The 55838-nt window shown below is 61.1% G+C and carries 52 protein-coding genes and 2 pseudogenes (1 of these 54 only partly in view); 22 read left to right on the plus strand and 32 right to left on the minus strand.

Translation table 11 applies throughout. The features are described 5' to 3' along the window. From H0X90_RS26585 to H0X90_RS26610, 6 genes are all read right to left on the minus strand, one after another. Positions 1–113: the start of a PRTRC system protein F gene (locus H0X90_RS26585; RefSeq protein WP_196438282.1), read on the minus strand. 1030 nt of this gene lie to the left of the window's left edge; the window shows 113 of its 1143 coding nt (coding positions 1–113); the start codon lies at positions 111–113; its stop codon lies off the left edge, out of view. Between the two features lie 99 nt (positions 114–212). Further along, entirely contained in the window at positions 213–431 is a 219-nt protein-coding gene (locus H0X90_RS26590) for a PRTRC system protein C (protein ID WP_196438283.1), read from the minus strand. A gap of 8 nt (positions 432–439) precedes the next feature. Next, on the minus strand, positions 440–880 hold the full coding sequence (locus H0X90_RS26595) for a PRTRC system protein E (protein ID WP_196438284.1): 441 nt from the start codon (positions 878–880) through the stop codon (positions 440–442). An 80-nt stretch (positions 881–960) separates the two neighbouring features. After that, positions 961–2634, minus strand: a complete 1674-nt coding sequence (locus H0X90_RS26600; RefSeq protein ID WP_196438285.1) for a PRTRC system ParB family protein — start codon at positions 2632–2634, stop codon at positions 961–963. A gap of 507 nt (positions 2635–3141) precedes the next feature. After that, positions 3142–6273 (minus strand): SNF2-related protein, encoded by a 3132-nt coding sequence (locus tag H0X90_RS26605; RefSeq protein WP_230877621.1) that lies wholly within the window; start codon positions 6271–6273, stop codon positions 3142–3144. A 70-nt stretch (positions 6274–6343) separates the two neighbouring features. After that, complete coding sequence (locus H0X90_RS26610; protein ID WP_196438286.1) at positions 6344–7132, minus strand: hypothetical protein; 789 nt, start codon at positions 7130–7132, stop codon at positions 6344–6346. Between the two features lie 449 nt (positions 7133–7581). Here H0X90_RS26610 and H0X90_RS26615 point away from each other — a divergent pair, with 449 nt between their 5' ends. The 9 genes from H0X90_RS26615 (at position 7582) to H0X90_RS26655 (ending at position 13601) form a co-directional block, all read left to right on the plus strand. Continuing rightward, a complete protein-coding gene (locus tag H0X90_RS26615; protein WP_196438287.1) occupies positions 7582–8034 on the plus strand; it encodes a hypothetical protein in 453 nt (150 codons plus the stop codon). 411 nt (positions 8035–8445) lie between these two features. Beyond that, a complete protein-coding gene (locus H0X90_RS26620) occupies positions 8446–8781 on the plus strand; it encodes a hypothetical protein (protein ID WP_196438312.1) in 336 nt (111 codons plus the stop codon). Further along, complete coding sequence (locus H0X90_RS26625) at positions 8778–10007, plus strand: DUF1173 family protein (protein WP_196438288.1); 1230 nt, start codon at positions 8778–8780, stop codon at positions 10005–10007. Before H0X90_RS26620 ends, H0X90_RS26625 begins: the two co-directional genes overlap by 4 nt. Before the next feature lie 53 nt (positions 10008–10060). Next, the gene (locus H0X90_RS26630; protein ID WP_196438289.1) at positions 10061–10480 is read left to right on the plus strand and encodes a hypothetical protein; all 420 of its coding nucleotides are present in this window, start codon (positions 10061–10063) and stop codon (positions 10478–10480) included. A 110-nt stretch (positions 10481–10590) separates the two neighbouring features. After that, positions 10591–11262, plus strand: a complete 672-nt coding sequence (locus H0X90_RS26635) for a Lar family restriction alleviation protein (protein ID WP_196438290.1) — start codon at positions 10591–10593, stop codon at positions 11260–11262. An 81-nt stretch (positions 11263–11343) separates the two neighbouring features. Then, positions 11344–11925, plus strand: coding sequence for a cold shock domain-containing protein (locus H0X90_RS26640; RefSeq protein WP_196438291.1), 582 nt, complete (start codon positions 11344–11346; stop codon positions 11923–11925). A gap of 512 nt (positions 11926–12437) precedes the next feature. Continuing rightward, positions 12438–12803 carry a hypothetical protein gene (locus tag H0X90_RS35830; RefSeq protein WP_230877622.1) on the plus strand — a complete coding sequence of 122 codons (366 nt, stop codon included), beginning with the start codon at positions 12438–12440 and terminating at the stop codon, positions 12801–12803. Beyond that, entirely contained in the window at positions 12787–13233 is a 447-nt protein-coding gene (locus H0X90_RS26650) for a hypothetical protein (protein ID WP_196438292.1), read from the plus strand. Before H0X90_RS35830 ends, H0X90_RS26650 begins: the two co-directional genes overlap by 17 nt. After that, the gene (locus H0X90_RS26655; RefSeq protein WP_196438293.1) at positions 13230–13601 is read left to right on the plus strand and encodes a hypothetical protein; all 372 of its coding nucleotides are present in this window, start codon (positions 13230–13232) and stop codon (positions 13599–13601) included. The genes H0X90_RS26650 and H0X90_RS26655 overlap by 4 nt, the downstream gene beginning before the upstream one ends. Positions 13602–13689: 88 nt before the next feature. On the opposite strand, the gene H0X90_RS26660 is transcribed toward H0X90_RS26655, so the two are convergent. Beyond that, positions 13690–14832: an integrase domain-containing protein gene (locus tag H0X90_RS26660; protein WP_196438294.1), complete on the minus strand. Its 1143-nt coding sequence runs from the start codon at positions 14830–14832 to the stop codon at positions 13690–13692. Between the two features lie 1467 nt (positions 14833–16299). Here H0X90_RS26660 and H0X90_RS26665 point away from each other — a divergent pair. The 4 genes from H0X90_RS26665 (at position 16300) to H0X90_RS26680 (ending at position 18171) form a co-directional block, all read left to right on the plus strand. Further along, a complete protein-coding gene (locus H0X90_RS26665; RefSeq protein ID WP_062911823.1) occupies positions 16300–17304 on the plus strand; it encodes a PRTRC system protein D in 1005 nt (334 codons plus the stop codon). A gap of 9 nt (positions 17305–17313) precedes the next feature. Continuing rightward, on the plus strand, positions 17314–17652 hold the full coding sequence (locus H0X90_RS26670) for a hypothetical protein (protein WP_196438295.1): 339 nt from the start codon (positions 17314–17316) through the stop codon (positions 17650–17652). A 118-nt stretch (positions 17653–17770) separates the two neighbouring features. Beyond that, positions 17771–17920, plus strand: coding sequence for a hypothetical protein (locus H0X90_RS26675; protein WP_196217796.1), 150 nt, complete (start codon positions 17771–17773; stop codon positions 17918–17920). Continuing rightward, a complete protein-coding gene (locus H0X90_RS26680) occupies positions 17917–18171 on the plus strand; it encodes a hypothetical protein (RefSeq protein WP_196438296.1) in 255 nt (84 codons plus the stop codon). The genes H0X90_RS26675 and H0X90_RS26680 overlap by 4 nt, the downstream gene beginning before the upstream one ends. A 45-nt stretch (positions 18172–18216) precedes the next feature. Here H0X90_RS26680 and H0X90_RS26685 read toward each other — a convergent pair whose 3' ends face one another. The 6 genes from H0X90_RS26685 to H0X90_RS26710 all read right to left on the minus strand — a co-directional run bounded on the left by H0X90_RS26685 (position 18217) and on the right by H0X90_RS26710 (position 22434). Continuing rightward, the gene (locus H0X90_RS26685) at positions 18217–18444 is read right to left on the minus strand and encodes a hypothetical protein (protein ID WP_211195073.1); all 228 of its coding nucleotides are present in this window, start codon (positions 18442–18444) and stop codon (positions 18217–18219) included. Positions 18445–18538: 94 nt separating this feature from the next. Then, on the minus strand, positions 18539–19681 hold the full coding sequence (locus H0X90_RS26690; RefSeq protein ID WP_062911820.1) for a toprim domain-containing protein: 1143 nt from the start codon (positions 19679–19681) through the stop codon (positions 18539–18541). Between the two features lie 435 nt (positions 19682–20116). Next, complete coding sequence (locus tag H0X90_RS26695) at positions 20117–20671, minus strand: single-stranded DNA-binding protein (RefSeq protein ID WP_196438297.1); 555 nt, start codon at positions 20669–20671, stop codon at positions 20117–20119. Positions 20672–20682: 11 nt separating this feature from the next. Then, positions 20683–21522, minus strand: a complete 840-nt coding sequence (locus H0X90_RS26700; RefSeq protein WP_196438298.1) for a hypothetical protein — start codon at positions 21520–21522, stop codon at positions 20683–20685. After that, positions 21510–21959 (minus strand): hypothetical protein, encoded by a 450-nt coding sequence (locus H0X90_RS26705; protein WP_062911817.1) that lies wholly within the window; start codon positions 21957–21959, stop codon positions 21510–21512. Before H0X90_RS26705 ends, H0X90_RS26700 begins: the two co-directional genes overlap by 13 nt. A gap of 112 nt (positions 21960–22071) precedes the next feature. Then, positions 22072–22434 (minus strand): hypothetical protein, encoded by a 363-nt coding sequence (locus H0X90_RS26710; protein WP_062911816.1) that lies wholly within the window; start codon positions 22432–22434, stop codon positions 22072–22074. A gap of 425 nt (positions 22435–22859) precedes the next feature. Between H0X90_RS26710 and H0X90_RS26715 the strand changes: the two genes are divergently transcribed. From H0X90_RS26715 to H0X90_RS26745, 7 genes are all read left to right on the plus strand, one after another. Then, positions 22860–23561, plus strand: coding sequence for a nuclease-related domain-containing protein (locus tag H0X90_RS26715; protein ID WP_151062636.1), 702 nt, complete (start codon positions 22860–22862; stop codon positions 23559–23561). A gap of 230 nt (positions 23562–23791) precedes the next feature. Further along, the gene (locus tag H0X90_RS26720; RefSeq protein ID WP_062911814.1) at positions 23792–25027 is read left to right on the plus strand and encodes a hypothetical protein; all 1236 of its coding nucleotides are present in this window, start codon (positions 23792–23794) and stop codon (positions 25025–25027) included. Between the two features lie 52 nt (positions 25028–25079). Further along, positions 25080–26279 carry a FlhC family transcriptional regulator gene (locus tag H0X90_RS26725; protein ID WP_062911813.1) on the plus strand — a complete coding sequence of 400 codons (1200 nt, stop codon included), beginning with the start codon at positions 25080–25082 and terminating at the stop codon, positions 26277–26279. Beyond that, positions 26269–26466, plus strand: a complete 198-nt coding sequence (locus H0X90_RS26730) for a hypothetical protein (protein WP_062911812.1) — start codon at positions 26269–26271, stop codon at positions 26464–26466. The genes H0X90_RS26725 and H0X90_RS26730 overlap by 11 nt, the downstream gene beginning before the upstream one ends. Before the next feature lie 7 nt (positions 26467–26473). After that, positions 26474–26839: a hypothetical protein gene (locus H0X90_RS26735; RefSeq protein WP_151062638.1), complete on the plus strand. Its 366-nt coding sequence runs from the start codon at positions 26474–26476 to the stop codon at positions 26837–26839. A 222-nt stretch (positions 26840–27061) separates the two neighbouring features. Next, positions 27062–28075 carry a CAP domain-containing protein gene (locus H0X90_RS26740; protein WP_151062639.1) on the plus strand — a complete coding sequence of 338 codons (1014 nt, stop codon included), beginning with the start codon at positions 27062–27064 and terminating at the stop codon, positions 28073–28075. Between the two features lie 162 nt (positions 28076–28237). Next, on the plus strand, positions 28238–29230 hold the full coding sequence (locus tag H0X90_RS26745) for an IS5 family transposase (RefSeq protein WP_196438299.1): 993 nt from the start codon (positions 28238–28240) through the stop codon (positions 29228–29230). A 936-nt stretch (positions 29231–30166) separates the two neighbouring features. Here H0X90_RS26745 and H0X90_RS26750 read toward each other — a convergent pair. From H0X90_RS26750 to H0X90_RS26815, 14 genes are read right to left on the minus strand one after another with little or no spacing between them, the layout of a single operon-like run. Beyond that, positions 30167–31369: a hypothetical protein gene (locus H0X90_RS26750; RefSeq protein WP_151062641.1), complete on the minus strand. Its 1203-nt coding sequence runs from the start codon at positions 31367–31369 to the stop codon at positions 30167–30169. Positions 31370–31379: 10 nt separating this feature from the next. Then, positions 31380–31973: a type 4 pilus major pilin gene (locus H0X90_RS26755; protein ID WP_196438300.1), complete on the minus strand. Its 594-nt coding sequence runs from the start codon at positions 31971–31973 to the stop codon at positions 31380–31382. An 11-nt stretch (positions 31974–31984) separates the two neighbouring features. Beyond that, complete coding sequence (locus H0X90_RS26760) at positions 31985–33118, minus strand: type II secretion system protein (protein ID WP_196438301.1); 1134 nt, start codon at positions 33116–33118, stop codon at positions 31985–31987. Then, the gene (locus tag H0X90_RS26765; RefSeq protein WP_196438302.1) at positions 33115–35421 is read right to left on the minus strand and encodes an ATPase, T2SS/T4P/T4SS family; all 2307 of its coding nucleotides are present in this window, start codon (positions 35419–35421) and stop codon (positions 33115–33117) included. Before H0X90_RS26765 ends, H0X90_RS26760 begins: the two co-directional genes overlap by 4 nt. Next, positions 35418–35996, minus strand: a complete 579-nt coding sequence (locus tag H0X90_RS26770; RefSeq protein ID WP_196438303.1) for a hypothetical protein — start codon at positions 35994–35996, stop codon at positions 35418–35420. Before H0X90_RS26770 ends, H0X90_RS26765 begins: the two co-directional genes overlap by 4 nt. Further along, positions 35983–37311, minus strand: a complete 1329-nt coding sequence (locus H0X90_RS26775; protein ID WP_196438304.1) for a hypothetical protein — start codon at positions 37309–37311, stop codon at positions 35983–35985. The genes H0X90_RS26770 and H0X90_RS26775 overlap by 14 nt, the downstream gene beginning before the upstream one ends. A 2-nt stretch (positions 37312–37313) precedes the next feature. Further along, complete coding sequence (locus H0X90_RS26780; RefSeq protein ID WP_151062647.1) at positions 37314–38918, minus strand: type II secretory pathway protein; 1605 nt, start codon at positions 38916–38918, stop codon at positions 37314–37316. A gap of 5 nt (positions 38919–38923) precedes the next feature. Continuing rightward, on the minus strand, positions 38924–39481 hold the full coding sequence (locus H0X90_RS26785) for a toxin co-regulated pilus biosynthesis Q family protein (RefSeq protein WP_196438305.1): 558 nt from the start codon (positions 39479–39481) through the stop codon (positions 38924–38926). A gap of 2 nt (positions 39482–39483) precedes the next feature. Beyond that, complete coding sequence (locus H0X90_RS26790; protein WP_062911873.1) at positions 39484–39879, minus strand: lytic transglycosylase domain-containing protein; 396 nt, start codon at positions 39877–39879, stop codon at positions 39484–39486. A 26-nt stretch (positions 39880–39905) separates the two neighbouring features. Beyond that, on the minus strand, positions 39906–41171 hold the full coding sequence (locus H0X90_RS26795; protein WP_196438306.1) for a TrbG/VirB9 family P-type conjugative transfer protein: 1266 nt from the start codon (positions 41169–41171) through the stop codon (positions 39906–39908). Beyond that, positions 41168–41974, minus strand: a complete 807-nt coding sequence (locus tag H0X90_RS26800) for a transglycosylase SLT domain-containing protein (RefSeq protein WP_196438307.1) — start codon at positions 41972–41974, stop codon at positions 41168–41170. The genes H0X90_RS26795 and H0X90_RS26800 overlap by 4 nt, the downstream gene beginning before the upstream one ends. After that, the gene (locus tag H0X90_RS26805) at positions 41971–43236 is read right to left on the minus strand and encodes a TrbI/VirB10 family protein (RefSeq protein ID WP_196438308.1); all 1266 of its coding nucleotides are present in this window, start codon (positions 43234–43236) and stop codon (positions 41971–41973) included. The genes H0X90_RS26800 and H0X90_RS26805 overlap by 4 nt, the downstream gene beginning before the upstream one ends. Positions 43237–43243: 7 nt before the next feature. Next, entirely contained in the window at positions 43244–44119 is an 876-nt protein-coding gene (locus tag H0X90_RS26810; RefSeq protein ID WP_196438309.1) for a TrbG/VirB9 family P-type conjugative transfer protein, read from the minus strand. Then, the gene (locus tag H0X90_RS26815) at positions 44116–44832 is read right to left on the minus strand and encodes a type IV secretion system protein (protein WP_062911797.1); all 717 of its coding nucleotides are present in this window, start codon (positions 44830–44832) and stop codon (positions 44116–44118) included. Before H0X90_RS26815 ends, H0X90_RS26810 begins: the two co-directional genes overlap by 4 nt. A gap of 2063 nt (positions 44833–46895) precedes the next feature. Here H0X90_RS26815 and H0X90_RS26820 point away from each other — a divergent pair. After that, complete coding sequence (locus H0X90_RS26820; protein ID WP_151062654.1) at positions 46896–47777, plus strand: replication initiation protein; 882 nt, start codon at positions 46896–46898, stop codon at positions 47775–47777. Positions 47778–47894: 117 nt separating this feature from the next. On the opposite strand, the gene H0X90_RS26825 is transcribed toward H0X90_RS26820, so the two are convergent. From H0X90_RS26825 to H0X90_RS26835, 3 genes are all read right to left on the minus strand, one after another. Further along, positions 47895–48926 carry a ParB/RepB/Spo0J family partition protein gene (locus tag H0X90_RS26825; RefSeq protein WP_151062655.1) on the minus strand — a complete coding sequence of 344 codons (1032 nt, stop codon included), beginning with the start codon at positions 48924–48926 and terminating at the stop codon, positions 47895–47897. Continuing rightward, positions 48923–49582, minus strand: a complete 660-nt coding sequence (locus H0X90_RS26830) for an AAA family ATPase (protein ID WP_151062656.1) — start codon at positions 49580–49582, stop codon at positions 48923–48925. Before H0X90_RS26830 ends, H0X90_RS26825 begins: the two co-directional genes overlap by 4 nt. 1067 nt (positions 49583–50649) lie before the next feature. Continuing rightward, positions 50650–52803, minus strand: coding sequence for a phage integrase family protein (locus H0X90_RS26835; RefSeq protein ID WP_196438310.1), 2154 nt, complete (start codon positions 52801–52803; stop codon positions 50650–50652). A 536-nt stretch (positions 52804–53339) separates the two neighbouring features. Between H0X90_RS26835 and H0X90_RS26840 the strand changes: the two genes are divergently transcribed. Next, on the plus strand, positions 53340–53993 hold the full coding sequence (locus tag H0X90_RS26840) for a hypothetical protein (protein ID WP_081059396.1): 654 nt from the start codon (positions 53340–53342) through the stop codon (positions 53991–53993). Between the two features lie 139 nt (positions 53994–54132). Here H0X90_RS26840 and H0X90_RS26845 read toward each other — a convergent pair. Together H0X90_RS26845 and H0X90_RS26850 are read right to left on the minus strand one after the other, a co-directional pair. After that, positions 54133–55389: pseudogene (locus tag H0X90_RS26845) on the minus strand (IS3-like element ISBmu11 family transposase); the annotation flags it as partial. A 34-nt stretch (positions 55390–55423) separates the two neighbouring features. After that, positions 55424–55711, minus strand: a pseudogene (locus H0X90_RS26850) (IS3 family transposase); the annotation flags it as partial. Positions 55712–55838 lie beyond the last annotated feature (127 nt).

Here is a 55838-nt window from a genome sequence, read left to right on the forward strand (position 1 = left end):
GTCAGAAGATCAGCGGCAGGTCGACGTCCGGCAGCGGCAGCGCGTGGCGGTTGCCAGCGCGCGGCCGAGCCAGCTGCGATGCTTGAATCAGGGAGTGCAGGATCGAAGAACATTTCCGCATTTCCTCGTCATATAAAAAAACCGGCCTTTCGGCCGGTTCCTGTTGATTGAAGCCACCATCCGGAGCGGACAGGGCTTTGAGCAGATCGCGTTTACGCATGGGCACCCTTGGCACCCGCTGCGCGGACGAATTTGTAGTGCGCCACCTCGCCCTTCATGTCCGGGCCGTCGACCGCAGCGGTCGTCAGCTCCGGATACTGAGCGGTGTACAGGTCACGAACCTGATCCGGCGAGAATGTCGGGCCGGGATCCATGAGCGCCATACCGTTGTAGGTGAACTCGCGTACCAGTGCAGCAATGCTGATCGACATGATTTACCTCACAGAATCAACGAGGACAGATCCGTGCCGGCCGGCTTCTCAGCGGCAGCGGGCGCGACATCCGCCGGTGTGGCGGTCGCACCGCCTTCGTCGTCGGCGTCGCCTGCGCCCGCGTCTGCGTCTGCGGCCGTCGGCATCGATGCTTTCGCCAAGACCTTCTGCGCCTTCGTCGCCTGCGTCTGCTGCTGGGCTTCCAGGATCGCCTTGGTAGCCGCCACCTGTTCGCCGAGCGACTGGTGCGCCGCGGTAAAGCTACCGATTGCCGCCGCGAAACCCTCGTCGAGCTCGCTGGCCGTCGCTTTCAGGATCAACGGCTGTCGCAACATCGCGTCCTTGCCGCCGGCCGGCGTCAAAAACACGACGATGTTGTCGCCATCCATCGTCAGCGACAAGACGAGTTTTTCCGCGGATCGAAGTAGCGGTTCGAGTGCTTGAAACATTTAAATCTCCATAAAAAAAATATGCGCCGCACGAGGCGGCGCAGAACGTTGATGCGGTTCGGCCACGAGCCGCCCGCTACTTAGAACTCGAGAACCTTCAGAAGCTTGCCCTCGTAGGTGAACCCTTCGACGGCGAGCAACGCCGTGATGACATCAGCCTTCGCCTTCGAGAACACTTTCTTGAAGTTATCGCCCATGGCCGCGCGCAGCCCGAGCTCGTCCGCGATCACCATCATCTCTGCCTTCGTGACCAGTTCGAGAAACTCCTTGTCGAGCTTCCAGTACTGCGTCAGGTCGAGGTTGTGGTGCTTGCAGAGTTGCTTGAGATACGTGACGTCGAGACCTTCGATCGCCGCAACGAACATGCCGGTGACCAGCTTCGCAGCCTGCTCATCCGACGTCGCGCAAGCGAGAAAAAGGGCCTTCGGGAGATCAGCTGCAGGAGCCTTCTCGTCCGTCACCTTTTCGTAGACGGATCGGAAAACGTCCTCCTTGATCTGGCGCGCGTATCCCGCGAGGACGATTGCGATCAGGTACTGTCGCGCGAGCGCCGCGTTCTTGCCGACGTCCCGCCGCAAAGCCTTGCGCCAAAGTGCCTCGCGGTACTGCTTCACCCGGTCGGACTCAGCGACGACGGTTACCGCCGTCGGCGCAGACGTATCGGATCCGCCCTTACCAGCTGCCTTAGTCGAAACGGTCGAACCCTTGGTGTCAGAGGTCGCGGCTTTCGCCGCCGCCTTCTCAGCCGTGATCCGGTCCGCGACCTTGCGCATATTGCACACAGTGTCGAAGCACTGGCCGCGGAAGGTCTTGCCGAGAGAGTCCGGCAACCCGCTGACCGCGACGCCGTAGTTCTGGCAGCCGTGGCACGCCTTCGCTTGCGCCTCGCCCACCCCGTTCGGCCCTTCGACCGCGAGTTGGACGCGCGTGTGGTTGTCACCGGCGCGCACGATCCGTACGGTCGGAAATTCGTCCCGCAAGCCGTCAGCAATCGCCTCGAGCTGCTTGTCGGTCTTTCCGTTGTAGCACTGGCGATTCGTGCAGTTGCCGGTCGCGATCGACTCGCCGAACATCTCGGATTGCGTTGCCGAGTTGTGTGGGCACGCCGCGCAATCGGTTTTGTCGAAGATAGCGGCGGACAGAGAGCATGCCGCGCTCTCGACCAGCTTTCGCACGTCGGTGACGGACTTCTTCTCGGCGATGATCACCGGAAGAACGCGATCCTGATTTTCCTTGGAGAGCGCGGCCAGCAGCTCCGCATGACCAAGAAGAATCTGGCGCGTATTCAGGGCGATGAGGACTTCGTTACTGCAGTTCAGCAACGCGAGACGACTGTTGAGCGTGGGAAGGCTCCAGCCGATTCGCCTGGCAGCCTCTTCGCGATCGCCCTTGCAGCGGCCGAGCAGTCGCGCTGCGTCAACTGCCTCTTCACCGGGGGAAAGGTTCGACCGCTGGATGTTCTCGATGAGAGCGATGTCTTCAGCTTCGGCATCGTCGACAAACACCACCGTAACCGGCATGTCGTAGTCTTCACCGCGCGTTTCCATTGCGGCTTTGTACCGACGGCCTCCGGCTATCAGCTCGAAGTACTCTTCGTCGAGCGGCCGAACGATGACGGCGGTATGGACGCCGCTTACGCGGACCGTAGCCTTCATCTCCTCCATCTCGGCGTCGTCGAAGTACGTTCGGGGGTTTCGCCCGAGCTTGATCCGGCGCAGCTTGACGGTGGGTTGCTGCAGATGTGCGTGTTGCATGTCAGGTTCTCCGAAGTGGGAACCTGCCCCCGATCGGGAGTGGTTCCCGATGGGGTTGGAAAGGAATGCCGGCGACGCCGGCTGAGTCGATGCGTCAGAGACGCGGTAGATGAGGAAAAGATACCGCCTGAATTCGCGGGACTGCTGCGGAAAGCCCGAAAGAAACACCCAGCTTTCAAGCGCGTGCGCCCGCCGCGCGCATCAATTAAAAAGGCCCGATCAAATGATCGGGCCTGAGCAAAGGAACTGGGGCGTCCACTGAACGCTACGCTGCACCTTCTCCATTGACGGAGCGACTGAGCAACGTCGTGACAGCGCCGCTGACCATCCATCCAACAAACTCGGTCTCGTACGGTTGGTGGACAAGACGATCGAGACATACCACTTCCGCGCCGCCCTTCGTCACCTTTCCGAGAACTCCCGCAACGGTTGCGGTGCTCGACCCATCCCGCTTGATTGTCACCACGCCATCGCCAATCGCAACAGTCACGCGCCGTTCCGCTTTCATTACGCTGCCTCCTTCAACAATTTACGCATGTCGTACGTCTTTTCACCGTGAAGCCGTGCAATGTCTTCGACGAACGCATCCAACAAGGTGTCCATGTGCAGAAACGCCTCGTCTTCGAGCTCGGGTGTCGCCCAGTCCAGACCTGCCTGCATCGCGTCACGCTTGTGCGCGACCATCTGGTCCTGATAGACATCAATGCTTCCGGGCAAGTGGAAGTACTCGACACTCAACCGTCCCTTGCGATTCCACCGCAAGGCCCGCCGCATCGCCTGGTACTCCGCACGCCAGGTCCACGACCGGTCGTAGAACAAGACATAGTCCGCGTTCGGGAGGTTATAGCCTGCCCGACCCGACTCCTTGGTTGAAAGCAGGCCCGTTGCGAGTCCGGTGAGGAACCGTTGGTCCTTTGCCTTCACCCGCTTGGCTATCGGGACACCGCCATGGAACAGCACCGTGTCGATCTTGCTAACGTCGAGCTCGCGGGCGATCAGGTTCAGCACGCCGGGGTTTTCGGCGAAAACGATCGCCTGCTTGCCTTCGGCTGCAATCTCCCGCATCCGGTCGATCACGGCACGCTGTTTGCTGGTCAGCCCACTGCGGCGCTCGATCCCCTCCATCCCGTACTGCGGATAGTTTGCGGCGAAGTGCACCGCCCGCATTCTCGCAAGGATCGTCACCAGATTGCAGGATGTACCGTCCTTCTGGCGATCTCGGTACCACGATGCGAAGTCGTCGGCCGCGCGCAAGTACATCGCGAGATGATCCGGCTCCCAGTCCACTGTGTGAACGCGGATTTCCGGCGCCTCGATCTGGATGTATTTCGCGACGTCCGGCTCGCACACCAAGCGACGCTTGAGGTGCGGCGCGAGCATCGCTCGGTAAAGCGACAGATTTCCTATCTTCGGCACTTCGCGCTTCGCCCCATCCTGCAAGTTCTCCGCGAATTGCCACGTGACCCACTCCGTCACGACGAAATCGTCTCGGAATCGATCTATGCCGCGGTCGGCGTACTCTACTGACTGGAGCCAGCTCTGTTCGAGATAGCCGCGGCGATACCCGTACGGTTGAGCAGCGGTGCCATCACCCCCTGCAAATGCGATCAGGCCGAACGCGTCTCGCGGGTAGTTCGGAATTGGGCTACCCGTCAGCACGTACCGCCGGCGTGCCGACAATCGCCACAGCGCCCGGCTTTGCTCGCTTGTCGGGTTCGCTAGACGCTCCCCTTCGTCGGCGACCAGCAGGCCAATTCGACGCCGCAGGCGGTGCGCATACGTCGCCCGTCTCGACTGCGACGGATCGACCACCATACGCAAGCGCTCGTACGAGATCAGGTTGAAGCGGCGCAGATCATCCAAATCGGCGGGCGACTCGATAACCTTGATTTCGTCCATACCAATCGGCGTTAGCGCAGCTTCGGCCAACAGCTCCGAGACCAGACGCGCTTCCACCACAATCAGCCCATGCTTGACGCCGGCCGCCAGAATCAACGCGAGCGCGAGCCGCGACTTGCCGCAACCCTGCTCCCAAGCGATCACGCATCCCGACGGCTTCATCAGCGTCTCGATAAGATCGTCGACCTGGAATTCCCAGTCCAACCACGTGGGAATGCCGAGTGTACTGACGCGGGAACGAAGCGCCGCGGCGTGATCAGGAAAGCGCGCCGCCAACCCTTCGTGGACAACCTCCCATCCCTGATCGACGTTTTCAATCGCGAATCGCGCGTTCAGCTCGTCGACCGCGAGGCGGTACTTCGCGCCCTTGAATCCGTACCCGTACGTGCCATCGGCTTCCCGCTCGAACACCACTTCGTCTCCTGCCTTGATGAGCGGGCTCGCCCACATTCGGTCGTCAACCTTATGCGTCGCACGCGCCCTGCCAACCACCGACGACGCCGATCCGGCTCCCGCCGAATACACAACGTGCCGCAACGGCGTCTGCTGCCGCAGTGATCGCCGGGATCGCGCGGCGAGGTGCTCACGCAGGCCGGGCGCGACGCTGGGTTCTCCGCCTGCGGCTCGGATACGCCCGATCAGCCTCTCGAAGGCGCCTTGCGGATCTTCCTGGACCAGATACACCTCCAGGTCGAGTAGCCCCTGACCCGCATATCGGAACCCGCGCGGCAACCGATGGCCATCCGTCGAGAAAATGCGGTGATCGTAGATAGCGTTCAGCACCATCGCTTCGGTGAATCCGCACCTGAAACCCAGTCGAATCCAGCGACCGTCGTGCGCGACGACAACCCGGGCGTCTCCGGTTACCGGTCGTGTGATTGCAGGAATGGAATCGTCGAGCGTCTGCAACTGCAGCCGTGGCCGATCAAACGACCGCTCCTCCCAATGTAGGCTTAGGAGCGGTGCGGGTCGGCCGAGGTCAGCAGCTGCACGGACGAAGTCGCCCGGCCGTGTCCTGTATCGATCGAAGACGAGCACCGCAGTCCGGACGTTTGCGCCCTCCAACTGGAAGGCGTCGTCCGGCAGCTCGAAGTAGCCGGCCAACCGCTTTGCGGCCCCGTAGTAGTGAAACGGCTTTCCGAAAGTCGCACCGGCGATCGCTTCGGCCATCGTTGCCGGTAACAAGGCAACGACCACGTTCGCGGCTTTCAGAGCTTGAGCCAGTGCATAGTCATGAGACAACGCGCTGGTGTTCGGGCCATATCGTCCAATCGTGGTGCACTCGAACGGATACAGGTGCGGCGACTCGAGGTGAAGCGAAAACGGCGGATTGATCATCGCGACGTCGAACCCGGATGGTCGGATTTCTTCCATCCCGGCCTGACGAATCGATACCTTGAAACCCGCTCCCTCGAATACCGACTGACATGCTTTCACGGCAGGATCGTGTACATCAACGCCGTAGATCGAATGCCGCTCCGGATCACCAAACTGCAGGAGACGCCCCGAGCCGATCGAGTTGTCGAGAACATGGACCTTGCGCTTCGGCTTAAAGCGCTCGACGAATCCCCACATGTATCGGGCAACTGCGTCTGGCGTGAAAAATTGTCCGAGGTGACGCCGTCGCGCTGTGGCCAGCTCACCGTGGTGAGCCACGCCGACATCGAGCGAACCGAGGCTTTTCATCGCCCGTAGCGGCGCGTACCAATCGCTGGCTTCGAAATCGAATGCAGTCTGCATAAAAATCTCTCGATAGAAATAGAAACGGCCCGCCGAGGCGGGCCGAAAAAGGAAGGTTGGAGCTACCGAACTATCCGCGCGATGCGAGATGTTCGGCTCCGAACTCACTGATGAAGAGCGACAGCGCATCGCCGATCGCGTGCGCGAACTTGAACTGCCACTTGTCGTTGTAGCGGACAATTTCCAGGCCGGTGAAGCTCTCCTTGTCTCGCGAGCGATACTCGTCACTCACGAGGCGGCAATGCCTCAGCTCGCCTGCAAGTGCCGCACAACCAGACTTCACGGCAAATGTCGTAAGGCCCGTCAGCAGTGCTGCAACGCGGCTTTGCGAGTAGTAGCTAACGCGACGCCACCCGCTGCTGCTGAAGGAAGCTTCGCTTCCAACCGACGCCTCGATCACAATGCCGCTGTTGGTGCGCTTCATCTCTGTCGTCGGCTTCAACCAAAGCCCGTCGATGATCGCCTTGGCGGCTTGCTGATACGCGATCGATGCGCCGGCATCTCCTGCGAACTTCTGCTTGAGATGCGACCAGAATGCGTCCAGATCCGGCGTTGTGCCTGATCGAATGGCTTCGCCGATATCGATGCCTGCCGCTTCCAACTCGGCGGCTCGGTCGATCTCGATACGCGTGCCGGCGGGCGCCACTTCGCGCCGCGCGACTCGCACTACTACTTCGGAGAGGTCGACACAGAACTTCGTCAACTCTCGCTCGACCTTGTATTCGTGTCGCGAGCGTGTGGCACGCTCGTAATCTTCGAAGCCAGGAAACAGGGCGATTTCTGCGTCTGCAACTGCGCGATACGCGTCGGCCGCAGTCGTCTGTGCCGACTTGAACTGCTCGATCAAAGCGTTGTACATGATGTGCTCCACCAGTAGAAGACGGAGCACCGCCCGGACCGGGGATGCCCCGATCGGGTTGTGTAGGAAGATTTGGTGCCACGCGAGGTGGCTGGTTGTCGATGCGCCGAAGACGCGGAGTACACGACGATCGTAGCTGCATCATTTCGGGCCACAAGGTGGAAATCACGACTGTTTGCGTGCTGCTTTCATCTCTGTTGACGGGACCAAGTTTTCCCCAAAGGCGTTGGACAACCTTGTGGAAAACGGGCGCAGACCCTTTAGGGCTGGGACCGTCGACCAGATGCTCAATTTTTAGGCATCACGGGCGGACGCAACCGGTTGAGGGGGCTTTGGAAGAAAGCTCCTGAAAAATGGTGGGCTTTCCCGGTCTCCTCCTGCGCCCACCGGCTGCATGGTTGAGGTGGGCACATCCGTCGCCCTTGTCACTCCAACCGGGCAACTACACAATGATCGATCTATCCAAACGCGTCTCTCTCAGCCACGCGCAATATCTCTTCAGCCACGCCTTGTTCGTGGGCAAATGGGCCTTCTACGTTTTCTTCGTGCTTCCGAGCGTGATCGTAGGTGGCGTGCTCGCTCTTTACAGCAACTTCTCCTTCCAGACGATTCCGCGTGAGGTTTTGCAGTTCGCCGCGCAGACAGCGGCCAATCCGCCCGCGCAGCATGGCTCGCTTTGGATCCAGGTTTGCAAGGACAAAGTTCCTGACCATGCGCTTCCGGCTTCTCCGATCTGCAAGTCGAAAGGTCTCGAGCAGCGACCGATCGAAGCACTGGCAAGGGAGGTAGGCGAGCGCCTCTCGTGGGCGTATGCGGTCGTCGTGGCACTTGCGGCAGGACTCGCAATCGTCTTCGGGCCATTCCTCAATGCTCACCGCGGGCGCCGGCGGCAAGAGAGCTAAATCCGGCCGCTGGCGTTATCGAAAGTGTTACTCCAGACTCTAGCGGTACCCAGCCCCATCGCCGTCGACCTGGTCGCTCAGCTCGCCAGTACCGGCGCGTGGCCATACATCGCCATTGGGACTGTTGCGGCCCTGCTCATCGCAGTCGTCAACACAGTCCGCGTCGTAATTGCGGCAATCCGTCGATACGAGCGCACCCGCGCTGTTCGCATCATGCAGCTACGTCATCCGCATTGCCACGTAAAACGGCTTTCCAAGGGGCAGTGGCTCTTGATCGACAAAGACACCGGCACCGAGTACGTGCCGCCACCGCTCGGACACCCACCAATCAATGAATGGATCTAGCCGCAGATTCACGTCCTGGGACACCAGCACTGCCAGTGATAGATCCGACCGCCCAATCCGCCTGCCATGAACCTGTTCATTCCGATTCCACTGATGATCCTCACCCTTGCGGCGATCTTCGCAAGGCTCAGCGTCGACAACAAGGTGATCAGCGGCTGTGCAGTCGCGGTCTTCCTCGCGATCTGCTGGATGTACTCTCGCCTGTTACGCCGGCGCGAAGGCGGGAGAGTACGACGCGACGAAGACGAAAAAATCGCTATGGAGCAGCGCTATCCGTTTTGCCACGTGACGCTCCTATCGAGCGGGGAGTGGTTCCTCACCGAAAAGGCAACCGGACGCGAATACAAGGGCGGGGCCAGGGTCGGAGTGACGGCACCCGGCACCAATGAGGAAACCCGATGAACAACGTCTTCTTCTCCGGCCTTACCGTGCCGCTTAATGATGTCCAAGAGCACCCGGCTGCTTTTGTACGCCAGCTCGAGCGCGCGAAGATCAATCCGGGTTACGCGCAGTGCCTTTGCCTGGGTGCTGCGCGCCCTCTCCGCCTCCAGATCCGCCGATACGGCAGTCTGCTGCACCTCGCTGGGTGGCCGGATGAAGGGCCGATGCACGACGCCCAATCGTGTTCGTTTCACAAGGCACCGAACGAAGGCGAAAACGAGGCTGGCAAAACCCTGCCGGGCATCGTCGCGACCGCCGCGGGCTTGCGCGCAAAGCTCGACGTCGCCCTCACTCAGCGCACGGTCCGCACCGCTTCCAAGTCCGCCCGGCAAGCTAGCGGTCCGACAACCTCACGCCGCGCGGCCCCTCTTCTAGGCTTCCTGCAAGCGCTCTGGAACGTCGCCGGGCTCAATCGCTGGTCTCGCGCAGAGGGGACGCGGAACTGGGGTGTCTGCAATGCGCGTGTCCTCGCCGAGCTCGGTGACGCCGTGATCAACGGCGAGCCCGCCGAGCAGGTGCTGCACGTCATGCGTCGTTTCCAGGAGGTTGATCGCGTTGCGATCAACGCCGAATTCGATGCCTTCCTTGGCCGCGTCGGCCAGCGAGATGGAACGAACCATCGCGGCCTGGTCGTCGGCGAGATCTCAGAAATTGGCACGACGCCCTACGGCCGGTCGATCACTTTGCGCCAGAGCAAGAAGCCGTACTACTGCAGCTCCGGTTTGATCGCCCTCGCGGAGAAGCGATACGGCCACGCGCTACGCGCGCTCGGCGACCGTGCCGCGCGAGTCGTCACGATTCTCCTGATCGAGCGCACGTCCAAGGGCCATCACATCGTGGTCGATCTCGCCGCAATGCTTTGCTCGTCCACGTACATCACGTGCGATTCGATCCACGAAGTCGCTATGGCAAATCGGCTCGTTGCCGAAGGCCGCGCCTTCGACAAGCCGATCCGGCTAAACGAGGGCACCGACATGCTGCCGGACTTCGTCCTAACGGACACCGCGGAACCAACCCACATCGAGGTCTATGGGATGAATGGCCTGACCGAGTACGAGGCTCGCAAGCGGGAAAAGCAACGCCTTCGCACCGCGCGCGGCATCCAGGCAGTGGAGTGGGATATCGACCGATTTCAGCTGGCCGATGTCCGGTTCCCTCCCATTGCGTGGCGAAGGGCTGGACCTTGACATCGTCGTGCGGCCGGCAAGATGAATGCATCCTCTTAACCTGGACGCCTCCTATGCACGGCAAGTCGCTTTTCCTCCATCGCGCGGTCTCCCGCACCGATCAGTGGGGGCCGCAGTTTCCCGCCCTCTCCATGGCATGCCACCACCCCGACTCTTTCTCCGGTGGGCGGCAGCTCGCCGTCGCGGTGACAGACGCTCGCGGACTGCGGTGCGCAGTCTTCACGAACTTCGGCGCCATCCTCGAGTTCCGCGCGTCGTGGGACGAACTGGAACGCGCCGGCACCTGGTGGTATTACGCGCGGGCATGGCATTTCTGGTTCGTTGACGGTCCGCAATCCGCGCGACGAGTATTTCCTACCGATTCCGGGCAAATCGTCGTCGCATCCTCCGAATCAAGCGACACATCCAACACGTCGACCGACTCGCTCCTGTCCCTTATTCGCATTGCGGAACTGCGAGCTTCACGCGATTAACTCAGACAGGTGAGAAATAACCGGAAGGAATATTCGCGCTTTTCTCGGTATTGCCGCGCTGCAAAAACAGCAATAATGCCGGCGACGAGAAACTTACAACCTTCCGACAAATGATCGAACAGCTCTATCCATGTGAGCACTGCGGCGGCCGGCCGACCGTCGGCCGATCGCAGCGACTCGTTGATGGCGATGACAACCGCCTATTCGACTTTAGCCAGTTCGGCCGCTTCGGCGGCCCACCACGCATCGGTGACGTACAAGCTCGCCCACCCGAGGCGCCTCGGACCGAGCCCCTGGTCTGCATCTACTGCACTGGTTGCGGCATGTCGACCCAGTGGGAAGCGATCGGCGATGACGAAGCGGCCGCGAAAGACCGATGCGCCGAGACATGGAATCGACGCTTGAGTCGACCGAAGGCAACGGCTGACGACCTGCGAAATCTGATCGAGAGAGAGCTCGGCGCCTGCGATACGCAGCTGGTCCTCGACATGTTGTCCCGAGTAGAAGGCGACTGGGACGAGATCGGTCCGATCTTCAAGATGCTGGCGCAGCGCCTGGTCGATGCTACCGTCGTCACCGTCGACACGTGGCCGATCGCGCCCGTGCTCGAAGACGCGGCACGATATCGAAAACTCGTCCAGCTGGCGAAGTGGATCGAGATCGACGGCCAGGACTATGTCCAGTTTCCGAAAATCCATTCGCCGAGCGAGCATCGAGATTTTCTGTTTGAAGACCGGATCGCGATCGCGGTCGACGCCATGCCGGACCGTGACCGGTGGTAGCCGGCGAAGGCCGCGACATGTCGGGCGATCAGGCGCCGGACGGATATCATTACGTACTCAACCAACTACAAAATCAGAACCATGCGAGGAACCATAAAGTGGTTCTCGAAGGATAAAGGCCACGGCTTTATCCACGGGGAAGCAGCCACCGACTATTTCTTTCACGTAAGCGACGTCATCGGAGCCGAGGCGCCACGCGACGGTGACATCGTCGAATTCGACGCCACTACGAACAATCGAGGTCCGCGCGCGGCCAAAGTGCGAATCCTCGAAAGGCAATCGCGAGCGCACGCCTCGCAACATCGCGATGATCGCGTCGAATGCATTGCATGCAAGAAGAAAATGGTCCCCCGAATCATCACGCATCGCGGGCGGCCTGAGCGCTCCGTGTGTCCGTACTGCGCAGCGACCTTCAAACGGTTCGGCATGTGCTTCATCGCGTCCGCGGTCTATGGCGACTACAACGCACCGGAAGTCCTTGCTCTCAGGGGATTCCGAGACAATGTCCTCCGGACCACGAAGCCGGGCCGATGGGCGATCCGAACGTACTACCAGGTATCGCCACCGCTCGCGCGATTCCTCCATGCGCACCCTCAGCTCGCGCAGCACATCAAGCCAATACTCGACGCAATCGTTCGCACTGTTCGGCGGCGGTCGCATTGAATAAAAAAAGCCGGCTTGCGCCGGCTTAACGAAGGTTCTAGCGATTTCCGAGGGCCTGTGCCAGAACCCGAGAGACAAGGCTATCTTACCGAGCCCGTCTTTCCTCCAGCAGGCGTTACACCGACTATTTCTCGCCTCATTCTCCGATGCTCCGGCTAACGCTAGCCTCAACAAGCGGGCGCACGCCCGCTTCGCGACCTGCATTTGCGATCCGGCGCGTTTGGCGCTCGGACGTCAGTTGCTTTGAAGACTCCGCACGCATCGCCTAAGCGCGAAGATGATCGCGGCAGCAATCCGCGTTCGCCGGCGGCACCCCGATTTCACTTGATCCGTTCGACGCGCGTTTCAATCCTGATGCAGCTCACTTGACTTCCCCTGCATGGCGCTACGCTTAGTCTGCTGCCTTCGACACGATTAGATGCCGGGTCGAGCAGCCGCACGCTGCCGATACCGACGTGCTCGGCGATGTCCGGCGCGGAGATGCGTGAAAAATCCATCGAGAGAAGAACGTAATGGGCTATAACAATCCCCTGTTGCAACTTCCCGCAGCGCGCGACCTCCTCGCCCTTCCGGCCGAGTCACGTCGCGCGGTCTCATCGGTACTTCGCGCGCTGCGTACGCAAGCAAACGCGGAAGCGGAGATCGCCTGGTCCCGCCGAAAGGGACCGATGGCAGCCTATTGGCGTGCGGTGTCCACGTATGCTCGGCACCTCGCGCATGCGATCGACAACGGGCGATCGCAGCCCCGGTCAGCCGCGACGACGTCACCGAATCCGGTGGAACAGGTCGTTACTGCCGGACGCACGAATCTGCATGACAACGCCACTGTCGCCAGCATCAGCACGCCCGAGCGAGACATCGATGCCGATCAAACCTGAATCCCACAATCATTGCCCGGCGACGCGGCCGCCCACGCGCGCGCGCATCCTCGCAAGAGCAGGCAACCGATGCGAGCAGTGCCACGTTGCGAACGGCGATGACATCGTGCGCGGCATCGACAAGGACGCCGGCACGTTCCAACGCCTCGAAGGCGACGGAGAGGTATTCGCGGCGGATGACGGCCGCCTGCTCGGATACTGCAAGGCGTCGGAATACTGCGGCTGCAAGTGGACGAGGATCGTCCTCACGATTGTTCGCCTCGACCACGCGCCCGAGCACACCAGCGACGACAATCTCAAGGTGCTCTGTCAGCGCTGCCGCCTTGCCCATGGCGCCGAGCATCGACGTACCAGAGTCGCAGCCACGCGCCGGGCACGGAGAGCGATTGGCGACCTGTTCGACGATGCAGTAACAGGAGAAAGCGAATGAGTGCTGTCGATAGGAAACACCCGGTTGATGCCCCGACCGACCTTAACGCTGCAGAGAGACTCCGGCAACAGCCGCCGCCGAACGGCCCCGTGCCGGCCATGGAGATTTTCGTCGTTCACGCGTCCACGATGTACGAAGGTAGCGACCCGGTACGCGCGTTCGCCACCAGAGAATCCGCCGAAGCATTCGCCCAGATGTGCCGCGACCACGAAGAAGCGCGCCCCCTTCCTCCTGGGATAGACGCGCCTGAACACGAATGGGACCGTTGGACGGAGTTGGACCGCACGTGGGAACAAACGCATCCGGCCGCGCCGCTCTTCCGCCGGGAGAGCTACGACGTCCTGACGCTCCCCTTCGACCCATCCTGATCCGCATCGGATACTGCATGTTGCGGCTCCGTCCTATCGACGCCGGCAACAGCCTCCGTGCTACCCCGACAAGATCCCGCTGCGACCGTCACTGACGTGGCGACGGCGATGCTAGCAGTCTATACAGCGCCTGTCTCGAAATCCCCAGCGCCGCCGCAGCATGGCTCTTGTTGCCGGCGGCCGCCTCGAGCGCAGCGTCCGCTTCGGCAACGCTCGGCAACGGTTTCTTCAGCTCCGTCTGCCGGGCGAAAGTCGACAGGTACGCGTTCGCCTTCGACGGACGGCTGTGGCCGGCGGCCTCGACGACCCGGCGCTTCGCGTCCTCATGCGCGGCAGGATCAGGACGTGCCGGCGAACCCTTGATCGGCGCCGGCACCTCGGCCACCTGTTCATAGAGCGTCTGCAGATATTCGTGACGCAGCCCGTGGCTCGTCACGCCGATGCCGCTTTTGGTTACGCCATGCTTCCCAAGCACGTAGTAGTACCAGTCTCGCCACTGCTTCAGCGTCCGTCCGGCCGGAATCGTGGATCCCGTAACACCGTTGCTCAAGCGCGCCGCTTTCTCCAGGATCGCGACCTTCTTCTCGATCGGCACCTCCCGCGGCCGCCCGCCCTTCGTTCCGCGCGTCACTGCGAGCATGTGCGGATCGCGCACCGCTTCTGCCGGGCGCAGCATGAAGCTTTCTTCGACACGCAACCCAAACGCCGCCTGCATTTTGAGTTGCACCGCGGTGTACGGACACGTTTGCGCGATCTCTTCGATCTTCGCGACCGCGTCCACTCCGTTCGCTGCCCATGACTTGTCTTCCGTCGCCACGTAGCTTCGCTCAAGGCCCATTTCACGGCGATCGACGTAGTCGCCGAGCGTCCCGACCAGGTTCGCCTTGCCCAGCCATTGGGCGAGTGCTCGCAGATACGTGAGCTTGTTCTCGATCGTGCCGCCCGACTGCTTATCCTTGACCCATCGGTCAACGAGGTACTCGACGTGCTTGGTCTTCAGCGACCATGGCGTCTGCAGCGCGAACCCACCCTCGCGCAGTTCGACGAATGCCTTGCAGATCGCCGTCGCCCGATATTCCTGCGTCTTGATCGACAGCGCCCGTTTGCTGATCCGCGTCGCGCTATGAATCTCGGCGACATGCTGATCGAACAGCACCAGCAACGCGTCGCGAAACTCGGGCGACAGTCGATAGCGTCCCACAACAGCCCGAACGTTGAGGATCGCAGCCATCCAATTGCTCCTTGCGGTCGATGCCGCTCACACCAGGCGGAACCCACCCGCCTCTTCCTGTCGTCAATCGATCATCCGGAGCGCCGCATGGTTCCGCATGCGCCAGCCCCCCAATCACGCTACGCGAAATCGCCGACCACGATCCCAAGGATCGGTACCGACGCCATTCGCGAACCCATCGTACGATGCGCGGCCGCTCGGTCAAGAACCGCTCTGCGCTGCCCAGTTGGCCCACGGTCGGTTCCGCAGACGCGATCAGTCCGTGATCCGCCGGCGGACATCGCTCCGCGCAAACGCTCCCCACGTCAGCCGACACGAGCCAGTCTGGATTGCTCGCGGCGACCCATAGACGTTCACCTTTCCCGTCCGTTGCGCGCCCCTACCTGACGCGCCAATGACTACTTCTTTCGCCCTCGCTCGCGCGAATGGCTCCGCCGGAATCCGCCGGCGCGGTCTTGCTGCTTCCTGTCCTTTAGCGATTCCATCCGATCAGCCCGGTGCATGGGAAGAGCATGCAATCCGACTGTCCATCCCGCTGCAACGACCGACGCAGTCCGCGCTTCGCGCAAACGGTCGCCGACCATTTCGCGCCCGCTTGTAGGACGCGCTGCGCGGATTCGCTCCGCCCAGTCCAGCTTCGTGGCTACCCTGCCAGCCTGACGCTCACGCGTCTCGGCGTCGACGAACCTCGCGGTCGCCGGCGCCGGGCTATGTGCCGGGCAATTCCTGTTGCGCATTTGGGTTACGGCTGCGCCTACCGTTCGTTCTTCCAATCAGGGAATCGCGACACCGGTTTTTCCGGCTCGCAAGACTTCCCCCGCCCCCAAGCACGTTCATGTCGGCCGCGGTGTGTCGGGCATCCTGAACGCACCCAGCTCGTTCGCTGAAAGGGCGTGAGTAGACGCAAATGAAGTCGCGTGGACTGTCCGGTGTCCGGTGTCCACATGTCCTCATTGCGTCCCATTGCGGCAAACCGCCGCCGATCGTATGGATATCGCACTGTCCAGGGGTCCTCAAGGTGGACCACTGTGTACTTGATTTGCTTCAGAAAAAGGCCGCGTCAATGTGCGGCCCGGACATTTCACTGCGTTGGAGGCCCTGAACGGGGCCAGAAGGGACGTGTGAGCGCCAGGCGCTCCGGTTCGATGCGTCGATGACGCGGTAGGTGATGCCCAGAATAGGCCTTTTCGTCACGCTTAGCAGCGCGAAAGCTGTCGGGAAGTGCGCCGCTTTCCAAAACTTGACTTTGCGTACCGCTCGATAGACTGAATCACGCAATCTCGGACTTTATCCGGGAGATTCAAGGGCTCGCCGTTGCAATCTCCCACTCTATGTCCGACTTCGGTAACGGCCCATTCTCAATGTCCGACTTTATCCAGGACTTTCGTGAAGCGACGGTGCCGAAGTTCGACTCGGGGTTCGACGTTGCACTCGCCTTCCCTGAAACAGACACCAAAGGAGTCGCCCTTGAAAACTGCAGTCTTCGCTATCGACGTCGGTTACGGCAATACGAAATACGCGCACCGTGCCGCGAACAACGCCGTGGCCTCCGGAATGTTTCCGTCGCTCGCGCCGCTTGCGGCGAGTCGCTCGATCGCCGGATACGGCGACAGCGTATTGACGGCCCGCAAAGTAGCCACGATCGTGATCGACCAAGTCGAGTACGAGGTCGGCCCGGACGTTTCCCTGACTGCCGCGTACGGCAACACCGGCCGCGCGCTGGCGGACGACTACATTCTCACGAACAACTACGCTGCGTTGCTCCTCGGGGCGATCCACTTTTCCGGCGTGACCCATATCGAACGCCTGGTGCTCGGCCTGCCGGTTCACAACCTGAAGAAGTACGCGGGCGCGTTGATGGAGCGGTTCACCGGCACGCTGGATTTCGGCGCTGGACGCGTGAAGATCGACAAGGTCATGGTGATCCCGCAGCCGCTCGGCTCGCTCGTCCTTGCCTCCAGCAACCGGAAAGGCGGGTTTGGCCGGGACGTTGAACATCTCGTCGTCGACGTCGGCTACTTCACGACCGACTGGGTATACGCGAGCGGCTTCGCGATGGATGACAAGCGCAGCGGTGGCATGCCGGGCGGCGCATCGCAGATCTATCAGCGCATCGCCCAGTTAATTGCACGCGACCAGGGCGACGCGGTCGAGGACATCGAGCGGATCGACAAAGCGCTGCGCGAGCAGACGCCGTTCTTCTTCTACGGGAACGACATCGATCTCGCGCCCTATCTCGAGAAAGCGCAGCCGTTGATTTCGGGCGTCGTGAAGGAAATGCAAAACAACGTCGGCCGTCTGGCGAACGTTCGATCGATCATCCTGTCCGGTGGAGGCGCGGCACTCTATGCGTCCGTCATTCGTCAAGCGTTCCCGCGAGTCGTCATCGAGGTGATTGACGCACCGTGCCTCGCGAACGTTCGGGGGTTCCTGCTGGTCGGGGAATCCAGCGTCGCTCGCGAACGCCGATAAGGAGCGGACATGAGCGACAAGATCGAGATGACCATCACGATCAACGAGCTCGTGTCGCCGCTCCTGTTCGAGCGGTTGCGCACGTGTCCGTCGGCCCGTCGCCGGGCCGCCGTCCTCAAAGCATTGGCCGAATCAGCGCTTCGTCAGGAATTGACCGGGCAGGCGCGCATCGTAACGCCTGCAATGGCCGCGCCTCCCGTCACGCCCGCATCACCCCTGGCCACGCAAGCGCGCGCGACCGGCGCCCACGACGACGACACGTTTCAGGTACTCAGTGTTGGCGATGGGAGCCTTGACGGCGCGGGCTTCGACGACTCGCTTCACGATCAGCTGGGGGCATGGGCGTGACAACCCATCGGCTCGTTTTTTCGTGGCTTGCTTTTTGCATAGACCTGAGAGAATTGCAGTACGAGGTAGGTGTTCAAAACGTGTGACGCGTCTTGCATCGATAGAAAAGGAGAAGAAAATGCTGGAACTGATCGAGTGGATTCGGACGGGTGAAATCGTGGACAAGCTCACGTCGCCGCTATTTCTCGCGTGCGCTGCAGCGTTCATGATCGCGGGCTACTACTGCGCGGGCGCGCTCAGATCGGCGCAACGCCAAGGTGACGAATGAGCATCATCGGCGGTCTCCCTTCCACCATCGGCAGCGGCTACAGGGCATTGCCTTTCGTTTTGCGCCGCCTCGTTCTGGTCTTGGTGTACTCGCTGGTCTTCACGGCCGGCGCTTTCATGCACAACCATGGCGCGGGCGACATCGCCAGTCTGTTTCTTCTTGTTGGCGCGATCGGCACCCTTTGGGCTGCCGGGGCGTGGCGAGTCTTCAAGGTCGTCCTCCTTCTCGTCCTGGTTATCGTGGGCGACTAAGCAAAAAAAAAGCGACTTCCCGAGGGAAGTCGCATGTCGTCAGGTTTAGTGCGTCCGGCTCTTCTCTTTTTCTTCAAGCCACGCCATGCAAAAATCGACCGCCGGCTGAAACGCTTCATCCCGCAGGATATAGCGATCGTCGCCTTCGAGCTGCCGGTCGATCACATCGAAGCGCGGACCTTCGGAAACGTCCGCCGCCCCCTCTGACGCCACCCTGGCCGTCACCTCGATCACTTCAAACTCATCCAGCACCAGTCGAAACGCGCCCATCATTCACCTCGTGATGTGGCCCGGCGCAATACGGCCCGGAGGGGACGTATCCCCACCGGGTAAGATAAAAATGTGCCGACGAATGCCGGCGTCGAAATCACATCGCTGCACACATTCCGCTACTGCCGGTACGCGACAGGTTCCGCCTCCGCGATTCTTCGCGTGCCAGTTGCCTGGCCCGCACGAGATCACGCTTTTGGGCCCGCCGCTGGTGCTGCAGTTTCCATACGTCGCAGAAATCCACGCCCTCGACCACTGACTTAACGATCGAGACGCGCTTGCCAAGCGCACGAATGCGATCTGCAAGAAGCTGCGCATGATGTTCGCCCGGCCTGACGCCGCGCCGTTGGTCAACCTTGTCGCGATCGGCGTAGATGATCACGTGGTCGTAATCGTCCCAGTTGATGTCGGCGCGCTCGAGGCCACCACAATTCAGCAGGCAGCGGACTTCGATGCGATTCTCGTACCGTGCGACGACCGCAAAGCCAGTCTCGGCGCCCTCCACCAGCGCCAGGGTGCGAGACCTCGTCGTGTTAAGCCGCACCGATGACCCAAAACTGCCGGCCGGCGCACTCATCTCCAACTTCGCTCGCGATTTCCCATTCTTGGTGAGAAAGGGAACCTTCTCCCCGTCGGCCGTGAGGTAGGTGCGATGGACACGCCGCGGCTTGCCGGCCTGCGACCGTGCTCGCTGAAGCATCACGGGAAACTTCCCCTGCTTTTTGCCGAAGGCGTCGACGTACTCCATCCCAGGGTGACAGCGCACGTCGCGCCCGATCCACTCGAGCCGTAGCCCGGGAATCCGCGTCGAAAGGTAGGTCCACGCGGGCGAGTCGACCGTCACCGGAGCGGCACCGTCCCACGCAGCCTGCATGTCGCGACACTTCTGCTCGTCGGTTTTTTCGGGCCGGACCGGGACAGGCTTCGCCTTGCGCACCATCGCGGGGGGAATCCCGCCGTTGTAATTGCCGGTCTCGAGCTCGTAGAAGATCTCGCGATACGGCTTGCCCGTCACCTCATGGATCAGCGTCGCCCCCATTCCACCCTTCAGGCAGCGGGCGCAATGCCAACCCCCGTTGGGGTCTCGTTCAGGCGGGAAGATCCGGAAGGTCTCCTCGCCATCGCAAAGCGGACAGGTCCACCACCGCCCTTTTCCACTCAAAAATCGGCTGTCGATGTAATGCGGAAAAACATTGGTCCAGTCGATGGCCGCGAGATCCAGCTTCTTCAGCTCTCCCATGATTCGTCCTCCGTTCGCACAACGGCGAAAACGCGTGCATCCGCCACCCATCGGATAGCAGGCACTGTTGAATCAACAAACCTTCCCACCGCCGCGAGCTCCAACGGGACGTCGAATCGACGCGACAGGCAGAGCCCCGCGCGGGACGAAAGGCAAAAACACTTCACGTTCACGGATCTCTCCAGTTGGACTGCGGGTTTTTCGATGCCTGAGACAGGCGCAGAAACGCTTGCTCAACGAAGCCGCGCGCGGGCGCGTCGGCTTGGTTCAGCAACGTCAGCGGAACAGGAAAATGCGGGAGGGAAGGAAGACGGCGTGCGATGTGCCCGAAGGCACGTCGCACGCTATAGGTGAGAAAAAACGGGAGGGAGAATCGGGATGGTGAGCCCTTGCGGGAAACCCTTCGAATCAGACCGATTTAATTAGGGTCCGATACTAAAAAGGGATGTCGTCATCCATCTCGTCGAAGCCACCACCACCGCCATACGACTGCGACTGAGCCGGCGGGGGTGCCGAGTGTTGCGGACGCGCCGCAGCGTTTGCTGGCGACTGACCGGACGGCTGTCGTGAGGCCGGGGCGCTTGTATGACGACGCGTGCCCTGCTCTAACTCGTTGTCGCCACCGTGGCCACCGCCGTCACCGCGACCGCCGCCGTTGCGGCCGCCGAGCATCTGCATCTGGTCGGCGACGATCTCGGTCGAGTAACGATCCTGCCCGTCCTGGCCTTGCCATTTGCGAGTGCGGATGCGGCCTTCGACGTAGATCGAGCTGCCCTTTTTCAGGTACTCGCTCACGATCTCGGCCAATCGGCCGAAGAATGAGATGCGATGCCACTCGGTCATTTCCTTGTAGTCGCCGCTCGCCTTGTCCTTATAGCGATCGGTCGTCGCGACGCGAACGTTCGCGACCGCGTCGCCGCTGGGCAGATATCGCACTTCCGGATCGGCGCCAAGATTGCCGACGATGATCACTTTGTTAACAGATGCCACCTAGAACTCCTTCACTTGGTAATCGACCACAGCCACTTGTCCCACATGACTTGCTGGCCGTTTTTCAGAATGGGGGAGCCGTCTTCCTTGCGGAAGGCCGGCACTTTGATCTTGCGGAGGCGCTTCACAGTGACGATTTCACCGACGCGGCAACCGCACTCGTTGATCGCCTCTTTCAAGCCTTCTCCCTGCAGAACACGCTCGCCGCTACGCGTATCGAGACGCAGCGCGAAAGACGTGTAGGTGGAAGCCCTTCCGGGACGACGATTGGGAAACTCCTCTTCTCCCCAGCCGGTAATCCGGCCTTTGACGGCGGCTGATTGGCCCACGTCATCGCTGCGAGTACGATGAGTTCGAAACCTACTGGACTCGCTTGTGGACTCTGCGTGGTGCCGCTCGTCTTCGGCGTCAGTTGCCGGTTGCTGCGCATCTAACGCCCGAGGCGACCAACCGTCCGAGCCTGCAGCGGTTGAAGCGCCTCCCAAAGCAGAAGACGCCGGCACGCTTGCGCGGCGGATCGCGGTCGCTATCGCGTCCTTCAGCGAGACCGAGTGCTGATGCAGCATCGCCCAGTGCGGCGCGAGCGCCGGCAGGATCTTCGTGCCGAACATCGTGTCGCCAGGTGCGTCATCGAACGCGGGCACGAACTCGACGACACAGTCGCCCTCGTCGACGAACAGATGGATGACTCCCTCGATCGTCACGAACGTCTCGTTGTCCGCGCCAGTGCCGACAGCTTTCGCGCTGCCGCATGCTGACGAGCGCGGTTCGACCGCCGACGCCGATGCCCGAGGGCTGCCCGGGAAGGCCTGAGCGAGCACGCGCGTGAAGAACATGGCTACACCGCCCATTGCGCCTCCAGCGAAAGCTGACCGCTGCACCAGCGATTGAGTCGGTTGAAGTCATAGTTGAGCAACGGAACATCGCGGATCGCGTCCTGCATCGCGCGCGGTCGGACACGACCGAGTGCGCAGACGATCGAGTAGGGAATCGCCCCGGTCCATAGCTCCATGATCCAGCCGAGCGTCGCGTAGTAGTCGACCTTGTCGACCGGCCGGTTGCACAGCCGTTGATGCAGCATTTCGGCGCAGTCGATCAACGCCTCGGGGACGTTGTCGCTATGCCGGCTGTCGAGAGCGAAGAAGACCACGGCCTCGGCGAGCTTCTCCCGCACGTGCGGCTCCCAGCGATCGGGATCCGGCAAAGGATCGGGTTTGGGTGGAGTGATGAGAATCGGCGAATCACCGCCGAACATGTCGAGCTGCCAACCAGCAACTTGCGGTTTCATGAGCGTGCTCCGGATATCAACCGGGCACCTCATTCCCCTTACCGGGAACGTGGTTCCCGGTGGGAGATAGGACGACCATGCGAATTGCTTCGCACGGTCGGACTGGGGCGACTTACTTCGTGCCAGTTTTCAGATGGTGGGCATTCGTCTGGTTCGACGAAGCCTTGATGGGGATGACAACTGCGGATTTCGCATACTGACGTTGCGGGGCAACCGGTGCCTTCCCATCGGAATGCACAGGTGCGACGGCACTTCGGTTCGCGTGCCGCGGACTCTCGTCAGCATCGTGACGATCGGCGCTATCACGCTCGGGCTGATGCGATGCTTTCTTCGCGCCATTCTTGAAGTGGTTGTACGCAGCACCCGCCATCAACAGCGCGACGATGATCGAGTGCGCCGCGATGTAGACCGCCAAGCACAGTGCGAGGAACTTGACCGGCGATTTGAACGCGCCGCTGAAAAGGGACTTCAACATGTTTCTCTCCAGAGAAAATCGAACAAGGGAATGTCCGGACAACGCCCGGTGGTTTCGATGCTCGGAACGAGCAAGGAAATCGGCGCAAAGCGCTTTCGTCTGCGACCTCGTTGGTCAACACACGAAATCGCTCAAGGCCGATTAACTGGGAAGGCGCGGGCAAGCCGCGAAATGGCAGAGCCGGATGGCTCAGGAAGGTCGATGCGTCGGAAACGCGTGATAGAAGTAGGGTAAGCCGCACCAACGCACGGTGCACTCGGAATGCTCGCCAATCGCGTACAGCTTTGGCCGAACCGTCCGAACGCAACCGGTTGTGGGGCAAAACCGAGAATGCTCCAGAAAATCGTATAGCTTTCTCCGGAACTTGACTTCGAAAAATCGGAGACAAACTGGACGCGTCACTTCATCAACCGAGGCGCATCCCAATGTTCTGGATTCTCATCGTTGTCGCCAGTGTCTGGGCACTGGTCAAGCACTACGCGAAGGCCCATCCCCGTCGCCAATCGCCTCCCCCGGTTACCAGGAGCCAGGCATCGGGCGATGCTGGCGAGGCGCGCGTGCTCGGCGAGCTGCGCCGCGTCCTGTCGCAGCTCTGCGGCAACGACTTCTACGTCCACCCCACTGCGCTGCTGCTGCTCCACGCGCCTGGCACCGAGTTCCCGACCGCCGAAGTCGACCATCTGGTTGTCACGCCGTTTGGCATCTTCGTGATCGAGACCAAGAACTGGGCCGGCACCATTACGCCTGGCAGCAGCGCCGATACGGTCGTGTGCCACCTGCCGAGCGGCAAGCTCGAGGAACGGCGCTCGCCGATCAGCCAAAACCGGGCCAAGGTTGCCTTCCTCCGCGGCACGTTGCCCTCCGTCTGGAACGTCCAGGGCCTCGGCGTCTTCGCGAACGACAACCGCTCGCTCTCCCCCAACCTGCCGCTTGCGCTCGTCACTCTGCCCGATCTGGGCTACTGGTTGCGTACCCAACGAGATCGCCACGCGAAGTCCGGAAATCCGAACATCAACGTGCGGGCCGCGTGGAGCGTCGTGCGCCGCCTGAGCGTGGACGACCCGACCGGATCGGCGCTATCGGCTCACCGCCATAAAGTTGCCGCAGATTCATCCGTAAACATATGACCACCGGTTTACATTTTCTTACAGTCTGTAACTTCTAGTTTCAGATCGCCGACGCGCGCCATTTGGCGAAAGACACATTGTTTCGTGCAGCTTTCGCCTCTTGGCACTGAAAAGCGCCGCGTAAGCTGGTGCAGGCCGCCAGGTCTCAATTCCGTCGGACGGGGCGTCACCCGATCCGGCAATCCGCCGAACCCGTGCCAGGGAAGGCCCAACCTCTACTGGAGAGCGCTTTGTCCAAAAAGCCGCCGAAGAAGCCCGAAGACGACGAGAACTTCAACCCGACCGTTCCTGACAATGCCACGTCGGCGGACGGCGATCTCGAACTGAAAGCCACGTTCGCGCATGTGCCGGACCAGCTTGAACTCACCACCGCCGCCCGCGAGATGTTCACCGGGCTGCCGGACAGCCTGATTAGAACAATCATTCAGGAAAGTGAGGAAGTCGCCCACTCGACGCGCAAGATCCTGCAGGAGCACATGCGGATCGGTGGCAATTTCGCCCACATCCATGCATCCGTCATCGGCCATTTCGTCAGCACGCAAGGCGACAACCAGAAGGTCAGGAACCGGGCGGCCGAGCTGGTCTACTCTTTCCTCACCAAGGTGTTCCAGAAGTCGAAGTCGTCGGTCAGCCTGTACATCCGTGTCTACAACAAGTTCTCGAGCAACATCGGCGCGGTCGAAATGTTGACGTACAGCGATATGTCGCTGCTGGTGCACAACCACATCGGCGACGACATCATCGAGAAGGTGATCGAAGCGAAGCGCGATGACCCGACGCTCACGAAGAGCGAAGTCAAACAGCTCATCGCGACGCTGGAAGACCAAATCGCCGGAAAGGACAACAGCATCGAGGAGGCAACTTCGCAACTGCATGCCACCATCGGCCGGCTGGACGACGCTCAGAAGGAAATCGACCGCCTGTCGGCCGAACTCAGCAACGTTCGGCAGGAGCAATCTCGCGAGAAAGTGAGAGCCCAGGAGACGCAGGTTTCCCTCGCATCGACCGGCAAACAGGTCGCGACGCTACAACAGACGCTCGCCAACAAAGAGCGCGAGGTCGAGCAGCTCACCGCCGATATCGTCAGGCTCAAGGCGAACCCGGTGAAGACTGAAGTGCCGGTACCGACCCTGCCCGAGTCCTACACGAGCCTTCAGGAAGCGGTAAAGGACAAGCTCGCCGAACACGAGGCCATCGACCTTCAACTTCAACAAGCCAAGGCGGAATTGTCTGACCTCGAGGCACGTGCGAACGAGCAGCGCGCAGCGATCGAAGCGAGCGAGGTGCTCGAAAAGAAGATCCGCGGCCTGATCGACACCTTCAGCTCATTCGTGCAGGACTATCACAGCGCGCAGTTGCTCGCGACAGCAGACGGAAACCCGGCCCGCTTCAAGCCGCTGTTCCAGGCCTTCAGTGACCTGATCGGCAAGTTCCACGGTGAGGTGACGGCGGCCGTACGCGCCTGATTTCGCCCGGGCCACGCTTTATTGTTGTGCAGTAGAAGAGAGACTCAGAAAAATGGACAAGAAAAACTCGCGCGAGACCTACCGTTCGATCGAGCGACTGTACGTACCCAACTGGTTGGCCGAGCGCATCCAGGTGACAAACTTCGACCTCGTCGATCAGATGAGATGGCTGCTCGAAATGAATGGGGATTTCAACGACATCCTCGCCGTCGAGCGCAAAGAGATCGACCACGTCAAACATAACGAGGAGTCGTTGCGCAACCTACTGCGCACGCCGTTCCTGATGGTCGCGCCGACCCTCGAGTCGGTCGAGGACTGGCGCTGCTTCGTCGACGACACCCCCACGACCATCGCGGTCGACCAGCTGATGCGCAAGCTTCCCCCGCTGGACGCGCTCGCGAAGTTCTCTGTCGAACAGCACAACCGGGTCTTCCTTGATCTGGTCACGAGCGTCATTCACCTCAGCGTACTGGCCGCTCCGCTTCTCGGGGTTACGACCGAGGTGGTCGCCTACCTCGCGTCCGTACCGACCTACAAGCTGCGGATCGCACTCGGCCGAATGAACGGACTGCCGCTGTTTCGTTGGCGCTTCAACACGCCGACCTTCTGGTATCAGTTCACCGCCAGTGATCTGACCGACGAGATGGTGGCGCACCAGATCATGGCGACTTCGCCGATCAGGATGAACAGCGCGCCCGGCAAGGCCGGCTGGAGCGAATTGCGCTTGCCCCGCGAGAAGAACGAGACGTACGCACATGCCCTGATGGCATATGGATGCCGCGCGTCCACGGCCGCCAGCCTGTTTCGCCTGAATCAGAACGCGATGCGCCAACGGTATGTCGAAATGCATGGCACCAGCTCACCGTGCGGCAACACGCCGAACTCGCTCAACTGGTTTGTCGAGACGCCGACCAATCGCCTGCACGGCACGATCTTCACGTGGCTGTACCGCGCGGCGCTCGCTTCAGGCGCCAACGCACCGCAAGCGCTGATCGCAACCAACGACGTCTACCAGCAGATCTTCGGTGGCCAACACGCAATCTCCGTCGACCGCGGCTGCAACCTTACGCGGGCGATGGCCGCCGATAACCGGCTCACGATCGCACCGTGCCGGACCTGCCGCACGGAATACATCGTCAGCAACAACGATACCAAGATCGAAATGCACCATAGCTTCGATTGCCCCGCCTGCACGGGACAGCTTGGCGCGAAGCGACGTAGCACCAAGGCGAGGACGCGCAATGGCGAATGACGATAATTGCGCGGCGCCTCACGCCCTTCCGGACTTGCCGGCAAGCCTGATCGTGATCAACGGCGATCGCCGGCCGCAGTTCGCATGGTATGACGCCGAAACCGAGCAGTACTATTCCGAGGCCGACGGGCGCGTCATCGTCGACGTCCAAGCTGCGCTGCCGTGGGCAGCGGTCTATGTTCACTAGAGGGCACATGGACGATCTCGCCTACCTGGTCGCCGAAAGCAACGCCGCGTGGCTCGACGGCCGCGGCGATGGCCGATTCGAGCGCTACGAACGGTTCTATCAAGCGCAGCGGGAGACAAGGGCGGGGTCGTTCGAGCTCGAGCAGATCAATGAGGCTTATCCCGATTGGGTTGGAAGTCAGCCTCCGCCGGTGCTTGGAATGCTGGCCAAACCGTGGTTCGGTAAGGTGCTGGTCGCCCTCACCTGCATGTACGTCGGTGCTGCAGCCGTCCCCGCCGTGTCAATGGCAATCCCGTATAAATCAACCGCGTTGCTGGGCGTGGCGTTCATCGGCCTGCGGATATTCCACTGGAAGCGGCGCAAGTCCCGATGACGGCAGACCTTGACTCCCGCCTGATGGCGGGATTTTTTTGCCGACTCGCCATTAAGTCTGATGAAATTTAACCGTAATTTAGAATTGGCGTTTTTTTGGCTCGCCCAAGCCATTTCGAAAACTGGGCCGTCGGCCACGCGGACTTGACTTCGCGGCCACGTCGGTAGGATGGAATCAAGGGTTCGCGGTGGGCGAGCCCAACAACAATACGAGGACCAACAAATGAAGAAGATCACGACCATCAGTCTTTCCGCACTCGCAGCGGCATCGCTGCTCGCGCTCGCCGCATGCGGCGGCGGTGGCGATGGTGGCAGCACGAACACCGGCTCGACGGGCAACAATCCGAATCCGTCCAACCCCGGCACGCCGTCGACGACGGTCCCGGGCACGGTCGACAGCCCGCAATATGCGGCCGGCAGCGCGCAGCTCGCGGCGCTGAATATGCTGAATCAGTACCGCACGCAATGCGGGTTTCCCGCGCTCAAGCAAAACACCGTGCTTGACCAAGCTGCGCAGGCACATGCCAAGTACATCGGCCTCAACAACGCGGTTACGGATAGTGAGGTGTCGGGCAATGCTGGGTACACTGGCGCAACCTATGCAGATCGGGCAGTCGCCGCAGGATTTCCAGTGGGCGTGATCGGAATCGGGGCGAGCGGAGCGAACGCTGTCTTCACTACCAATTTCAACGCTACTGTTGCCGGTCAGCAGTTTGTCGACTCTCTCTTAGGGGGCGCATATCACGCCGTCGTAGCGACCTTCCCGGTTGATCTCGCGGGCTTTGGCGAATCGGAAACGCAGACCACCTCCGGATCCTACACATTTACTGAGTCGTGGCAATCGGTCAGCATGTATAGCGCCAAAGCGCAAACGCTCCAGGGTGGCCCGAAGACGTTTCCGTGCGATGGCGTAACGGGCGTTCCCTACCGTGGCATCGGCGAAGTCCCTACCCCTCCGAGCGTGTCTTCGTCCGGTTGGGGCACGCCAATCACGGTGATGGGGAACCTCACCGACGTAATCGTTTTGCAATCGGCATCGGTAACCGGATCTTCGGGAGCAGTCGCAATTCAGGTGCTGAATTCCGACTCTGATCCGAATAAACTCGTTGGCAAGTACCAAGCTGTAGCCTATCCGACTTCCCCGTTGCAGCCCAACACCACCTACAACGTGACGCTCAACGGTACAGTGAACGGGACAGCTTTCTCTCGAAGCTTCAGCTTCACGACCGGAGCGTAAGCGTATAACAAGCCTTCGGCTCCAACGAAAAAGCGCCCTCTCGGGCGCTTTCTATTTGTCGAACACTGAGCCTAGGGAAACACTGATTTAATCAGTTCGGTGGTCATCGCTGACGTAGCCGAGGGCGTTGTAAAAGATAGTTCACGGAACGAAGCCACGACGATGAAACGGCAAATGAGCTTTGCGGAAGCGGAAAGCGCGGGCAAGAAGCGCGTGACCAGGCGCCAGCGTTTCCTGGACGAGATGGAGAAGCTGGTGCCGTGGTCGCGGTTGCTGACGGCAATCGAGCCGTACTACCCGAAGGGAGCTCGCGGCCGCCCGCCGATCGGTCTGGAGCGGATGCTTCGAATCTACTTCCTGCAGCAGTGGTACAGCCTGTCGGACGAAGGGCTGGAGGACGCGCTGTATGACAGCATCGCGATGCGGGCCTTCGCCGGGATTGATCTGGCCGTCGAGAACGTGCCGGATGCAACCACGCTGTTGAAGTTCCGGCGCCTGCTGCTCGAGCATGACCTGACGCGCAAGCTGTTCGACGAGATCGGCATCTCGCTGTGCGAACGCGGGCTGATGATGAAGGAAGGCACGCTGGTCGATGCGACGATCATCGAAGCGCCGCCGTCGACCAAGAACGCCGAGAAGCGTCGCGATCCAGACATGCATCAAACGAAGAAAGGCAACGAGTGGCACTTCGGCATGAAGGCGCACATCGGTGTCGATGCTGATTCGGGGCTGGTTCACAGCGTGGTCGGCACGTCTGCCAATGTGTCGGATGTTTCGCAAGCGCACGCGCTGTTGCACGGTCACGAGCAAGAAGCGTTCGGCGACGCGGGCTATATCGGCGTAGACAAGCGCGATGACATGAAGGGCCAGTCGGTGACGTGGCGCGTGGCGGCCAAGCGGGGCAAGATCAAGGCGATGCAGAACGGTCCGCTGAAGGATCTGGTGATCGAGGTCGAGCGAACCAAGGCGCAAATCCGCGCGCGGGTCGAGCATCCGTTTCATGTCGTCAAGAACTTGTTCCGTCATCGCAAGGTGCGCTACAAGGGGCTGCTTAAGAACACGGCGCAACTGTTCAGTCTGTTCGCCCTGGCGAACCTGGTGATCGCGCAACACCGGTTGAGGTTGGTTCATGGGAGCAGTCCGTCATGTGTGTGAAAGATGCGAGAAATGAAGTGCATCCTCGGGACGAACTTCTCCGAATGGGCCGCTTTTCACTTCGGCATCCGGAAATTCCGCACCAGCGTCGCCGACGACCTCGCGCCGTCCGCTATTAATCATCGATTCCCTAGTGGTTGCATTGGCCGTTGGGTGCACCGGTCGGATTGATCCAGAAGTTATCGACGCTCCCCGTCGACCGATTCACATAGCAGAACGCTTCCCACGTGTTGCTCTGGTGGCATGCGAGCTGATACAAGTACCACGGGCCGGTCAATCCGCCATAGAAAACCACATACCGATCCGCGCTGAAGCCGCCGCCATATGGGTAGTTAGGGTTCTTGCCGGGTATGCTGGTCCAGTCCCTCCACTGGTTACTGACTCGGAACGGAGCGTTCTGCGTTATTTGCCCGTCTTGGTTATAAAAATTCGTCTTATCTGCATCGCTCATCCTATAGCCATTCGCTACGGCCGTGCAGACCTGATTTGGATCGACAACTACAGGAGGCGGCGGGGTAATTTTGGTGCATCCTGGCTGAGTCCAACTTGAGCCGGTCCAGGACGACGGCACAGAGGTGTCAAAGCCTGCCGGACACTGCGGCTGAGCCGCATAACTGCACTGTGGTTCAGACCATCGGGCCCCCTGCCAAACTGAGGAGACCACGGTCGTCCAGCCCGCGCCTGTTTGACACTGCGGCTGCGGAATCGCCCCGTTACGCAACGGAGCCGCGCACGTGGAATCCTGATAGCCCGGGGTGCAAGGGATCGGCGCGCATGCCTGCCGCATTCCGATATATGCACCGGCCTTGTCGTAGAACGGATACGACCGAAGACCGAACCCCGGCTGGCACGATCCGTCAGCAAATGCGCTGCTCGCAGCGACGGACATCAGCGCTGCCAATGCCCACTTCATCCAGCTTTTCACTTACCTCTCCCTCAATACGAACAATAAGTTTCGACGACGGCTGTACCGCTGATCCCGTTACCGTTGCCGTCGGTAATGAACACGGTCCAGGGTCCGCTGCCCGAAGCGGAAACATTAACGGTCGCCGTCGGATTTACGTAGAAGCTCACCGGACTGAAGACGATTTGCGGCGTCCCACCGGTAGCGCAATTCGGCGCCGGAACGCCCCAACCGTTCTGGACCATGAAGTACCCGTGCCGGAGCGCTGGCCCACCAATCGGTAACCAGGCGTGATCCTGACACGACAGCATCTGCCCACGACCGTCGCTGTTTTGTGCCATCGCGCCATTTGTCGGACACCACGCGCGCGGCGTTGCAACCGCACCCGGTGTGATCGTCTGCGTCACCTGCAGCTGGCCATTCACGGTGCTGTCGCCTGTCGAGATCGGCGCCGGCGCAGACCCATCCGCGTTCTGCACGACCAGCGTCCCCGGGCTTCGCACCGCGTTGCTGACCGCAACGTTCGACGCAGCAAGCGTCGGCGCGGCGATCGTTCCGGTCGCGTCGATGTTGCCGACGTTGTGCAAATCGACACCGTTGACGTCCTGGCTGCCCGTCCATTTCAGCGAACCGTCGCGCCGGATGAAAACGGCATTCCCGTCCGATGACGGGCCGTTCGTTGCCATCACGATGCCGGCCGGCGCGCCGGGAACGGGATTCGTCGCAGTCCAAGAACCATTCAGCCCCTTGATCGTCGCCGGGTTCTGACTCGTCGAGAACCCGAATCCCGTGCCAGCTGCTTGCGCGACTACCCCCGCGCCGGCCACGTCCGGAGTTCCGCGCCTCGTTACGGGCTGCGACGAATAGAAGACGTAGCTGACCTTGCACGACGTCGTGCTGGTGCCGCAGTCGTCCGGACCAACGCTCATCTGGATCATGTAGGAGCCGCCCCAGAACGGCCCGGCCGCGTAGTCCGCCTTCAGGTATTGACCAGCGCGCAGTTCGGCGAACGTCGGCGGTGTGATCGGCGTGGACTTCCCGCCAACCATCTGTGCCACCAACGTGCCGTACTTGTCCGTCACCCAGTTCGACAAAGCAGTGTTGATCGCCGCCTGGTTCTTGCCTTCGACGCTCAGCACGTCATGCCGGCGCGTCTCGACGTCACGCTGGATGGCTTGCAATGTCATGAGCCCTGCAGCGACCAGCACGACCACGACTTCAATAATGCTGAGCATCGGTCTGTCCTTAGTTGCTCTTCGTCGCGTACATCACAATGCTGGCGGTCGCGCCCGCCGATGAGCACGCCGTGTTCGCAGCGGCCGAGCTATAGGTGGTCGTCGGACTCGAGATCGTCGTGTTGTTCACCTTGACCATCGTGTACGCCGCTGAGACCGTATCGGCCGAAAGCGCACAAACTGTCGCCGGCACGGGATACGTTACGGCAACCGCGTCATTCGTTGCCGTCACCGTTGCAGGCGCTGCTGAAACGCTCCCGCCGAAGAGTCCCGTCAAGGCACCTGACGTCTTGTTCAGGCGTCGACCCGCGGTATCGAATGCTCGCCCCTGCGTAAGCGATTGCATCGTGACGGACGAGAAGTCGATCTCGCTCGCGGTCGCGTCCTGAATGCCGCTCCGGAAGTACTGCGCCTCGCTCTTGAACTGCATCGCATGAATGCGATCCATCACATATCCCCAGCCCATGTAGACGAGAAGCGCGATCAGTGCGCCGCCGGCCATCACGCCTGCGGCCTCGACCAGCGACAGCTCCCCTTTTTGCTTGCGACGGCCCTTCCCGATGTAGGGACGCTTGCGCGGCAGCTGTTTGTTGTTTTCGTTCATGTCGTTGGCTCCTAGAAATTCTGGTTGATAGAGGTCGGCGAGCTATCGAAAGCGACAGCACCCGTTGCGAGATACGATCCGAGGCCGAAGACAAGGAATGCCAGCACCGCCCCAGCGAGTAGCACGTAGTGCGTGATCTTTGCGTTCCGTCGTACCGCTTCGACGACACGCTCGAGCGACGTTTGCCCAAGATCCTTCACCGCCTCGACAAACTGGTCGCGGTCGGCCGCGTCGGTCAGAATGTCGATGGTGGTTTCCGAGAAGATCCCGGTATCGAGCGCGAGCATCGGTTGGTCAGGATTCGCAGTCAGCCGCGCGCTCATCCGGCGCAAGTGCCAACGCATCCACGGGTCAGCCGACTTGGTGAGTTTGTCCAGCGCGGCGCGCAGGGTGAGGCCCGAGTCGAACAATCCCGCCAACGACACAATCAGCAATGCCGCACGCAAATCCCGGCGATTGCGCCACATCAGCGGCATTGCGTCGACGCGGTTCCGAAACTCGCCCGTCCAATGCTTCAGCGTCTGGAAATACCCCACAACCAACCCCACGACGACAGCGGACGTCAGCCACCAGTAGTCGGCGCAAAACGTGTCGAACGCGTAGATGAACTGGCCGAACGCCGACCACTTCTCAAGCGGCTTAACGTCCAGCGTCGCCGGCAGAATGTGCGCGCCGAACAGCACACAAAACGAATAGAGATAGACCAGCAGGAAGGCCGGATACGCCATCTGCAGCGACGTTGTCGCCGACAGTACGCGCTTCGCATGCGCCGCCATCTCGGCCAGTTCCAGCCCTCGAATCGCGGCATCGTCACGGGGCGACTGCCCCGCGAGTTCGAGCAACACGAATTCGTCGTTCGGGATAGACGGCTTGATCGCAGTCGCAAAATCATCACCGGCGCGCATACGCTGGGCGATCTTCTGGAACACCGGCCACGAGAAGTTTTTCCGCGAGCGATGGCGCACCTCGAGCGTCGTCAGCCGTTCGAGCAAGGTCTCGCTGTTGCGCAGCCCCTTCTTGGCGATATCGAGACGAGTCTCCCGGAAGAACATTTCTCGCATTGCCCGGAATCGAAGCGTCGCGAGGCGCAGTCGCTCTTTCGCCGGAAGCACGACGAAAACGGAATAGATGAGCGACTTGATCACGATGGCACTGCCCCGCCTGCGTCTGGCATCACTCGGTAGGCGTCGAATGAGCACATCGACTCGTCAATGAATCGCGGATCGATCAGGCCGCGCGACGCCTTGAACAGCGCGTGCTCGTAGACGGTCTTGCCCGTCATGTCGGCGTCTGCGAAATCGCTCTTTCGGCTGCTGCGCCACACCTGCTCGGCGCCCCGCCAATCGCGCGCGGAAACACGCTCGAGGAACTCGGGCGAAGGTCGGTACAGTTCCATCGCGAGCGTCTGCCCCTTGATGCCCGCCGCTACTTTTCCAGTACGCGTGAACAGACCCGGACGGCGGCAGTGCTCGCACCCGTCCTCGTCCCGGCACGCCATGCTGGACGTGTCCAGGCCGAACTTGCGCTCCAGCGTCGCGATCTGCTGCGGCGACAGCACGTCGCGCGCCGGTCGCTTGCAGTGCGGGCAAAGAACCGGGATCAACTTCTGGTTGCCGACCGCATTCAGGAAACTACCGGACGCCACCTCGTCCATTGGCAGCTTGAGCCGGCCACCGACCAATCGCATCACCGCGCCGAGGATGCTGTTTCCGTGCAGCGTCGTACGAACCGGGTGGCCGGTCAGCGCGAGCTCGGCGACCAAACCGGCAAGGACAGAGTCGCGCACTTCGCCGATCGTCAGGTCGTCGGGATCCATTCGCATCAGCGTGCGAACGACTTCGACGATCTTTCGGTTGGCGTCCTCTTCCGTTTCGTTCGGCCGGCGCTGGATCGAAATGTCCGACAGCCACGGCGCGGGAACCTCGGACGGCTCGTTGACCGCGAACTGCTTGATGCGGTCACGATTCGGCACGAGATAGGACATCGCGCGCAGCAATGTCGTCTTCGCTGACCCGGTTTCGCCGGTCAGGAACGTGGCGCCGCCGGTTACCTTGCCGAGACTCTCAAGGATCTCCAGTTGGCTCACCTCCAGGCCCATCTCCTGCGGAAGCAGCACCTTCACGTGTTTGAAGTTGCCGTCCAGCAAGCGCAGCGCGACGTCGAACCCGCCGACAAGCGGCGCGCTCTGCCAACGGATATTGACGAGGCTCATATGCGCAACCAGCGGAATCATCGCGGACTGCGGCGCCGATGGCTGGAACGTCTCGCCGGAGTTGGTGTTGCGTTGTACGAGATCCTGATAGGTCGCCGAGAGTGCCCGGCGCACCAGCGCCTTCGGCATCTTCCGGTAGGAATACATTTCTCCGTCGACGCGCAAACGCAGCTCGACGTCTTCTGCGTATTCCCGGTACTCGTAGTGAACGTCTCCCGCGCCGTACGCCGTCGCCGCCTCGATCACATCCCGGAACGCGCCGATGGCCCGGGACGACTCCGGTACGCTGGACGTCGCCCGCTGCTTTTCCGATTTGTAGAGCGCCGCAATCACTTCCTCGTCAGCGACCATCTCTTCGTGCACGGAAATATCCGCGCGCGCGAGGTCCTTCAGATAGGTCGCGTACAACTGGCTTTCGTGGAAGCGCTGCGTCGACACAACGATCGAGATTCCTGCCTGCAGCTCGACCGCAATGAACTCGCGGCGTGCCGATTCGCTGACGGCCAGCGCAGCGTTTTCATCGCGCTGGCACAACACCCGTTTGAACGTCAGCGCGTCTGCATGCACCAGACGCGGCCGACCCGTCTCGATCGAAACCTCCGGCGCCTCGGTCACGTCCGTGCCGATTCGGCGCACCGTCGGCGGGTCGTCGTATCCAGCCGGACGCGACGATGCGGTTTCGCGCCCATTCACTGCGTCCGCGTCCTGCGACTCGGACCGCTCGGGCACACGTGCTGCCTCATGCGCCGCGGCATCCGCCCGCGCAGCCGCCGGGCCCGCCTCGGGTTCCGACGAAACTGCCGTGTCGGCCTTCATCTCGAACGTCGAAGGCGGAATATCGGAACTCGCGGTCGTACGCATGTCGTCGGGCGTGGCACTCCCAACATCGTGAGCCGGCGGAACATCGACGGCGGCAGCACGCGGCGACGCAGTGTCCTCCTCGAACACCGGCACGTCTTCGATTTCATCCTGCGCGCGACGCAGCCTCATGCCCATCGTCATCGGTTGACCGTGATTCGCCTGCCGCGGGTTCACCGGTTTGCTCGTCGTTTTGAAACGCGGTTCGCGCGGGCGGTCGACTTCAGCGGCTGATTCGCCGCCATCCACCGGCTCTCGACCGACGATCGGCATCGCACTCGACGAGCTATCGGTAAAGCCCGCTTTGAATGCCTTGAGCCGGCCGAGCAAACCGCGCTTCTCCGGCTCCTGCGACTCCATCTCCGCAAAGAGGCTCATTGCGTGCCTCCGAGCGGGATACCCGGCAACGGCGCGCCGGCTGGCAACGGCGAACCCAGATCCACGAGCGAACGAACGGCGTTCGTTGCCGGAGACTGGATCGGCGCGGCACCGCGAATCGGCTCTTTCCACGTCCGCTTGCCTTCGGCCACGGTGACCGCGTAGCCGTCGACGCTCTTGACGCTCCAGCCGTTGAGCAACGTTGCACCGACCCGCGCCGGGTAGATCGCATCGCGGAACGAGTACAGGACATGGGCTCCGGTCTCGTCGTTGAACGCACCAAGGAACAAAACCGGCTCGGCATGCGCACGCGGCGGGCGGAGCGGTTTCTCTACCGGCTTCGGCTGAGCGTCAGCTGTCACACCGCTCGCGACGATGCCCGGCTGCGACTGCGACATGGCACCGGGCGGCAACATACCAACGCTGGGCGCACCCCCACCCAGTTGGCGGGCGAGATTCGCGCGCGCCAGTTGGTCAATGTCGTCGATCGACAGGCTGGCGCCAACGGGTCCGGCATGAGCGGACGCGGCAATGCCAACGCCCGCCGCGATGAGTGCGTGCTTAATCGAAAACATAGTATTTACCCTTCGCGGTGAAGTGAACGCCATACGACGATTCGCCCGTTTCCCTGTTGGGGGTCGCTGTCGCACCTTCATTAAGACGCAGGTCGACCGTCAGCGATTCGATCGTCATGTTCGGCGGCAGCTTGGCGAGCAGCGGTGATTGCCAGCGAAAACCTTCGATCGTCCAACCACCCTGTTTGAGCAACGGCCCGACACGCCCTCCTTCAACGGCGCCAGGTACCGCAATCAGAGACCGCGGTTCATCGAGCGTGACGACGTAGCCATAGGCGCGAAGCTCCAGGGTCTTGGACGACATGCGTTGCGGTGGCGTCTGGAGCATGTCGATAAACGCCTGCAAAGCGGGCCAATTCTTCGACTCACTCTCCTTCAGGGACACGACCTTCGGAACAGCCGGGCCTCGCCACTCGAGCGAAAGGCCGTCACGCGCGAACGTCACCGGACGCATGTCCGCAGTCGCTGCCTGTGCGAACCCAGCGAAGGTCCCCCCATTCCGGCGAAACTTCATCGTGCAGAACCCGGACGACGGACAGGTCGCCTCCTGGAACAACCACCCCTTGATGACCGTTTCCTTACCGCCAACGGCCGCGAGCAACGCAGGCGCGAGCTCGGATGCTCGCGGTTGCACGCGCGCGAACGCCTCTTGAACCGCCGTCGCGTACTGTTCGGCGAAGGTTGGAGCACGGGGCGGCGGCGGAGGCGGGGACAGCACATCCATCAGCTTGGGAACGCCGAACAACCCGCCGATCACGATCGCGATGACCGGAACCAGGGTCGGCACGGACATCGGCAGCTTCGTGACGCGACCGACCTTGCCGTTCGCGAGCAGCTCGCTCGCCTGGAACGGCTCATCAACGTCGCCGATCCGATCGCCCGTACCGAGCGTGTCGAGCTTCAGATTGCCTCTCAGGCATTCCTGCTCGATCTCCAAACGCCGCGATTGCGCCGCCTCGGGGGACAGCACTTCGTCGTTTCGCACCGCGCCACGCACCACGAAGATCAGGTAGATGCGTGGGCCGTCCTGCAGCAGGACCAGCGTCGCGGCGCGGCTCTTGATGCGCTCATGGAGGGCTACGCGCGCCGCACCCGAGTACAGGCGAGAACCTTTCACGTCGGGGGTATCCGGCATCGCAAAGCCGCCGATCAGGTCGGTACCAACTTTGAACTCGACGTAGTGCGTCGCGCCGAAGGCATCCGCATAGCGCCGGCGTTCGGCCTTTCCGCCCTTTACCGGGTAGGCCCGCCAGTCGATGCCGAACACAAGGCGTGCGCGCTTGTCGGTCGGCAGGGGTTCCGTGATGTGCATCATGATCACATCGACGGGACGACCGTCGCCTTCAGCATGATGATCTGGAACGTCTTCGCCTTGTTCCAGCTACCCGTGATGCCTGCGATGCCGGTATTCGTCGTGCTGTCGGCCTGATCCGTGATCGCGCCATACAGGACGATGGTCTGACCGTCCGACAGGGCAATCGTCTGGTCGTCCTTCGTGCCAACCGTATGTGCGAGCTGGATCTGCTGCTGAGTCTGACCAGACCCAGCGCCCGCGCTCGTAAACGGACCGTTGAGTTTCGAGCTGTCCGCCCAGTACGCGAGGACGATCTGGTTGTGATCGTTGACCGCGGGCAGGACGTTCACGAAATCGCCCGTGGTGATGGTGCCCGGCGTCAGACCCGGCACACCGCCGGACGTCGCCGTCAGCGAGCCGGACGACGGCGTGGTCGATCGCAGGTAGTCGTCGCTCTTGAACGACGCGACCGAGACCGGCAGGCCGTTGAGCGTCATCTTGGTCATCGTGTTGTCCTGCACCGTTCGACCGTACTGGTTCAACGCATTCACGACCGCATTGGTTCCAGAGAACGGCGCGTCCGGGCGCAACACGGAGACACCGACCGAGCCGCCACCCGTGGCAAGCGACGTCGGTGAGGAGAAGCTGATCGCGTAGCGCGCGAGGCCGGCATGCATCGCATTGAAGACAACGTCCGCGTTCATGCCCGCCTGGCTGCCCCGGTTCAGCGCGATCTGGATCGTGCGGACCGTGATGGCCACCTGACGCGTCGAGATCGCGTTTTCGTGCTTCAGCAGCTTCCCGATGTTGTCGGCCGCTTCCTTGGTGTCGTACACCATCACGAGCCGGCTCTGCGGGTTCACGCTCACCCTGCCCATGGGCGATTTGAGCTTCTCGATTTCGGCCGTGATCGCTGCGATCTGATCGAAGTCGCCTTCGCGCCCCGTCGATGTCTGCGCCGAGAACGAACCCGTGTTGCCGCCGGAGCTACCTCCACCGCCGCTACCCGACTGATTGCCGGTCGACGTGTCCATGCCCTTGCTCATCGTCGATTTGATCGACACCTTGCCGGGGATCGCGGCGATCTGGTACATGCGCGTGACGAACCGACTCACGTTGATCGTGCTGCCATCGAACGACCAGTCGAGACCCAGGTCGGTCGTCATGTTCTTCATGTACGTACCGGACCGGCCCGTGAATGCCTGTCGGTAGACCGGCTCTTCGGTTCTCGCGGTATTGTTCTGCCCCTTCGACTCCGTTTGGCCCGGCACCAGCGAGTCGCGTGGCACGAATACGTCCGGGCTCAGATGCACCGGGTAGCCCGTCGCGGTCGAAATCAACGTCGCGATCTGCTTGATGCCGAGGTTCGCGGGAAGCGTGACCGTCTTGTCGCGGAATACGGCCGGCAGCGTCGCTTCGTACGCGAGCGGCACCAGCCGGTCTCCCAGAAACGCGGTCGGCACGTCCTCGACGAGCGCCATCGGCGCGGGCCCCTTCCCAAGCGCGTCCGAGATGGTACGGTGTGCAGCGTCGTAGCTGTCGTTGACGTCCTGCTGCGTCACGGCGCAGCCTGCGGCCATCAGCGCAGCTGCGATCGCGACAGCGGATTTCAAAAGGTGAACACGCATGGTTCTCAGTCCTGGCAGTTGCCCGCGCGTGCGATCACGCGGATGACGTTGTTCGAGTGGCGGCACGCGCGCGTCGGCGTGCGCATGTGATTGGTCGCCTTCATCACCTGCTGCAGGACGGAGGTGAAGTCGCCCGTGAAGGACGCGTTGAACTCGAGCGGCAGGTCGTCGTCAATCTTCCAGGCGAGCTGCCAGCCCTGCTGCTGCAGCCAGCGGTCGAGCGCATCGCGCAGATTCACGTCTGCCGGCGTCACTGAGAACGTCAGCGTGCCGCTCGCGGCCGGCGCACCCGCGCCCGGCAACACGACAGCGGCGACGTCGGTAGACGGGGCCGCTGCCATGCTCGTCGGCGCGGAGATCGGTGCTGGCTGCAGCTGTGACTGCCTCGAATTCTCTACAGCAGCCGGTTGCGTCTTCGGCGCAGAGGCGAGCACCTGCCAGCCGTCCGCATCGATGGACTTCGCGGCGGGATCGGCCGCAGCGTGTGCCGCGATATGCAACACGGCCAGCGCCACCGCAACAAGCGCGCGCATCCGCGCCAGATTCGAATGTGTCTTCTGCATGGTTACCGGCCCTGTTGCATAAAGCGGCGATAGATCGCGCTGGCGTAGACGAGCTGCTTGGATGGCGTAACCGCGTTGTAGGCACCGACCGCCTTCCAGTTCGGGCCGAAGCGGCGGACGTTCGACGCGAGGATCCACGCGCCGACGTAGGCACTGACGCAGCCGTTGAAGAGATGCTCACGACGGATGCCGTAGCGCGCCAACGTGGGTAGCCAGGACGTGTTGATCTGCATGAGCCCGATGTCCTCGCTGCCGTTCGTGTTCCGATTCACCGCATTGGCCCGCATGCCCGATTCGTGCTGCGCGATCACACGCAGCAGCCGCGGATTGACACGGTGAAATGCGGCCGCGTCATCAAGGCAATCTGCGCGAGCGGGCAGCACGGCGAACGCCATCATCGCGGCAACGATCGATACGATGTGCTTCACGACGTTGGCCCTCCGCTCGCCTGCAGCGTTGCGTCCGGCGTTTCGCGATAGACGACTTCCTTACGGCGCTTGACGTGAATCGTGTTGCCGTCTGCGGTCACGGTGAACAGATCGGAGGTGCCCTCAAACATGAAGTAGCGGCCCTTCTGCTCGCCGATACCCAGGTTTCGCGCATCCGTCACGCCGACCCGCACAACCGATTCTGCGAACTTGAAGTACGTCCGGCCCTCCCGGTCGAACACGGCTTCGAGCTTCGCCGGGTTCGGTTGATCGAAGTCGTAGACCGTCTTCGCGTCCCGCGTCACCTCGACGCGGTTTGTCGCATCGGACACAATGAAACGTTCGGCGCGGTCGATCGTCATCACGCTCTTGGCCTCGTCCCAGCTGGTACGCAACGTCTTCCCGTCCGGTGTCTTGAACGTGACGGCCTTCGCCGGTTTCGCCGTGAAGCGGATCTGCATATGCGTGTCGTCGCCATCCCGGATCGCCTGAGCGCCAAAGCGTTCAGCCAGTTGCGACACCGGCGGCGGTTCTGCCGTGACTCGCGCGACGACGCGATTCAGGCTGGCTTCGTCGGCATCGGGGCCGGCCGACGCATAGTTCAACGCCGCTGACTTCGGCGGGTCGCGATGCAGCCGCACGTGCCGCGCGCCGAAATCGACATCTGCGTACAGCCCGGTTTGCGTCATCAAGCGATCGAGCGCCTGCATCCAGTTCTCGCCGTCGCGCGTCGCGAACAGCTCCGAGGTCGTCAGATCAACGTCCTTCTGCGCGGAACCCGTCCAGCCCTGCGGGACGAGCGACTTGACCACGTTGCCAACCGGCATCGACGCATGAAGCGCGCGGACCGGCGCGAGCGCTGAGCGCGTGCCGATCAACACCAATCGGTTCGTGAAGCCATCGAATCCGGCTGGTTGATCATCCTTCATCGCAGCCAGTGCGCCGGTGCCGCCGATGAAGGTGTTCGCCTTCTTCCACCGGGCTGTGGCCGAATGGGCACCGACCTTGTACGTGATCGACGCCGGCGTGCCTTCCACGACGACGTACGGGCCTTCGGTATGCCCCCCTTCGGCGACGATGACCTGGCCCGCCCGCGGCTGGATATAGGTTTTTGCCCCGTCGTTGAAGATCAGTGCCGGCCGCTCGGAGATGCCGCCGAGGATGTCGTAGTCGAAATCGAACGGGTCCGTGTTCGCCGCCGATGCGGCCACACACACAATCGCCGACGCGACGCACGCGAGAATCTTGGTCGTGTGCTTCACAGGCCTGCCTCGATCAGGGAAAGTTGTCGAACGAACCGGGCAAGGTACGAGCGACCGGGATTGGGATTCGCGCTGTGGTAATAGGCAACCGCCTTCGCCACCGAGTCAGTTCGCGCAAAGTTCTCGGTCAGAATCGCCTCGGCGACCGCGACGTTGGTCGCTGGCGCGAGCGCGTCCCATGCCGAGGCGAAGCGCTTGCCGTGGTAGCACCAGTTCACCTGCATGAGGCCGACGTCGAAGTCGCATCGCTCGCGCGCGAGCAGCGTCTCGATCGCCTTGTAGGCTTCTTCGCGCGACTTGAAGAAGAAGCCCTGCCCTTCAAAGTTCAGGGTCCATGGCCAAGCACGGCCGCGGTAGTTCGATTCATTCAGCGCGATGCCCGCGAGGATCTTGGGATCGACGTTGGTGTGCAGCAGCTCGAATGGGACGACCGCACGCGAGCACGCCCATCCACCTCGCCGCTCCACAAGGGCTGCCTGCGCACCGTCATCCAGCACGGGTGGCTGGAGCCAGCCGCGGTCGATGAAAAGGTCGTCCAGTGCGACATCGCGGCCGTCGATCGAGACCGTGAGGCCCGCTTCGCTCGAGCTGCGCACGGGCTGGCCGATCAACGGCGATGCCCATTCGACGAACGCGTCGAGTCCGCAGTAATAGACCGGCTTGCCCGGCAGCATTGCCACGCGGCGCACCGCGCCATCCTGAATGACGACGCTCACCGGGCTGATCACCTGCGCGATCACCGCCGAATGCGCGGCTGCGCTCGCCAATGCCACTACGGCCGCGAAAGCCATGCGCTTGATCATCGGGGCTCCCGGTACGGCTCGAGCACCATGTCGCGATTGATCTTCATCATGAAGTGCCGTTTGCCGGGCTTCGACGAGATCGTCGGCGGGATGTTCTTGTACCGATCGAGCACCGACTGGGCGGTTTGCGCCGCGATCTGACCGCCCGTGCTGCCCACCGTGGTGACGCCAAGCGGGCCAGTCGTCGTGCTCTGGTCGCTGTTGGAGAATGCTTTAACCAGGATGGCCGTCAGGAACGAGGTCGAGTAAATCTTGATGAAGTGGTTGTTCACGTCACCACTGAAGCCGGCCGTGCCATCGCCGTCTGCACCTTGTGCGCCGTACAGCGGCACGTGCTTGCCGTTCGGCAGCCGCATCTCCGCTCCGGCAACGAGAATCGACTCCTGCCCCGGCTGAATGTCCGAGCTATAGGGCGCAACGATCGTGGTGCCCCACGGGATCACCAGGCAACGCCCGTCGCCATTGTTCGCATACACATCGCTTTCGACGATCAGCGACGCAGTGCCAGGACGATCGGAGTTGAGCGCCTCGTTCGAGAGAACCGGAATCTTCGCTGGCGGTGACAGCGTGCAGCCTCGCGACTGGCCGACAAATCCGGTTCGCGCGAAATCCTTGTCGCCTTCGCTCAGCTGCGCGACGTCGTGCATGAACGCGTTGTCGCGCTGCTGCGTCGTCATCGGTCCCGCAGCTTGCCCGCCGCGCGAAGCCAGAGCAGCCTGCGCCGTCGCTTCCTTCATCGCAGCATCCTGGGCCGCTGCCTGCTGGAGCAGCATCTGTTGCGGCGAAATGATGCCGTTCGGCAGTTGCGGCTGTCCTTCCTTGACCTTGACGCCCGCGCGGAAGATCGGAGAGACGTAGATACTGTCCTGGTCGTTCGCAGCCTTCAGCTCCGCGGTACTCGCGCTCGGCAAAACGGCGTCGGCCGAGAGCGTCGGCTTCTTCGCGTTCGCGGCTGCAGCCGCGCTAGCTGCGGCTGCGGCTTCCGCAGCGCGCCGACGTGCTTCGGCCTGTTGCTGCTCGATGATCTTGTCGACGTCAGCTTTGTCGGCGTTGCTCTTGTCAACCGCTTCGGCCGCTCGTTCGCGCTTCGCTTTCAGCGCTTCTGCCTCTGCCTTATTCGCTTCGACGGTCTGCGTGTAGAAGCCGAGCGAGCCGATGCCGAGGGCCGCAATCGCGCCGATCGCAATCATGACGTTGCGGGGCACCTTGCCCTTGAACAAGGCTTTCTCTTCCGGACTGGTCCGATCTATCTGCTTTGCCATACCGCCCTCAGAACCCAAACAGGCCGCGACGGCCGCGCGTGATCGTCACTTCCTCGCCCGGTCGCGTGAGCTTCACTTCGTCAGCCAGTCGCTGAATGACGATGTACGGCCCACGGCGGATGAAGTTCGGGCTAACAATGTCGCCACCGTCGTTGATGGTCGGCACGGCGAACGGGGTACGCGGCGGCATCCGGATCCAGATGAACGTGCCATCGTCGAAGACCGTCTCGGGCTTGAGCGAGCTCGTTCCAGAAACTGTGTATTCGAAGTTCAGCTTGTCCGGCGGCACGCCGATCGGCCCGGAATCCGATTGACCAGCTTGGTCAGCATCACGATCGTCGCCCGCGGCATTCGCGCGCGGGCGCACTTTCGCCATCAGCGAGTTCGGGTAGTTGAAGCGGACGTTCTGATAGAACAAGCCGCCGAGCGGTGACGAGACGAGCGTCAGCTCGTACTCGCGCTTGTTCGTGCTCAGATGCAGGGTGTTGACGAGGCCGGGCTTTGTCGGCTTGACGTACACGTGGTTTGCGCCGTCGGTATCGATGACCCACTGGACCGAGTCGCCCATCGCCGGCTCGCTGATCAGGCTCTCACCGCGCTCCAGCTCGATCGTCGTGAGCTTGAGTGGGGCCGTCATCACGCGGTAGATCTGGTCGCGGCTGTACGGAAAGACAGCCATGCGCGCATCGCCGGGCATGGTGATGGGATCGGCGCCGGAGTTGTATGGATTCACCGGGTTCATCGCGTCGCCGATGATGCTGCCGACATCGAACCCGGGAATCGGCGACACAGGGTTCGCCGCACTCTTTGCAGCGAACGCATTGACCGACGCTGCGATCAACGCGAGCGCGCCCCAGCTGAGAAGGGAACGTGTTCGTTTCATGCGCCGGTTTTCTGGAGGGTGAAGAACGGGTAATAGAGGCCGTACGGATTCGTGCCCAGCACGTCCTCCGCGGTCGGGGGGATGATCTGGTAACGCATCGTCAATGCAAACCGGACGTCGACAGGCTTGTCTGTCGGCGATTGACGCGTCGACGTCGTGAATTCGACGACGACGGTCGAATCCTCCAGCAGCGAGACGTTGGTGACCTTCGGCTCACGGACCAGCTTCGGATTGGTCGTGATCTGGTCGAACGGTTTGTCGTCGCTGATCCACGACGCGAACTGATTCTTCGCGTTGCCGACCATCTTGGCTTTGACGGCGTTGATGTTCTTGGCGAGGCGCGAGGTTCGGATGTCGTCGGTGAGAACCGGCTCGATCGTGAACCAGTGCTCGACGTCCTGTTTGATCGCCGTGCGCTTCGCCTGATCGTCGGGGTTGTACGCGGCCAATTGCTTGACCAACGGGTTCCCGCCGGCATCCGACGAGACACCATAGGCGCGCACTACCGACGGCGGCGGTTGCCGGGTGTACACCGCACCACCTGCGATGATCGCGAGGATGAAGCAAAAGGTCTTCCAGTGATTGGCTTCGATGCGCAGACGCGTCCCCTGGTCGAAGATGATCTTTTCGGGATCGTCGTTCGAGTAGTGGCCGGGCGCCGGTGACAGGGCGACCTGCTTCTTGCTACGGGGAAAGAGTCGAGGGAATCGCATCACGGGGTTCCAATTGGGACGGATCAATTGGAACAGCCGAGGCGACAACGGCTCGTGGGAAAAGAGCCGTTATTTCAGGGACCTTTTCGCGACGGCTAGGATTGCCGGCCACGGGCGCCAAGCCGCGCAACCGGTTGCGGGGCATACGGCAAAAAGCCCTATGAAAATCGCGAGCTTTTCGGTCTTGCGTTTACTACTACGTCGATAGAATCAGTGCACTGTCGTTGCACGCGTTGCACACCTCACTATGGGGGCGATGAAACGGCGGTCATTCGCAAATCATTGTTTTCGCACGATTCTTGACCCAGTCCTCGCTCGAGGAATCCCGGGGCCGCCCCTCAACCGGTTGAGAGGCATTTTTCAGAAACAACAACAATTGACGATCAACGATCGTCCGCTCCCATGACCCTTTCCAATTCGTGTAATAGTTCGGCCGCTGACAAAACAGCCATCCTGAGAGGTCGCTCAGCCGCGATCGCGCGACATGACGATCTTCGCGGGGCGAGCTCTCCCCCCGTAGTACTGGGCAATTTCTATCGGGAGCAGTTGGATCAGCAGCTTTGGCCGAGTCAAGCAACGCTCGCTGCGGACTTCAACGTGTCGAAGGCCATGGTCACACGGTCTATCCAAGCCTCCCTACTTCCTCCCGAAGTGATCTCCTCTTTCGGCGGGCCATGCCAAATCTCATACCGGACAGCAGAAATCGCTACGAAATTGATCCGTGAAGTTGGTAAGGATATTGTCACGCGCAGGGCCCTAACCGTGCCCGCCAACTTTGCTCCATCGAAAGTAATATCGATCCTGTCTACGGGCAAAGTTCAAGCCGAAGACGGTGTCGAACTTCGATTGTCGCTAGGTCCGAACGGTAGGCATCTCAGAATCGATGCGCGTCATATCGACCTCGTGGTTCCCCATATTCCTCTACTGCAGGATCTGTTGAACACTCTCCTTCCGTCGGTCCTTCCGCGAAGACGCTGACGACGCTTTGCGGGTGGGTGACAGATTCCGACCTCGAAGCACTTGCCATACGATCGGTGACATTATCCGACCCAGTACTTTCGGCAAACTGCCGGAACGAGAGAAGCCACGAGAGCATATGGTGACGGTTTCCGACCCAACGGCTGTCGAGGGGTGACATTTCCCGACCCGAGGCAACCGTCGTCAAAGGTGACAAATTCCGACCTGCTGACTTACCACGAACAGTGACAAATTCCGACCTTCCGACGCGCGGGTCGCGAAAGTGACGTTTTCCGACCCGGTGGGCTACACCGAAAGGTGACACGATCCGACTTGCGGGCGACGTCAATGGTGACAAATTCCGACCCGTTTTGATGTTTTGAGAAGTGACATATTCCGACCTTAGACCGCCGCTCTGTTCCCCTCTCGGACGCTGGGCTTCGGGCCAAAAGTGACGTTTTCCGACCCAAGATCGCTTCCGTTCTATGACTTTTTCCGACCCGCGAGATAGCTTCTCTGACGACGAACCGCCCCACGTTATAGGAGTGACTGTCTTAGCTTGCAGTAAAGGTGACGTTTTCCGACCCGGCACCCAAGCTAAGGGTTTGCACAGGGGCTTGCTCGGTTGAAGGTGAGTGAGTACTTAGTAGCTTTCGGCCATTGAGGTCGGAAAGCGTCACCTTTAGCGCTGGCAAACATGTGCTTGCGACCAATCAAGAGTGGTTCGGGGGCGCGACAGGCGCATTGGGGTCGGAAATTGTCACTTTTCAGATGTCCGGCGAACGCCGGAGGTCGGTGTAGGGGTGGATTTTGTTGTATAGAAGCAACTTTCTAACGGTGCTCTTTGTAAGACAGTTTGTAGAACCGTTTGTAAAACCTTTTGTAAACGCTGTGCCCTGCCTCGCACAGGCTTGTCAGTTAAGGCTTTGCCGGGTGTCACAGTAATGAAACTGTGACGTTTGCCGACCTAGAGGTGACGCAATCCGACCCTAAGTAGACACAATCCGGGCCGGCAGTGACAAATTTCGACCGTTATCCACAACGGTGACTTGCAGCCTGGCCATGTCACCTTATAATTGTGACACTCACCGCTGAAGGTCACCTTTGTGAACAAAAAGGCAAAAAACCAGTCCGAGCCCGCTCAGGTCGAGATCGTTGAGATCGAGCCTCTCAAGATCGAGCCGTTGGACGAACCGCCTCTGGACGGTGACGGCCGAGTGCGGGGCACTGTTGCCATGAGTCGCGCGCTGGTCAATGCGCAGCAAGGGCTGACCCTCAACGAGAAGCGAGTCATGATGGCGGCGCTGCGATGCATAGACAGCAAGAAGTCACCATACTTGCATGGTAAGGGTAACGGCTATGTGAGTGTTCGTGTACGAGCCGACGAGTTCGCCGCCCTTGCAGCACTTGCTCCGCGGTCGGGTGAGAAGCAGGCAACCGCTGCGTATGAGGGACTGAAGGAAGGCTGTGCGAGCCTTCAAAAGCGCCAACTGACGTATATGGATGGCCCGAGGAAGGTAGTACTGAATTGGGTGTGGAAGGCGGTTTACCACGAACGAGAAGGATGGGCAGAGGTTTCCTTCTCTCCGGATTTAACGCCCCATATCTTCATGTTGCAGCGGCGGTTCGTCTCGTATCAACTTGAGTTTGCCCGAGGGCTACAGTCACTTTACTCGTGGCGGCTCCTCGAACTATTGATGCGCGAGCGGGATCGAGGCCGGCTCCTGATAACGTTGGAAGATTTCCGGCATGTGCTTGAAATTCCTGCGACGTACCGCTTTGCCGACATCAAGCGTCGGGTAATTGAAACCGCCGTGAACGAGCTGAACGCAAAGGCAGACCTTGTGATTTCCTGGACACCGGTGAAGCTTGGTCGCGCTGTGAATTCGCTCGATTTCAAGTTTATCCAGAATCCGCAAAGCCGCCTGGCGCTGGACGGTGAGTTGCCCTTTGAAGAATCCAGTGCGGCGGCAACTGCCGGAAGCTGAAGCGCGACCGTCCCGCAGTAGTTCCGTCGCGCTACATTGCTTTGGGGGACGGCACGGAGTGAATGCCAGCTAAGCTGCGGTGCCTAGCCGGCAGACATACCTAGGTATCGCACGTCCCTACTTCAGTTGATGACCGTCTTCGGCAAGGAGCTTTTTGAAGGCGGCAACGTATGCCTCGGCTTTTTCGGCCGAGCCTAGAGCGAGGTCCAGACGGACCTTCCCATCGCCCCACTCCTTGATCGCACCGATCTCGGCCCCGTCAACAGTGGACACCTTGTACTGTCGCGAAAGGGACTTACGTGGGGCTCGGCCATTCTCGAGACTTTCGCGGATAGCCTTCACCTTCTGGAACGGCAATTCCTCGTCACGAATGCGCTCCGCGAATGCCAAGGTGCGCTTCTCGTCCGATGCCTTTAGGAACAGGGTGAGTTCGTAGCTAGTCGATAGGCCAAATTGTTTGGGATGCGAACCGATTACGTCCAGGACGGATTGCGGCAGATCCAGGAGCGCGAGGATTTTGCTGACCTTGGATTTGCCCTCCTCCACCAAGACTGCCAGTTCGTCATTCGATTTTGCATGACCTTGATCGAGAAGCTTCTTGTACCCGAGTGCGACGTCCAAAATGGTTTCCTGCTCGCGCTCGTTGTTTGCGGCTCGCGCAAGGCGGTAGAAATCGATCGGATCCAGGCCTTCGAGAAGCTTCACATCCAGCGTCTCGGAGCGATTCCTGAGCGCGCCAAGCTTTCGGAACTGGCCGTCGATCAAGATTGCGCGATCCGGAAAGTCGGGGTGGCGTCCGGCGAGCACAGGGACGAGTTGGCCATCTCGCGCCATTGAGGCTGCGCGTGCGGCGATGAGCTCTTCTTTGTAGATCGTGCGACTGTTAAGCGGGTTGTCGTCGATATGACTTATTGGCATCGTTATGTACCGCGCCTGCACCTTCCCCGCTTGTTCCAGGCTTGCCAAATACGCTTCTGCAGACGATCTTGTCGGGGCAGCGACGTTCTCCGTGGGCTGATCCAACAGGCTGCTTCGACCGCTCAATGCCTCATCCACTCGGTCGAACCTCGAAGGTGTCGCCGTCTCTCGCATTGTTTTGTCCCGCTTTACGCCGGCATTAATCGCAGCAGAGAAGTCCTTTTTGCTCATGCTTGCACCTCAAGAACTTCGAGAATTTCGTCAACAAGATCATTCAGTTCTTTGTGGGCCGCTTTGGCCGAGCGGAGTTGAAGGACTGTAGCCCCAGATACCTCAGCTTCCTTGTATGCGGTCCGGAAGCCGAGCTTCGTTTTAAGCATGGGAAGCTCATCGTCTCCAGCTGCAGCTTCAAAGATCTGCTTCACGATCGTGACGTTCTGGTTCATGTTCGCGAAAGAACGGAGCTTAAGATCCGGGTTGCGGATCTGGGCCTCCATCCCCAGTTTTTTTGCCTCCTGAACCGCCCAGAGATTGCCGCCCGATGCTGCGATGGGAATCAGTCCCAGATCGGAAATGAGGAGGGCAACCGAAGGCGCTGCCGATTTAATGGCGGGCGGACAGTCTATGACGATAAAATCATAGTCATTCACGTATTTTGCAATCTCCCGATCCGGCCGGGGACTTAGCGCTAGGTTCGAGATAGCCGCCGGGTACGGTCGATCGTCCGGCGCCGCGCCGACTGACAGTGTTGCGGTGCCCTGCTCATCCAAGTCGACGAGCATGGTCCGGTGGCCTCGCAGGCCCAAGGCGCCTGCGATATTGGTCGAGGTCGTCGTTTTTCCCGACCCTCCCTTCTGATTGAAGACGGCAATAATTTTTGCGGCCATGCGTTCTCCTCATGCAACTAGTGCTCGGACAGGACCAGTTTCTACGTAGAAACTGCGCGCCAAGCGGCTGCCGGGAATATTAAGACGACATCAGGAAAATATCAAGAAAAACGACGTGATTTCGAGAGGTTCTAGAATCGCAGCAACGACTCAGCTGAAACTATAGTTTGGTGTGCGCCGCCCCGGAGCAGTTTCTACGTAGAAACTTAGGGTGTGGCCAGCGGCGTCTTTGGTGGCCTGACTTTGTGGTGGAGGAATCTGCGAATTGAACGTAAACGGGCAGTCGCTGGCGTCCAATATTTTGAGTCGCGTGCAGTTTCTCACCCATTGTGCTGCCTCCCTTCGGGCAGTTTCTACGTAGAAACTGCGATCGCGTACTGCGGGCGCACGCAACGTTTTGCGGCGGGGAAGCTTATGCGAGGCGCGTCGGAGAGGACTTTTCGGACCGATGGGAGGGATTCAGTTACTAAAAACCGGCTGAGATAAGCGATTACAGACCGCAACCCATCCATCGCTCGCATATTGACCGCGCGGAATGCTCGCGGCCCAAGTTTCTACGTTGAAACTACGGGCAATGCCTTTGGTGCGGTACCAGGGGCAATTGCTATCTGGCGCTGGCCCTTCGAGTTTCTACGTTGAAACTGTCACGAGCTTGCACGACGGAAGCGACAACGAACTGCTTTGCCAGCGGAAGGAATTGTGCGGATTGCAAGTGATACGTCGTCGTTTGGGATCATGTGCAAAGTTTTTGGTTTTTCTTATATACTGATTTTCTGCTGCGCACCCGTAGATGGCCGCGGCGTACTCTCGATCGCAATGTGCGGGATTATCTGGGAGATCGGTGGCCTGTAAGGGCGGAAGTCGGAGATAATCTGGTAGTTCGACAATTCACACGGAGCTAACTCCAACTTAATCTTGGAGAAGTCGACGGTGGGACGTCATCGCTCCCGATGCTGGTGTTTCGTCAATCACCTTCAGAGTGGCAGCCAGATCAGTAATATTGGCGTCGCAGCTTCTTCCAATTCTGGGCGACTCCCCATCAAGCGACTTTGATAACCCGAGCTGCACTAAGCTCCAGCTAGTCTAAGGAAGGTCTCAGCCTCTCGGTATTGGCGTCCAAGCTCCGCAGTCGCATAGATCGATGTGGTGTCGAGCGAATCGTGACCGGCGAAATTCCGCGCACTCTCGAGACTCATCCCATTGGCCAGCGCATGCGACACGAAGGTGTGGCGTAGCCAGTGCGGGCTGGCTGCGCTGAAGGCACGCGCGTGCGGCGAGTCCTCACGCAGTGCTGCGGCGGTCGCCGTCGCAAAAAACTGCCTAACCGCCTTATAAAGTTGGATCGGATGGATCGGCCCGGTTTGCCGCGCGCGCGCCGCGAGTTCGGGCGTTGGATCGGTTTTGCTTGCCTTCGCCGCGCGCCGGATCCGGCCGATCTCGGCATTCGACAGCAGCGCCGGGATCAACGGGGTGGCGGCAGGGCAGGCGAGGGGATCGCGCGGCAGCCCGCGCGATTCCAGATAGTCGCCCATCAGATCCAGCACCGCCGGCACCAGCGGCACAAAGCGCTCCTTCGCGCGCTTGCCAACCACGCGCAGCAACCGAATCGTGCCCAGCTCAGGGCCGGCGTAACGCTCCTGCACGTCGTCCGTGAAGGCCCCGCACAACTCGGCACGTCGCAGCCCGGTGCTGTACGCAAAGCTCAGCACGAAGCGCATGCGTGTCGCCGCGGCCGTGTCCGGCATCGCGTCGAGGACGCGCATCGCGAAGCGCCAGGCATCGGAGGTCAGGCCGCGCTCGATCTGCAGACGCGATTTCGCGGCGACGCGCCGCTCGTTGCCGGCGGCGTCGTGTGTCGACCCAGTGAACACGCGCACCTTCGCGAATGCGTTGTGATCCAGATACTGCGCGTCGACCAGCTCGCCGAAGAATTTCTTCAGCGCGGACAGCGCATCCTGCCGGCTTTTGATCGACAGCGGCCCACGGAACGGCCGCCAGCCCAAATCGCCGCGATGCGCGGTGCCCGTCATGACCCATTGGCTGGCCGGCTGCGGATCGACCAGGAACCCGTTGATGTAGTCGCGCGCATCATCGGTGTCGAGGCTCGACAGCGCCTTGCGCTTCACGAAGATCGCCCACAGCAGCAGCCGCTCGGCTTCGGTGCGGTAGCGCTGGCGCGTATGTGGGTTCTCGTAGTCGGCGAGCCAGAAATCAATCGCCTCGCGGTCGTTGTTGGCGCGACTGTTGTTCCTGACGAGATTGCGGTGCGTGCCATGCGAGCCGTCCAGCTCGGGCGGCAGCAAGAAGCGCTCGAGCGGCACGATCGCAGTGACGGGACCGGCCGCGGCCAGCTGCGGTCCCGCCAGCGTGCGCTCGGACGGGTGGATTTGCACGCCGGCGGCGAGCTGCAGGCCGGAGACGTCCCCGTAGTGCGCGAGCCACGCGGTGATGCGACGCGCGCCGACTTCGCCCAGGCGCGGCACGCGTCGGTACCAGCGGTAGCCGAGCGCGTTGATCGACTCGACCAGCTTGCCGATCGTGGTGAGGCCGACGTCGGCGAGACGCAGCGCGACGGCGGTATCGAACCAGCCGAGCACGTGGTGCTCGGGGCGTGGATCCTCGACCACCAGACGCGCGAGCGCCTCGAGCGCCGCCATTTGTCGCGCGCGCAGGCGGGCGTTGCGCTGCTGCCGACGTAGGGTCGCGCCGGCGTCGGTGTTCGCGACGGCGTCGGTGTTCGCGACGGCGTGCCGGGCGGCGAACAGATCCAGCAGCTCTTTCTCGGTATAGAAGCCGTCCGGATCGTGCTCGGCGGCGAAGTCGTCCAGCGATGGCGTGGATTGCGCCGGCGCGTCGGCCGCTGGCGTCGCGGCAAGGGCGGCCGGACGAATCGCAAGGAGGCGCGCGGTCGCGAAGTCCTGGCGCTTGCGGGCCGCGGCGACGAAGGCCGTGACCAGCCAGGTGCGGGTGGCGGCCGCCTTGCGCGCGTCGCGACCAAATTCGAGGTACTGGTCGGCCAGCTCGGCGAGATCCAGTCCTTCCAGATAGCCGCGGAAGAAGGCAAGGTGCTGCAGGCCGATTCGGCGCGCGGCGGCCGCTTCGCGGCGTGCGGCGCGCGAGCGAGACTTGCGGCGGGCAGCCGGCGTGGTCGCGCGGCGCGGCGTGGCCGGCAGCTCGCGGAACTCGACATCGAGCACGTCAGGATCGTCGGCGGTCGTCATGGGCGGATTCGAGAGCGGTACGTAAAGCGTGTTGTTTGATACACATCCTGCGGCGTGCGCCGTTTCGTCCGATGAAGTAAAACTTCTACTGGCCCGACGGAGCCGATCCATGCGGAACGTGGTCGGCCGGCCTCAGATGAACAAGATTCGCTTCTCCAATTTCGGAAAGAAGAGTCGAAAATCTCGATATGGAGAAGGCAATGTTGGAAATCTCAGGCGGTCGACGGCATGGATATCGCAATCTCGTGGAACATCGTAAAATGAGGCGTGCTTCGCCTAACGGATTGTTTCGAAAAGGCATTTCGCGTTTCATGTGTTGATGTTTCACGGACTTCTTGAAAGAGGCGCGTTTTTTGGTGCCGAAAAACTCACTGAAAAAGCCGCTCTTCCTGTTCAACACCAGTTGGGATTTGGTTTGTATTGTTTGATACGTGTTTCGTAGTATTTTATTGATCCGTCAACGCGCCTTTTAGCCCTAGCGGTTTCCCTATCCGTCACTCCCACCTTTCGTGTAGTAAAACGTGTGCATAACTTGCATGGAGCGCGCGATGCGTTCACCACGTTTCCGAAAGGCGGCTACCGACGTGCGTCCGTACGGCGCACATCGGTTCGACGTGTTCGGTCCCAAGGTCGGCAGGAGGCTGACGTTGTTTGGCCGAAGCGCGCTTCAGCTCTGGCTGCGGCTGGAATCCGCCCCACAAGTGGTTACCTATTGCGAGCGACCGCTGCTCGTCCCGGAGGCGAGAGGGAGTCGGGCTGCGGACTTCTGGGTTTGTACGGACTACGGCGAGCAGCTGCATCTGGTTTTGCGATCATCCGAAGCGACGATCGCTGCAAAGGGGCTTCGCGTGTATCCGGCGCTCGACGCGTGGTGTCGGGCGAACGCAATGACGGTGCACACCATCCTCCCGAATCAACTCGATGATCCCGAGCTGCTGTGCCAGAACAGGCTCACGATGTTGCATTACCTCGCGGCGAACACCGCAGCAGTCGGAGATGAATTTTCCCGTGCCATCTCGACCGCGTGCGATGGCGGCTTGACGCTGGCCGAACTGGAACAACGGTTTGACGCCCTTCATCCTGAACTCGTGCGTGCCGTCGCGTTTTCATTGGTCCTGAAAGGCATGCTGGACTGCCCAACTATCGCCTCACAGCCTCTCGGACCCAATAGCCGCTTGGTGACGCCATGAGATCGATTGCCTTCGGGACGCTACGCTTCGATCGCCGCTCCATTCCCGCTGAGCTGGTTGACCTCAGCCAGTGGCCCAGTGCTGTTGATTTCCACCGAGTCTTAACCCACCGGGGATGCGGCTATTTTCTTGGACTGATTTACGTTGCTAACCCAAGGCTTTCACGGTACTCGATGGGGCTGAGATAGCCAAGGGAGCCCTTGATCCGTTTCTCGTTGTACCAGCGAACGTAGGCGTCCAGTACCTCAACGAACTCCGCGATGGTCGTCGAACGCCAGTCTCCTGGATAGAACATCTCGGTCTTTAGCCTGCCGAAGAATCCCTCACAGGCCGCGTTGTCCGGTGAACAGGCTTTACGCGACATGGAGCGGATCAGCTTAGCCTTCGCAACCCGCGATAGCCAGCCAGGCCAACGGTAGTGGCCACCCCGATCGGAATGCACGATCGGCGTCTCGTCGTCCTCGGTCACGGTCTCGATAGCCGCATCTAACATGGAATTCACGAGCTCTGCGTCGGGGCTTGTGCCAATCGACCAGCTGACTACCATCCCATCGAAGCAGTCGATCATGGGCGATAGATATACCTTCCCCGCAGGAATCTGGAACTCGGAAATATCCGTCACCCACTTTTCGTTGGGGGCGTTCGCGTGGAAATCGCGATTGATGATGTTATCTGGGGCAGGGCTGATTTCCCCGATATAAGAGCGATATCGGCGCCGCTTGGGCCTTGCTGCGTGGAGGCCGCCTTGTTTCATGAGGCGACGCACGACTTTCTCCGATAGAAACACTCGTTGCCTGCTAAGCGCTGCTTGCACCCGACGATAGCCGTAGGATCGGTGATTGTCCTCGAAGATCTCTGCAACGGTACGACGGACATCTGCATATTTGTCGGCAACCCGTATGGGCGACCGATGATAAAAATAGGAGCTGCGCGCCAGGCCCAACCGCTCAAGCAGCTCAGTCAAACCGTATTCTTCTCTCAGGGCGTCAACCAGTTTCGTCTTCTCCCGATTGCTCAGGAGTGGCAGGTCGACGCCCAGGTCTTTTTTTACGAGTTCATTCGCCTTCTTCAACAGGTCGTGTTCAAGCTTCAGATTGCGAATGTCGCGCCGGAGCTCTTCGACCTGCCGCTCCAGTTCGTCCCGATCCGTCTCTGATGGTGATCCCTTGTCGCGCTTCATGGATGCAGGGGCCCCTCGGCCGAGTAACTGGTTCTTCCAGTTGTACAGCGACACCCTGTCGACGTCCAGCTTTTGCGCCACCGCCTGTGCACTTCCTTCCCGTGTGCACAGTTCGTACACCGCGAGCTGCCTGGTCGCCAATGACACGGCCGGTCGGCCTGCCTTGCCAACCACGCGTTTCCTGGTTTCCGGATAGCGCTCGCGAACCCACGCCGTCTGAGGTCAGACGGAATTCGTGGAGGCCAACGGGTTAAGCAGCGATCTGATTCAGATAGAAACGCTGCGTGAACGCGACAGGCGATTGGTAGTTCAGACGCGCCTGCGTGCGCTGCCGGTTGTAGAAGATCTCGATGTATTCGCTGATCGCCAGGCGTGCCTGCTCACGTGTGGCGAAACGTTGATGATAGATCAGTTCATTCTTCAGCGTTCCCCAGAAGGATTCGATCGGGGCGTTGTCGTAACAGTTGCCACGGCGGCTCATCGACGCGCGCATGTCAAACTGGCCGATGAGTGCTCGATAGGCGAGCGCGCAATATTGCTTAGGTTCAAGGAGTCGTCGCAACATCCATCGTTATGTTGCGGATAACAGTTCGTGGAATGCTTCCGCTGGCGTTTTCCATCCGAGCGTTTTACGTGGTCGAGAGTTCAGTGTGTTCGCGACCGCG

Origin of the sequence: Burkholderia sp. 9775_39, from assembly GCF_015712225.1 — a bacterium.
Taxonomy (GTDB): Bacteria; Pseudomonadota; Gammaproteobacteria; order Burkholderiales; family Burkholderiaceae; genus Burkholderia; species Burkholderia cenocepacia.

Bases quoted from the DNA above. Each gene is read 5' to 3' on its own strand.
- H0X90_RS26590 (WP_196438283.1), bottom strand. From the start codon at position 431: ATGTCGATCAGCATTGCTGCACTGGTACGCGAGTTCACCTACAACGGT.
- H0X90_RS26595 (WP_196438284.1), bottom strand. From the start codon at position 880: ATGTTTCAAGCACTCGAACCGCTACTTCGATCCGCGGAAAAACTCGTC.
- H0X90_RS26600 (WP_196438285.1), bottom strand. From the start codon at position 2,634: ATGCAACACGCACATCTGCAGCAACCCACCGTCAAGCTGCGCCGGATC.
- H0X90_RS26605 (WP_230877621.1), bottom strand. From the start codon at position 6,273: ATGCAGACTGCATTCGATTTCGAAGCCAGCGATTGGTACGCGCCGCTA.
- H0X90_RS26610 (WP_196438286.1), bottom strand. From the start codon at position 7,132: ATGTACAACGCTTTGATCGAGCAGTTCAAGTCGGCACAGACGACTGCG.
- H0X90_RS26615 (WP_196438287.1), top strand. From the start codon at position 7,582: ATGATCGATCTATCCAAACGCGTCTCTCTCAGCCACGCGCAATATCTC.
- H0X90_RS26620 (WP_196438312.1), top strand. From the start codon at position 8,446: ATGAACCTGTTCATTCCGATTCCACTGATGATCCTCACCCTTGCGGCG.
- H0X90_RS26625 (WP_196438288.1), top strand. From the start codon at position 8,778: ATGAACAACGTCTTCTTCTCCGGCCTTACCGTGCCGCTTAATGATGTC.
- H0X90_RS26630 (WP_196438289.1), top strand. From the start codon at position 10,061: ATGCACGGCAAGTCGCTTTTCCTCCATCGCGCGGTCTCCCGCACCGAT.
- H0X90_RS26635 (WP_196438290.1), top strand. From the start codon at position 10,591: ATGATCGAACAGCTCTATCCATGTGAGCACTGCGGCGGCCGGCCGACC.
- H0X90_RS26640 (WP_196438291.1), top strand. From the start codon at position 11,344: ATGCGAGGAACCATAAAGTGGTTCTCGAAGGATAAAGGCCACGGCTTT.
- H0X90_RS35830 (WP_230877622.1), top strand. From the start codon at position 12,438: ATGGGCTATAACAATCCCCTGTTGCAACTTCCCGCAGCGCGCGACCTC.
- H0X90_RS26650 (WP_196438292.1), top strand. From the start codon at position 12,787: ATGCCGATCAAACCTGAATCCCACAATCATTGCCCGGCGACGCGGCCG.
- H0X90_RS26655 (WP_196438293.1), top strand. From the start codon at position 13,230: ATGAGTGCTGTCGATAGGAAACACCCGGTTGATGCCCCGACCGACCTT.
- H0X90_RS26660 (WP_196438294.1), bottom strand. From the start codon at position 14,832: ATGGCTGCGATCCTCAACGTTCGGGCTGTTGTGGGACGCTATCGACTG.
- H0X90_RS26670 (WP_196438295.1), top strand. From the start codon at position 17,314: ATGAGCGACAAGATCGAGATGACCATCACGATCAACGAGCTCGTGTCG.
- H0X90_RS26675 (WP_196217796.1), top strand. From the start codon at position 17,771: ATGCTGGAACTGATCGAGTGGATTCGGACGGGTGAAATCGTGGACAAG.
- H0X90_RS26680 (WP_196438296.1), top strand. From the start codon at position 17,917: ATGAGCATCATCGGCGGTCTCCCTTCCACCATCGGCAGCGGCTACAGG.
- H0X90_RS26685 (WP_211195073.1), bottom strand. From the start codon at position 18,444: ATGATGGGCGCGTTTCGACTGGTGCTGGATGAGTTTGAAGTGATCGAG.
- H0X90_RS26690 (WP_062911820.1), bottom strand. From the start codon at position 19,681: ATGGGAGAGCTGAAGAAGCTGGATCTCGCGGCCATCGACTGGACCAAT.
- H0X90_RS26700 (WP_196438298.1), bottom strand. From the start codon at position 21,522: ATGGGCGGTGTAGCCATGTTCTTCACGCGCGTGCTCGCTCAGGCCTTC.
- H0X90_RS26705 (WP_062911817.1), bottom strand. From the start codon at position 21,959: ATGAAACCGCAAGTTGCTGGTTGGCAGCTCGACATGTTCGGCGGTGAT.
- H0X90_RS26710 (WP_062911816.1), bottom strand. From the start codon at position 22,434: ATGTTGAAGTCCCTTTTCAGCGGCGCGTTCAAATCGCCGGTCAAGTTC.
- H0X90_RS26715 (WP_151062636.1), top strand. From the start codon at position 22,860: ATGTTCTGGATTCTCATCGTTGTCGCCAGTGTCTGGGCACTGGTCAAG.
- H0X90_RS26725 (WP_062911813.1), top strand. From the start codon at position 25,080: ATGGACAAGAAAAACTCGCGCGAGACCTACCGTTCGATCGAGCGACTG.
- H0X90_RS26730 (WP_062911812.1), top strand. From the start codon at position 26,269: ATGGCGAATGACGATAATTGCGCGGCGCCTCACGCCCTTCCGGACTTG.
- H0X90_RS26735 (WP_151062638.1), top strand. From the start codon at position 26,474: ATGGACGATCTCGCCTACCTGGTCGCCGAAAGCAACGCCGCGTGGCTC.
- H0X90_RS26740 (WP_151062639.1), top strand. From the start codon at position 27,062: ATGAAGAAGATCACGACCATCAGTCTTTCCGCACTCGCAGCGGCATCG.
- H0X90_RS26745 (WP_196438299.1), top strand. From the start codon at position 28,238: ATGAAACGGCAAATGAGCTTTGCGGAAGCGGAAAGCGCGGGCAAGAAG.
- H0X90_RS26750 (WP_151062641.1), bottom strand. From the start codon at position 31,369: ATGCTCAGCATTATTGAAGTCGTGGTCGTGCTGGTCGCTGCAGGGCTC.
- H0X90_RS26755 (WP_196438300.1), bottom strand. From the start codon at position 31,973: ATGAACGAAAACAACAAACAGCTGCCGCGCAAGCGTCCCTACATCGGG.
- H0X90_RS26765 (WP_196438302.1), bottom strand. From the start codon at position 35,421: ATGAGCCTCTTTGCGGAGATGGAGTCGCAGGAGCCGGAGAAGCGCGGT.
- H0X90_RS26770 (WP_196438303.1), bottom strand. From the start codon at position 35,996: ATGTTTTCGATTAAGCACGCACTCATCGCGGCGGGCGTTGGCATTGCC.
- H0X90_RS26775 (WP_196438304.1), bottom strand. From the start codon at position 37,311: ATGATGCACATCACGGAACCCCTGCCGACCGACAAGCGCGCACGCCTT.
- H0X90_RS26780 (WP_151062647.1), bottom strand. From the start codon at position 38,918: ATGCGTGTTCACCTTTTGAAATCCGCTGTCGCGATCGCAGCTGCGCTG.
- H0X90_RS26785 (WP_196438305.1), bottom strand. From the start codon at position 39,481: ATGCAGAAGACACATTCGAATCTGGCGCGGATGCGCGCGCTTGTTGCG.
- H0X90_RS26790 (WP_062911873.1), bottom strand. From the start codon at position 39,879: ATGATGGCGTTCGCCGTGCTGCCCGCTCGCGCAGATTGCCTTGATGAC.
- H0X90_RS26800 (WP_196438307.1), bottom strand. From the start codon at position 41,974: ATGATCAAGCGCATGGCTTTCGCGGCCGTAGTGGCATTGGCGAGCGCA.
- H0X90_RS26805 (WP_196438308.1), bottom strand. From the start codon at position 43,236: ATGGCAAAGCAGATAGATCGGACCAGTCCGGAAGAGAAAGCCTTGTTC.
- H0X90_RS26810 (WP_196438309.1), bottom strand. From the start codon at position 44,119: ATGAAACGAACACGTTCCCTTCTCAGCTGGGGCGCGCTCGCGTTGATC.
- H0X90_RS26815 (WP_062911797.1), bottom strand. From the start codon at position 44,832: ATGCGATTCCCTCGACTCTTTCCCCGTAGCAAGAAGCAGGTCGCCCTG.
- H0X90_RS26825 (WP_151062655.1), bottom strand. From the start codon at position 48,926: ATGAGCAAAAAGGACTTCTCTGCTGCGATTAATGCCGGCGTAAAGCGG.
- H0X90_RS26830 (WP_151062656.1), bottom strand. From the start codon at position 49,582: ATGGCCGCAAAAATTATTGCCGTCTTCAATCAGAAGGGAGGGTCGGGA.
- H0X90_RS26835 (WP_196438310.1), bottom strand. From the start codon at position 52,803: ATGACGACCGCCGACGATCCTGACGTGCTCGATGTCGAGTTCCGCGAG.
- H0X90_RS26840 (WP_081059396.1), top strand. From the start codon at position 53,340: ATGGAGCGCGCGATGCGTTCACCACGTTTCCGAAAGGCGGCTACCGAC.